Source organism: Clostridium sp. 1001283B150225_161107_B6 (genome assembly GCF_015556325.1).
GTDB lineage: Bacteria > Bacillota > Clostridia > Lachnospirales > Lachnospiraceae > Enterocloster.
On the sequence record NZ_JADNMD010000002.1, the window covers coordinates 115343 to 173013 of the forward strand.

The window sequence follows — 57671 nt, forward strand, 5'->3', positions numbered from 1 at the left end:
TGCGGTCCGATACAGCCAGGGCCTCCTCCTGGTCATGGGTTACATATATGGTGGTGATGCCCACCTGCTGCTGGATGCGCTTGATGGCGTTCCTCATCTCCACCCTCAGTTTGGCGTCCAGGTTGGACAGGGGTTCGTCCATGAGCAGCACCTCCGGATGGATGACAATGGCCCTGGCCAGGGCCACGCGCTGCTGCTGGCCGCCGGAGAGCTTGGATGGCATACGCTTTTTCAGATGGTCAATCTTTACCACCTTCAGAATATCGTCCACCTGCGACTCAATCCGGTCCTGGGGCACCTTGCGGTTCTTCAGGCCAAAGGCCACATTGTCACGGACCGACATATGGGGGAAGATGGCGTAGTTCTGGAATACCATGCCCATGTTCCTCTTGTTGGTGGGGATGTTGTTGATGACCTTGCCGTCAATCTTGATTTCACCGCCCTCAATGGAATTGAATCCTATAATCATGCGCAGCAGGGTGGTTTTGCCGCACCCGGAAGGCCCTAAGAGGGTGAAGAATTCACCGGGCCGCACGTCTAAGGACAGACCGTTTATGATGGTATCCTTTCCGAACCGTTTGATTACATTTTCTATGCTGATAGCTACACTCATTGTCTGTAACCCTCCTTGTTATGAGTATTTGGCGCCTGTGCTTCAGGCGTTTAAAAAGGACTGCCTAATCTGACCGTTTCGAGCCGCCAAGAGGTGAAGTGCGGTGACAGGATGATGTGGTCAGCATAAGGGGCAGTCCTTTGGGGGCATGTTTATGCCTGTTTTGCGTGTTCTGTCAGATGAGCGGAGCAGCCGGTCAGTCCATGGAAGTCTCCATATGCTCGCTGAAGAGGTTGGTGATTTCCGTCTTGTGCTCAGCAACCCAGCCCTCGTCGTAGTTATCAAACAGCTTGATTTCAGACTGTGGCGTCATATAGTCAGCCAGCTTGGCATCCTTTCTGAGGGGCCTTACTGTCAGGTTGGAGCCCACTGCGTTCTGAATCTTCTCTGAGAGCATGTAATCCACAAATTTCTTTGCATTCTCAGGATGCTTGCAGTCCTTTAAAATCTGTACGGACTCGCCGGGGAATATGGCTCCCTCTTTGGGGAATACAACCTCAACCGCAGCGCCTTCCTTTACATAGTTGGCAGCCGGGTCTTCCCAGGTCAGGCCCACCACATACTCGCCTTCCGCAACACCCTTATACACCTGGCTGGAGCTGTTGGCCATCTTGCCGTCCAGATTTGCGATGAACTGGTCCACGTAAGCCCAGGCTTCGTCGGATAACGGGTCGCCGTCCTTGCCCATACCGTAGAGCATGGCCAGCAGGGACTGGAATGCGGAACTGGAGTTTACAGGGTCGCCAAAGGCAATCTTGCCCTTTAGCTCCGGATTAAGTAAATCCGCAAAACCGTCAATCTGCATGTCGCCCTTTAAGTCCTTGTTGACAATCATGACCGTCGGGTCTGCAAAGGCAGGGGTGAAATAGCCGGTGGTATTGCGGAATGCTTCCAGCATGTTCCCGTCCTCAGAGGACACATACTCCATGAATAGTTCCTTGGAGGAGGAGAGCATGGTCTGGTCAGCCACCCAGAAGATGTCACCCAGGGGATTATCCTTTTCAGACTGAGCCCTCTTAAGCAGCTCGCCGGTACCGGCCACCACCACCTCCACCTTAATTCCCGTATCCTTCTCAAACTCAGGAATCACAGCATTGTTCAGGGCCTCGCTTCTGGCTGTATAGACTACCAGTACTGGTTCCTCATCTCCGGCAGCAGCATCCTTAGCCGCCTCTGTCTTATCAGTACCGGCATCGGCTGCCTCTGTCTTGGCTGCCCCGGTTTCTGCGGGCTGCTGGGGAGCGCTGGTTTTTGATGCGCCTCCGGAACAGCCTGTGGCCGCCAGGGCTGCTGCCATGATGACTGCGGTTGCTTTTTGAAATTTCCTCATATGAACATTCCTCCCTTAAACATATTTTTTTGCTTCACCACATTTTTCATAACTTAATTTTAGCATCCGCAGGGAGAAAGTAAATCCGACAATCCCACAAAAAGGTGGAAAATAAACAACAGACGGACTGAAATGATTGAAAATTTCCTGTCCGTCTGCTGATATAGCTGAATGTTTACTTGTTTTTCTTGCCGTCCTTGCCTTTTTTACCCTCTTTGTTCTCCTTGGAAGCTTTTTTATCCCCCTTTTTGGACTTGCCGGACTTCTTGGGCTTATCGCCTTTGGAAGCTTCGGATTTCTTGGATTTGGAGGCTGCATCCTTTTCTTCGGAGGCTGTCCCGGCAGCGGGACCATCCTGGATGACATCCTCCTGAACCTGGGGCCGTCCCTCAGGGACATACTCAATGATATCGCTGATGCAGCAGTCCAGAATGGTACAGAGCGTGTCCAGGGTATGGGTGGAAACATGCATATTCTTTTTCAGCCGCCCTATCTGTCCGGCGCTGAAGTTATAATGTTTAATCAGCCGGTACTGAGTCATGCCCTTGGCTTCCATGGTTGCCCACAGCCGTTCATAGCGTATCATATCTTCTCCCTTCGTTATGAGCACTTAGTGACCGTCCTTTGGTCGCTTACGTGCGATACATGTCACTGGCACTTAGCGAGGTTTTGTCGAGCTTAGTGCAGTGGCCCGTTATGAGCACTTAGTGACCGTCCTTTGGTCACTTACGTGCGATACATGTCACTGGCACTTAGCGAGGTCATATCGAGCTTAGTGCAGTGGCCCTTCACTGGCTATTATCAATAAATGGATTATACCATGAAACCGGCGCAAATACAAGGATGATTGGCAGAAATGGGAATAAAAGAGAGAAAAATGGGAATAGTAGGAATGACCGTATGTCACACTGTTTTCATATATGATTAGGAGGAGAATCCATGAGTGATTTTAAGACCAGCGAGACAGCTAAAAATCTTATGAGAGCCTTTGCAGGCGAGAGCCAGGCCAGGAACCGCTACACCTTTGCGGCGGGGCTGGCAAAGGAGCAGAAGATGCCCATGGTGGAGGCTGTATTCCGCTACACGGCAGACCAGGAAAAGGAGCACGCAGAGATATTTTACGACTATCTGAAGCCGCTGGATAAGGAAACCATATTCATAGACGGAGGTTATCCGGTGGATTTGGAGAAGAATACCCTGGCCCAGCTCAATGCGGCGTCCCACAATGAATACGAGGAGCATGACGTGGTATACAAGTCCTTCGGGGACATCGCGGAAAAGGAAGGATTTTCCCAGATTGCGGCCACCTTCCGCATGATTGCAGAGATTGAGAAAACCCATGGAGAGCGTTTCCAGTATCTGGCCGATTTGCTGGGAGCCGGGAACCTGTACGTATGCCAGCAGAGGGAGACATGGATTTGCACCAACTGCGGATATATATATGAAGGGGAGGAACCCCCCCAGTATTGTCCGGTGTGCCGCCACGACCAGGGCTATTTTGCCCGCAGGGAGCTGGCTCCATGGTATTTGCACAAGAATAATCAGGCAAAGTAGCTGCGCAGGCAAAATAAGATTTTACAAAGAGGGTGAGAGGGTGGTATAATGTCCACGCAGGCAAAGCCCGCGGCCCTGATGGATTAAAGTCCGGTCAGGGCCTGCTGCGCCCTTTGAAAATGAGACAAAAACCTGATAATCACCTGATGAAGGAGAACAGATAAATGCCAAAACAAATTCAAGCAGTCATATTTGACCAGGACGGACTTATGTTTGATACGGAGAGTCTGGCCGCCACATCCTGGTTTGAAGTAGGGCCGAAATACGGTATCCATGTGGACAGCAATTTCCTCCGGGACATCCGGGGATGCAAGCCGGACAAGGTAAAACAGGTCTGCACCCGGCAGTTCGGTGAAGATGCCATGAAGGACTATGACCGGTTCCGGGAAGAAAAGCGTCAGTATTCCTACCGCTGGATTGCCCAGCACGGGGTTCCGGTAAAAAAGGGCCTTAAGGAACTGCTCATATATCTGAAATCACACAATATAAAGACAGCCGTGGCAACGGCCAGCAGTGAAGGCTGGACCCAGGGCAATGTTAAGGGTGCCGGAGTGGAGGATTATTTTGATGATTACATATACGGGGACATGGTAAAGGAAGCAAAACCAAACCCCGCCATTTTTCTGCTGGCAGCCCGGCGCCTGGGAGTGGAGCCTGGGTCATGCGTTGTCCTGGAAGACAGCTTTAACGGAATCAAGGCAGCGGCGGCAGGCGGTTTTAATCCTGTGATGGTACCTGACCAGGACCAGCCGGACGAAGAAATCAGGAAGCTGCTGACCGCCTGCTGCGACAGCCTTACGGATGTAATCGGTCTCTTTGAGACCGGAAGGCTTATATTGAAGCAGCCATAGGAGCCTATTAAAGAAGAGGCCGTTAAATAAAGGAATGAACCATATGTGGAAAGAAGCCGCTGCCCTGACCGCGGCGGCAGGCGCTGCCTGTCTGCTGCGGTCAGAGTACGAAAAAAAGCATTTTTCAGTGGAAGTAACAGAAATTATTTCCGGCAAACTGGACAGGGACAGGACCCTGGTATTCCTGTCCGACCTTCACAACAACGAGTTTGGCCGGGACAACGGGGAGCTGGTGGCAGCCATCCGCCGTCTGAATCCGGATGCAGTGTTATCCGGCGGAGACATGATGGTCTGCAAGGGAAAGAGGGACATAAAGGTTCCGCTGAAGCTGTTCCGCCAGCTGGCTGCCAGCTATCCGGTGTACTGCGGCAACGGAAACCATGAGAACCGTATGGTATGGGAGCGCGGTTTATACGGTGACCTGTATGAGGAATACAGGGATGCCATGACTGCCATGGGGGTTCATTACCTGGAGGACAGCTGGTCCATGCTGGGAAGGGACATCCGGATTGCGGGCCTGGACCTGGCGCCCTGCTTTTACCGGAAGGCCCTGTACCAGAAGGTGCCGTCTATGCCGGAGGGCTATATGGAACGGAAACTGGGCAGAGGTCCCTCTGCCTGTAAGAAGGAGCCTTTTACCATCCTTCTGGCCCATTCCCCCCTGTATTTTGATTCATATGCCCGGTGGGGAGCGGACCTGACCCTGGCGGGACATTTTCATGGAGGAACCATCCGTATACCGGGACTGGGGGGAGTGATGACGCCCCAGTACCAGTTCTTTCTTCCCTGGTGCGCCGGGGATTTTGAACGGGACGGAAAACGGATGATTGTCAGCCGGGGACTGGGGACCCACTCCATCAACATCCGGTTCAACAACAGGCCCCAGCTGGCATTAATCCGCCTGAAACGGGCGTGACAGACTGAATATCGCGGACAGGTGAAAGAATGGAAACCATATCCTATAAGCTGGAGCATTTTGAAGGCCCTCTGGACCTGCTGCTCCATCTCATTGAAAAAAATAAGATTAACATATATGATATTCCCATTGTGGAAATCACGGCCCAGTACCTGGATTATGTGCGCCACATGGAACGGGAGGACTTAAACATTGTCAGCGAGTTCCTGGTAATGGCAGCCACCCTGCTTGACATTAAGGCCAGGATGCTCCTTCCGAAGGAAGTGGATGAGGAAGGGGAGGAGATTGACCTAAGGGCTGAGCTGGTCATGCGCCTGCTGGAATATAAGAAATATAAGCTGATGGCCGACGAGCTGGCCGACCGGGAGGACGGGGCCTTAAAGCATCTCTACAAGCCCTCCACCCTGCCGCCTGAGGTGGCGAAATACGAGCCGCCCGTGGATTTAGACAAGCTTTTGGACGGACTTACCCTGGCAAAGCTTCAGAGAATCTTTGAACAGGTTATGAAGCGCAAGGAGGACAAGATTGACCCTATCCGAAGCAATTTCGGAACCATACGCAGGGAGCCTGTAAGCCTGGAACAGAAGATAGGGAATGTACTGACCTACGCCAGGAGAAAGCGCAGATTCAGCTTCAGGGAGCTTCTGGAGGGACAATCGGACAAGCTGGAGGTGGTGGTCACCTTTCTGGCCGTGCTGGAGCTGATGAAGATAGGAAAGATTCACCTGAGCCAGGAGGAGACCTTTGGGGACATGGACATAGAGACGCTGGAGCAGGAAGGCGAGGAAGAGGAGCTGGATTTGACACAGCTGGGTGATTTTGAAGGATGATGGATGGAATCGTATGAGCAATCAAGACAGAATAGAAGCCCTGGAGGCCGGGGCCGGCGTGGTCGAAACCCGCACCGGAAAGCTGGCCGGAAGTGAGAAAAGAGAATCAAAGGAGCCGGAGGGACAGATGGAGCTTGCCTTTCCTCCCACAGAGGACGAAAAGGAGCAGGAGGCTGTCATAGAAGCAGTGCTCTTTACCATGGGAAGGTCGGTGGAGCTGCGCCAGCTGGCGGCAGCCATCGGGCAGCCGGAGGAGGTGGCCAGGAAGGCGGTGGAACGTCTGACAAAGCGGTACCGGTCAGCCAGAAGCGGCATGGAGATAACCCAGCTGGAGGACAGCTACCAGATGTGCACCAAGGCAGCCTACTACGAAAACCTGATACGGGTGGCCTCCGCCCCCAGGAAGCAGGTGCTGACAGAGGTGGTGCTGGAAACCTTGTCCATCATTGCCTACAAGCAGCCGGTGACCAAGATGGAGATTGAGAAGATACGAGGCGTCAAATCCGACCATGCGGTGAACCGTCTGGTGGAGTATAACCTGGTCTACGAGGTGGGCCGCCTGGATGCGCCCGGCCGTCCCGCCCTTTTTGCCACCACAGAGGAATTCCTGCGCAGATTCGGCGTTGGCTCTGTCCAGGATTTGCCGGACCTGGGTCCTGAACAGGAGGCGGAAATCAAGGCAGAGGTGGAAGAGGAGCTGCAGCTTAAGCTGGAGGAACTGCCGGCTGAGGCTGCGGAGGAAACCGCGGGTGAAGATGGGGAACCGGAGGCCTGACGCCTGTGTTTGTACACGGGGGAGATTCCCAAAGCCGTACATGAGGAATATACTAAAATAAAAAGAAAAAGTTGATATCATGCTTGGAAGTCTGATTTTAGTATTTGCCCTCTGTACAGATACCTTTGTGGCCAGCCTGGCCTATGGAGCCAACCGGGTCCATGTGGGCTGGGGAAAGGTGGCTCTGTTAAATGGTATATGCAGCGGTTGTCTGGGCCTGGCCCTGGGTCTGGGCAGCGTTATAAGCGCTGTCCTTCCGGGGGATGTGACCAGAATCATCTGCTTTGTAAGCCTGTTCCTGCTGGGATTCATCAAGTTCCTGGACTACAGCATTAAGGCCTATATTAACCGCCATTGCTGTATCCGCCGGAATTTAAGCTTTTCCCTGTCAGGGCTAAAGGTTATAGTCAATATTTACGGGGACCCCATGGCAGCGGATGTGGACGGTTCCCAGTCCCTGGGATGGAAGGAAACCGTATTCCTGGCCCTGGCCATGTCCATAGACAGCCTGGTGGCCGGAACCATGGCGGCCCTGCTGGATATTCCCGTGGCAGCCACCCTGGTGCTGTCCTTTGCCGTGGGAGTGTGTATGATGTACGGCGGCCTGTGGCTGGGCCGCAAGGTGGCCTCCCGTTTCCGGTGCGACCTGTCCTGGATCAGCGGCGTTCTGCTGATGGTCCTGGCTCTGATGAAGGTCCTTCATTGACGGGCAGGGGATTGCACAATGGCATCGGGGAGCATGCAGGGAGCCGTGTCAGATGGTATCCTGCGCCCTGTTTATTTCCGGTTTATGGAAGCTCCTCCATACATTCCCCGGAGCAGGAAGCAGAAAAACTGTGTCGAAATGTAAAATAAAAGTAAAGAAACATGAAAAAAGCAGTCCGGGCAGCGAATTGGAATTCCAATACGCCGGTCCAGGGCTGCTTTTGGCTGCTGCTTTGCCTATATATCCTTTGCCTTGGCTGACAAACCTTCCATGTAGGCTTCTGCCTTTGATTTATCCAGAGGGTCCAATTTATCATACAGGTCCATAATCCGTCTCTGCTGTTCGTTCAGGGTAACCTGTATGCCATCGGTGCTGTAGAACTGGGCCATGGTTATTCCCATGACTTCGCAGATGCGCCGTATGGTCGGTATACTGGGAACCGTGGTACGTCTGAACAGGTTGCCTATATTATTAGGGGAAGTATCCATCTCCAGTGCCAGGCGGTAATGACTCCATCCCCGCTCTCTGCAAAGTTCTTCTATGCGCTCCAGCTCATAACTCATCATGCTTTTCACCACCATTGTCTATTATCTACAAAATCTTTTGTATTATTGTATCCCAGAGGTGAAAAAAACATTAGGCTGAAATGTAGTAGTGGGGGAATTCACTATATAATGCATAAATACACGTACAATGCATTGCTATACCAGATGCCCGTCATCCCCGTATCCCAGAAGGTCGTTGGGGGTGATATGGAAATAGTCGCAGAGTATCTTAAGCTCAATGTCCGTTACAAGACGTTTGCCCTTTTCAATCCTTAAAATAGTCAGTTCGCTGAAATAATAGCCCTGCACCTGAAGCTGGGCAGCCATTTCCTTCTGGGATAGTTTTTTGCCCTTGCGCAGCTTGAAGATTTGTTCGCCAATCAGGTTTCTCTGTGGCTGGGAATTGTAGGAGATTTTCATAAATGTCCCTCTGTTCAGTGTAATACTTCTAAAAGTGAAGTTCCTATATGATTGTAATGAATATGAATATATCAAAGTTTCTAATAAAGAAGGAATAAAAAATAAAGTAGAAAATTCCATAGGATTATGATAGACTTGTAAAAGTATGAAAGAGACAGGAGAGAATTATGCAGAGAATCGCGAAATTTCATAAAGTTAGTTTTGAACAGTTTAAGGCCGATTGGTCCGATACCTTCCCGGATACGCCGGAGGAAGAGATAATACATATTTATGAAGGAATCCGGCTCCCGGCCAGGGCCACATCCGGTTCTGCCGGATATGATTTCTTCACGCCGGTTCCCCTTACCCTGGCTCCGGGCGAAAGCATGAAAGTCCCCACAGGCGTCAGGGCTGAGATTGACACTGGATGGGTGCTTCAGATTTTTCCGCGCAGCAGCCTGGGATTCAAGTTCAGGCTCCAGCTGAACAACACGGTGGGCATCATTGACAGCGACTATTTTTATTCGGACAATGAGGGCCATATGTTCATAAAGGTGACCAATGATTCCAGGGAGGGAAAGACTGTGGAACTGGGACAGGGCGCCGGCTTTGCACAGGGAATCTTCATCCCCTACGGCATTACTGTGGATGATGAGTGCAGTGATGTGCGCAACGGCGGTTTTGGAAGTACGGATGCAAGGTAGGTAGAAATATATGGGAAGTCGCGGACAGAGGTCACACAGCAGCGGGCAAAGGCCCCGGACAAAGGGGCAGTACCCGGGATACGCAGGAGGAAAGCCGGTTTCCAGTGCCAGGCGCAGGCGCCGCAGAAGAAACCGGATGATTAAGGCGGTCATAGCATGGGCAGTCTGCCTCCTGCTTGTGGGGCTGGTTGCAGTGGGAACATTCCGGCTGGTGGCCCACATAACCACCTCAAAGAAACGCCAGTTCCGTGCAGAGGGCATTGAGAAGCTGGAGGCAGGGGACTATGCAGGGGCCATCGGCTCCTTTGAAACAGCCCTTGAAAAGTCCGGCAAGGGAGCAGAGGATTTCAACCGGGATGTACTCTTATACAGGGCGGACGCAGAGTTCCTGTTAAAGGACTATAATGCGGCCATCCATACCTATGACCTTTTGCTGGAAATGAAGCCGGACACGCCGGAGTACATGTACAGGCAGAGCAGCTGTTATGCACAGCTGGGAGATACGGATAATGCCATTAAGCGCTACCGGGAGGCGGAGGAAAAGGATAAGAAGGACAAACCCGCGCCCGGCAGGCAGGAGGCCCTGCTGGCGGCAGGCAGCGCCTGTGTGGATGCCAGGGAGTACGATAAGGCCATGGCGCTTTATGAGGATGCAATTAAGGGTGGGATGGAACATGGTGAAATCTATAATCAAATGGGTATATGCCAGATGGCTGCAAAGGATTACCAGAGTGCTTATGATTCATTTGACAAAGGGTACCAGGTAGCTGCCGCGGCCCAGGCTGCTGCTCTCCAGGAAAAAGACCGGGAAGCAGATAAAGAGGCGGATAAAAAGGATAAGAAGGAAGCTGACGCCGGGGAAAGCGGAGACGTTTCGCCGGCTGGCGGGACCGGAGCGGACAGCTACAGGGAACTTTTAAAGGAGCTTTCGTATAACAGGGCCGCTGCCTGCGAACACTTACAGCAGTACGATAAAGCGCTGGCGCTGTTTGAGGACTTTGTGAAGGAGTTTGGCTCTGACGAAGCCGCGGAGCATGAGATTGCATTTTTGAAGACGAGGTAGGAATGGCTGATTTAATTGATTTAAGTGAACTGCAGGAGAGGGTGATACTGGTGGCTGTGAGCACGGCTGAGGAGGAGGACACACCCGCCTCCCTGGATGAGCTGGAGGAGCTGGTCTCCACAGCCGGGGCCGTGACCGTGGCAAGAATCATCCAGAACCGGGAAAAGGTCCATCCGGGCACTTACCTGGGCAAGGGCAAGATAGATGAGGTAAGGGAGCTGCTGTGGGATACCCGGGCCACAGGTGTTGTCTGTGACGATGAATTGTCACCGGCCCAGCTCAGGAACCTGGAGGATGCCCTGGATACCAAGGTCATGGACAGAACCATGGTCATACTGGATATCTTTGCTTCGCGGGCCAACACAAGGGAGGGCAAGATTCAGGTGGAGCTGGCCCAGTTAAAATACAGGGCTGTGCGTCTGGTGGGCATGCGCAATTCCCTGTCGCGTCTGGGAGGCGGCATAGGCACCAGGGGACCGGGAGAGAAGAAGCTGGAGACGGACCGCAGGCTCATCCACCAGAGAATCGGGCAGCTTAAGGAGGAACTGGCGGATGTGAAGCGCCACCGGGAGGTGACCAGGCAGCAGAGGGAGAAGGATTTTGCCCTTTCCGCCGCCATCGTGGGCTATACCAACGCCGGCAAGTCCACACTGCTCAACCGTCTGACCGGGGCGGGAATCCTGGCTGAGGATAAGCTTTTTGCCACCCTGGACCCTACCACCAGAAGCTATACCCTGGAGGACGGTCAGCAGATACTGCTTACGGACACCGTGGGCTTTATCCGCAAGCTTCCCCATCATCTCATAGAGGCGTTCAAGAGTACATTGGAGGAGGCGCGCTACAGCGATATTGTTCTCCATGTGGTGGATTGTTCCAATCCCCAGATGGATATGCAGATGCATGTGGTGAAGGAAACGCTGAAGGAGCTGGAGATTGTGGATAAGACCATTGTCACCGTGTTCAACAAGGTGGACCGGTTCCGTGAACTGGAGGCCAAGGAGGACAGCGGCATCATGCAGATTCCCAGGGATTTCTCATCGGACTACCAGGTGCGTATTTCGGCTAAGACCGGGGAGGGACTGGAAGAACTGCAGAAGGTGCTCCAGGCCATTATCCGCAGCAGGCGGATTCTGTTAGAGAAGGTATTTCCATACAGCCAGGCCGGGCGCATCCAGACCATCCGCAAATACGGCCAGCTTCTGGAGGAGGAGTACCAGGAGGACGGAATCGCAGTCAGGGCATATGTGCCGGCAGAGCTTTTCGGCAGGCTTTTTTCCGACTGATTTAAAGGAAACTGATATAAAATGCCCCCTGTCCGAAAAACCACGCAGGTATGCGCCTTTGCGGGGATTTGGGAAAAAGAGTTATAAGTACAGTTAATAAGACACAATATCTAGGATAATATAAAATGTTATTCATAGATATTGTGTTTTGTATTTCCATCTGCTATAATGGGTGCGTAGCTCGCTCCGAAGGGAGCGGGCCCTACGTTTCCACAGCCATGAAACAGCTGTGTCATTCCGGGCCCAAAAGACGCGGAATAAGGGTTGAAATAAAGTGCACGTGGGTTGAAAGGAGCAAGTGGTATGATTCAGGTAGTTAAAAGGGATGGGGAAGTTGCCGAGTTTAGTCTGAATAAGATAACAGAGGCCATCAAGAAGGCATTCAGGGCAACATCCAAAGATTACAACAATGAGATTCTGGAGTTATTATCCTTAAGGGTGACTGCGGATTTTCAGAATAAGATGAAGGATGGCAGGATTTCCGTAGAAGAAATCCAGGACAGCGTGGAGCATGTCCTTGAACAGACCGGATATACAGATGTGGCCAAGGCCTACATTTTATATAGGAAACAGAGAGAAAAGATACGGAATATGAACAGCACGATTCTGGATTACAAGGACGTGGTGAACAGTTATGTGAAGGTGGAGGACTGGCGTGTAAAGGAAAACTCCACGGTCACCTACTCCGTGGGAGGACTGATTCTCAGCAACTCCGGCGCCGTGACAGCCAACTACTGGCTCAGCGAGATTTACGACCAGGAGATAGCGGAGGCCCACCGCAATGCGGATATCCACATCCACGACCTGTCCATGCTCACCGGATACTGCGCAGGCTGGTCCTTAAAGCAGCTCCTGATGGAAGGACTGGGAGGCATTACGGGAAAGATTACCTCCTCACCGGCAAAGCACCTGTCCGTGCTCTGCAACCAGATGGTCAACTTCCTGGGAATCATGCAGAACGAATGGGCCGGGGCCCAGGCATTTTCATCCTTTGATACATACCTTGCTCCCTTTGTAAAAGCAGATAATTTAAGCTACCCCGAGGTAAAGAAGTGCATTGAGTCCTTTATCTACGGAGTGAACACCCCCAGCCGCTGGGGCACCCAGGCTCCCTTCTCCAACATCACCCTGGACTGGACGGTTCCGGACGACATGGCAGAGATGAATGCCATTGTGGGCGGCAGGGAGATGGACTTTAAGTATAAAGACTGCAAGAAGGAGATGGACCTGATTAACAAGGCGTTCATTGAGACCATGATTGAAGGAGATGCCAATGGACGCGGATTCCAGTACCCCATTCCCACTTACTCCATTACCAATGATTTTGACTGGTCGGATACAGAGAACAACCGTCTTCTGTTTGAAATGACATCCAAGTACGGAACGCCTTACTTTTCCAACTACATCAACAGCGACATGCAGCCCAGCGATGTCCGCAGCATGTGCTGCCGTCTCCGCCTGGACCTCAGGGAGCTGCGCAAGAAAACAGGCGGATTCTTCGGCTCCGGCGAGAGCACCGGCTCCGTGGGCGTGGTGACCATCAATATGCCGAGAATTGCTTACCAGGCAAAGGACGAGGCGGATTTCTATGCAAAGCTGGACCACATGATGGACGTGTCTGCCCGTTCCTTAAAGACCAAACGCCAGGTTATAACAAAGCTTTTGAACCAGGGCCTGTATCCCTACACCAAGAGATATCTGGGCACCTTTGAAAATCATTTTTCCACCATCGGCCTTATCGGCATGAACGAGGCCGGCCTCAATGCCAGATGGGTGAAGCAGGACATGACCCACAGGGAATGCCAGGAGTTCACCAAGAAGGTGCTGAACCATATGAGGGAGCGCCTGTCGGATTACCAGGAGATGTACGGCGACCTTTACAACCTGGAGGCCACGCCTGCTGAGTCCACCACCTACCGTCTGGCCAAGCATGACAAGCAGCGCTATCCGGACATTATCACTGCAGGGGCGGAGGGGGATACGCCCTACTACACCAACAGCTCCCATCTTCCTGTGGATTATACGGAGGATGTATTTGACGCCCTGGATATCCAGGATGAGCTTCAGACGCTGTACACATCAGGAACCGTGTTCCACGCATTCCTGGGTGAGAAGATGCCTGACTGGAAGGCTGCGGCCAACCTGGTGCGCACGGTTGCTGAGAACTACAAGCTGCCTTACTATACCCTGTCGCCCACGTATTCCATCTGCAAGTGCCATGGATACCTGATTGGAGAACATTTCACCTGTCCAATCTGCGGGGAGAAGGCAGAGGTATACAGCCGCATTACAGGCTACTACCGTCCGGTCCAGAACTGGAACGAAGGCAAGACCCAGGAGTATAAGAACCGTACCAACTACAACATCGGCCAATCCCAGTTAAAGCACGGCGTGTCCAGAATCGCGGCAGACACCAGGGAGAGGACAGGCAGCGCACAGACAGAGGTTTCCCATCAGGGGAAGGAGAAGGCAGGCGCGTCAGCCCATCTGTATCTCTTTACCACCAAGACCTGTCCCAACTGCGTATCGGCAAAGGAGTTCCTAAAAGGACAGGATTACCAGATTATCGATGCGGAGGAGCGTCCTGACCTGGCGGAAAAGTTCGGTATTATGCAGGCTCCCACCCTGGTGATTGTCAGCGACGGCATTGTACAGAAGTTTGCCAATGCTTCCAACATACGCAGGTTTGTGGAACAGAATCAGACAAATACAGTAAAGGCATAAGGGCTGGAAGATGGATGCATTGTTTATGTTTATGGGTGCGCTGTGCCTGGCCGAGGGTGTATGCCTGTTTGCTGGAAAGGATTTCCTCATGTTTGTGGGTTCCACCAGGAAGGAGGACTACGACCTGGAAAAGATGTTCCGGGTGGAGAAATGGATATTCCTGGTGGATGCTGCCTGCAGCTTAGGGGTGGGCTTTAACCGGTTTCCTGATACAGTGGAATCCATTCTGCTGGTTGTGTTCGGAGCCACGCTGGCTGCCCATATCTATGTGTTTAAGAATAAAAAATTCCGGAGATAATGTTGCCGGGAATCATGCGGACCGCTGCTCTCAGTGAATGGGAGCAGCGGTTTTTTGCGGTTCAGGGACTTGAATTGGAAGATGTGCACAAAAGCATTGGGATAAAATGCCGGATTTAGATAAACATACACATCATCACTTGACAAAAAGCTGTATAGCTATATACTAGTAGTATAGCTGTATAGCTAATAACGTGAGTACATTGGAGGAGGAATCATGAAAACGTTAAAGGAGAAGCTGAGAGACAGGGAGAACCTGTCAGGGATGCATATTTGCCTGACAGAACCTTGCATCACTGAGATGTGCGCCGGTCTGGGGTATGATTTTCTGTGGATTGACACGGAGCACACAGCCATTGATTACCAGGTGCTGCTGTACCATCTGATGGGGGCGAAAGCAGGCGGCACCGATACCCTGGTGCGCATTCCATGGAATAACCAGGTACTGGCAAAGAGGGTGCTGGAGATGGGACCCACGGGAATCATCATCCCCATGGTCAACTCGGCCCAGGAACTGGACGCCGCCATGCAGGCCACCCTGTATCCGCCGTATGGAATACGGGGATTCGGCCCCCTGCGCGCAGTGCGGTACGGGCTGGACGATGCTGACTCGTTCATAGAGTCTTCCAGGCAGCAGCTGGTCCGGTGTGTCCAGATTGAGACAAGGACAGCCGTGAAAAATCTGAAGGAGATGGTCAGGAACCCGTATGTGGACTGCTTTATTCTGGGTCCCTGCGACCTGTCCGGTTCCATTGGGGAGCTGAACCGGGTATTTGAAGAGCATACCAGCAGCCTGATTGACGAGGCCGTGGCCATCATCAATGAGAGCGGGAAATCATCCGGCGTATCCACAGGAAGCAATGACCCGGATATCATACGCTACTGGCATGAAAAGGGCCTTAACGTCATATCAGCCGGTTCGGATTATGTACATATTATGGACGGGGCCCGAAGGGAATTAAACATGATGAGACAGATTCAGGAAAAGAGATAGGGAGGATAAACACTATGAGAAAACGCATGATTAGTATCGCATTAGTTCTTGCAATGACCGCAGGCCTGGCTGCATGCGGACAAAAAGCGCCTGAGAGCAAGAGTCCGTCCGAGACGGAGGCAAAGACAGAAGCAGCCTCCGGTGCATCTGCCCCTGAACAGGCTGCGCCGGAGGCGGGCGGGGATTTGCCGGAGGTAAAGCTGGTATTTTCCACACAGTCCAGCGGGGACGTGAATTATGTTAAGGCCATGCATATGATAGCGGATGAGATATCGGAAAAGACCAACGGCAAATTTACCATGGAAATCCATGAAAACGGAAGCCTGATGACCCAGGAGGGCGAGGTGGATGCCGTGGCAAGAGGAAGTCTGGATATGATGTTCAGTTCCCCGTTCCTGATTTCCGACCAGCTTCCATACCTGACCATGTTTACCGCGGCCTACATTTTCCAGAATGAGCAGCACATGCGGGCTGTCATGGATGGGGAGATTGGCCAAAAGGTAGCGGATGATGTGGCGGAAAAATTAAATGTGCGCTGGCTGTCAGCCCTGTACTGCGGAGCCCGCCATCTGGATATGAGGGACATTGGAAAGGAAATCACAAAGCCGGAAGATTTGAACGGAGTCAATTTAAGGATGCCCAATTCATCTGCATGGCTCTTCATGGGCAAGGCCCTGGGAGCAAATCCCACACCCATGGCTTATGCGGAGATATACCAGGGACTTCAGACCGGCGCCATTGACGGACAGGAGAACCCCCTGCCTACCACCATTGCGCAGAAATGGTATGAGGTGACCAGCCAGATTGTACTCACGGGCCATGTGATTGAGCCCATGTGCATTGCAATCAATGAGGAGAAGTGGCAGTCCCTTCCCCAGGAATACAGGGATATCATGACAGAGGCAGTGAGGACAGCCACTGCATGGTGCGATGAGGCAAACCTGAAACAGGAGCAGGAAGCCATTACGTTTCTGAAGGAACAGGGACTGACAGTCATTGAACCGGACCTGGACGCATTTATGGAGTATTCTGAGAATTATTATCTCAACGACAAGGACATGGTAAAAGATTGGGATATGGATTTATATCACCAGATTAAGGACCTGAAATATTAATGAGAGGTATTCTGAATGGACATATGGAAGAAATGCTTTCGGGCTGTCATGGATTTTATTGAGATTTATATGCCCATGTGCTGGTTTGTTCTGCTGTTTGTGGCGTTCATCCTGCAGATTATATCCAGATACATATTTAATAATCCCCTGGTATGGCCTTATGAACTGGCGCAGATTTCCTATGTATGGATAATTACCTTGGGATGCTGCTATGCCCAGCGCACAGATGACAATATTGTCTTTTCCGTGATTTACGAGCTTGTGGGAGAAAACACGAGGAGGCTGTTCCGGCTCCTTCAGGATATCCTGATAGTCGGCCTGCTGACCTACCTGGTCCCGCCGGCGCTGGAGTTTTACCGGTTTTATTTTACCAGGTACAGCACGGTATTCAAGGTCCCTCTGGGATTCGTATATCTGGGATTTTTCCTGTTTCAGATTATCACCATTGTCCGGTACTGCCGGGACCTGGCGGGCTGTGTTAAGGAATTTGGGAAAGGAGGGAAGGCGGTATGAGTCATGCCATGATGATTTCCCTTGGCCTGCTGGTTGTGTGTTTTGTTATCAGGATGCCCATTGCCATAGGAATGATTATATCCTCCACCCTTTACCTGGCTGTGAAAGGCATGGACCCCAGCGTGGTGGTGGAGATTTTTACCAGCAAGATGTATAACAATTTTATTCTGCTGGCTGTTCCGCTTTTTATCTTTGCGGCAAATATTATGAACTCCAGCAAGGTGACAGACAAGATTTTCGACTTTTCCAAGGTCCTGGTGGGACGATGGAAGGGCGGTCTGGGGCATGTGAACGTCATTGCATCCCTGATATTTTCAGGAATGACAGGTTCCGCTGTGGCCGATGCGTCGGGACTTGGAATCATGGAGATTGAGGCCATGCGCAAGGAGGGATACGACGATGGGTTCAGCGCAGCCATAACAGCCGGCTCCGCTGTAATCGGGCCCATCTTTCCTCCCAGCATTCCACTGGTCATATACGGGGTTATTGCAGGCGCTTCCATCGGCAACCTGTTCCTGGCGGGCATGGTGCCCGGAATCATACTGGCCCTGGCCCTGTGCATCTATGTCTGCTATATTGCCAATAAGAGAAACTATCCCAGCGGAAAGAGATATGCGGGAATGGAATTTGTCAGGATGACGGTGAGCGCTATTCCGGCCCTCCTTACCCCTGTCATCCTGCTGATGGGAATTTATACAGGCATCATGACCGCCACAGAGGCCGGGGCGGTGGCGGCTCTCTACGCCCTCATCATTTCCGTCTTTGCGTACCGTTCCATTACATTGCCGGAGTTTATGCAGGTATTAAAAAACACCGTCAGGTCCACGGGACAGATTGGCATCATGTTGGGCGCTGCCTATGTGTTTTCTTATGTGATTGCGGTGGAAAATCTTCCGTCCCTGGCAGGCAGCCTGATTCTGTCCTTTGCCACCACCAAGGTTTCTTTCCTTATTTTTGTCAACATCCTGCTGTTCATACTGGGAATGCTGCTGGATTCCGCTGTTTTGCAGCTGGTGCTGCTTCCCATTTTATGTCCGATTGCCCAGTCCTTTGGGATTGATATGGTTCATTTCGGCGTGGTGTTTACGCTGAATACCATGATTGGGCTCTGTACGCCGCCCTTTGGAATGCTTTTATTTATTGTGACGGGAATCAGCGGGGAGAAGATGAACACCATTATAAAAGAAATCATGCCCATGGTTTTTGTGATGGTCCTGGTGCTGATACTTGTAACATTTGTACCGGATGTCATTATGTGGCTGCCAAGGCTCTTTGGCCGATAAAATTCTTGTATCTTTTCAATTGTTGTATTAAGATAAACAGGAGGGGGATATGTAACAGGCAGGGTTTTAAGAATATTAAGATAGAGATGGGTAATGTATTATGGAAGAACTGGATTTCAAAGTTAAGAAGAAAAATTTATATGAGACAGTGGCTGACCGTATGGAAGACATGATACTGAGTAATTCGCTGCGGCAGGGGGAACGGCTGCCCAGTGAGCAGGAGCTGGCGTTGAAATTCGGAATCAGCCGCAATGTCATGAGAGAGTCCCTGAAGCTGCTTAAGGAAAGGCAGCTGATTGTACAGAAGAACGGGGAAGGGACTTTTATAGCAAAGCCTGAAAGCGGAAGCGTCACTGAGATTCTCAACCGTATGCTGCGTCTGGATGATATCGGATATATGGATGTGTATGAGATGCGTAAGCTGCTGGAGCCTTACGCCAGCAGGGTTGTGGCTGAAAAAAAGGACGCATTGGATTTTGAACAGCTGGAACAGTATGTGCAGGGAATGATTGAAAGTAAGGATGTCTGGGATAAACGCATTGATTATGATATCCAGTTCCATATCTGCATCGCAGAGGCAACCGGGAATCCGCTGCTGATTTGTTTTATTAAATCCATGGTAAGCCTGTGGAAAACAATCCTGCTCAGAGGGATTGTGACACAGCAGGAGGGCCATCAGGATGGGATTGAATTCCACAAGCGAATCATTGAGTGCCTGAAAAAAGGAGACCCGGATGAGGCTGAGGCAATTATGAAGGCCCATATTGAGAAGTCCGCCAAGATGTGCTGGGTGGAGGATGCGCAGTAAAAAAGTTGTCAGTTATGAAATGCAATAAGGACAGTCCCGCGGGGGTTAGAAACCGGGGGGACTGTCCTTTTTCTCATCTGGGACATCCAGGCCTCTGGGACACTCAGGCCTCTGGGATATTCAGGCCTCTTCTTCTTGGATGCTTTTCCGGAGCTTATCCACTGCGGCCCGGAAGTCCCCGTTATCCAGAAACTGCTTATAGTACGCATCCTCCAGCAGGCTCTTAAGGAGCAGCCGGCGTATTTCTATTGTGGAGGCCGGATGTTCCCCGTCTATCTTTACTCCGGGAGAGAACAGGACGGGATTGGGTTTCTGGACCGTGCCGGTGATGGCATCCACAAACTGAATCATGCTCTCCAATGCCTGCTGGTCCTGTCCGGCCCGCTGGTATGCCTGGGCAAAGAATCCGGGACTCATGCCGTTTCCCACGCCCAGCAGCTCTTCCAGCCTGCGGTAAATGACGCACAGCTCCAGAGCCTTTGCGGTGTCGGGGGTCATTTCCGGGTTCATCATCTGGATGAGGAAGTTCTGTATCTGGCGAGTCAGCACATACAAGCGCTTCTGCAGGACTTCCAGAGCCTGTCCGGCCTCCCCCTTTTTCAGGTACAGCAGTGCCCAGACGGAGGTGGAGTCAGTGCTTTGCTGGGGCAATTCCTTTAAAAGGCTCTCCGCTTTATCCAGCTCGCCTTCCAGTATGGCGATGGAGGCCAGGTGGGAGACGGCTGTCTGCCAGCAGGACGGGGCACCGCTGGCCCGGACTTCCTCCAGAAGCTGTTTTTTCTGTTTTGTCCAGCTGTCCTTTACTGTCTGGGGCTGGGCTGGAAACAGCATGGCGAAGAGGTCAAACAGAGTGACTGCCCTGGATTTCAGGGGTATACTTGAGGGGTAGGTGTGCAGAAGCGATTGTATCATGGTGTCCGCTGCCTCATATCCAAGATTCCTGGCTGTCTCCACGATTTCGTTCAGCCGTTCATCAATCTGTACTTCCGTAAGGGTTTCCTCAAACTGCAGCAGGGTATCCACATTGGTGTTCAGGGCGCGGGCCAGAGGGCATAAAAGAGCAATGTCCGGGCAGGAGGCGCCGGTTTCCCATTTGCTGACAGCAGGAGGCGACACGCCCAGGGCAAGGGCCAGCTGTTCCTGTGTCATGGATTTGGATTTGCGCAGAGCCGCAATGCGCGGGCCTATATTTATGTCCATGTAATAAATCTCCTTCACTCTTGTAATGTTGTCCGGCCGGATATAATTAGTATAGTCCATGAGAGAGCGCCGCACAATGGAGGCATTGTTAAACAATGGGAGAATTTTCTTAACCAGTGGTTATGCCGGCGGGAGTCTTGATGATTATGGGTCATACCTACAGCTGTGATAACAGCCGGTTATCCTCCGCGGCCTTTCTGAAAAATTCCAGAAACAGCCTGGTAGACAGCTTGAACTGGGTATCCCTGCGGAAAATGGTATAGAGCTGCCGTTTCAGTCCGGGATGGTCCAGAAGAGGCACCTGTTTCAAAAGCCCTAATTCCAGCTCCTGCCTCACCGCATATTCGGACATGAAGGAGATGCCCTGACGGTTGCGGATACCGCGTTTGATGGCTTCAATGTTGCCGGACACATAAAGACCGGACGGGTCTAAGGAAAGGCGTCCCTCCATCAGCGGTTCGCAGCAAAGCACATCCGAGCCGACAGAGGCGGGCTGGGAGATGATGTAGGTTCCGGGAGTGCTGGAGGGACTGACAGCCAACGACATATTCCGGCTTCTCAAACTGCCCTGGCGCCAACTTGACACATACCGGGAAACATGGTACGATAAAATATATTCTTTCAGAGGATAAGACGGTAGAGCAATCTGCCGTTTTTTTACATTTGACGCGTCAAAAAAGCCCCCGCCTTCATGACAAGGGGCAGGAGCTTTAAGACGTGCAGGAGTGCTTTGGGATACATCCGTCCGCTTTTATCAATCCGCCTTTGCTTTGTCTAACGCTGTGTTGATGGCATTTAACAGGGCCGTGGAGGTATAGCGGGAGGTGCTGGGATATGTAAGGTTCTCCGTGGACTGATTGCTTATAATCTGGCCGGCCAGGTCGTCCAGGGTGGGCTGCATCAGAGGGTACATGGTGGTGACAGCCTCGCTTAATGGAACCAGGTCAATGGAGGTGATGCTGTTCTTATCCACAGTTACCTTTACATTTACATCTTCGCTGCCAAGTGTCAGTGCCGCACTGTATACGCCCGGCAGATAGCCGGCAGGTTCAGCGGAGACGGAAACATTGTCCTTCCCAGGCCGGAACATGATGAAACAGAGGGTAATTAAAAGGATGGCAAGGCCTACGAAGATTGCGGTGTAGATGATTTCCTTCATCCTTAGTACCACAATTTTGGTTTTAGAGCTCATAGTCAGGACCTCTAAGATAGTTTGTTAAAGCTTATGTTGCAGGGCGGGGAAATATGAGAAGTTTTCGTTGTCCCGTCCGCCGGAAGGAGAGAGAAAAGGTGGCGTTACAGTTCATATTGGGAGGAGCAGGCTCAGGAAAGACCAGGATGCTCTATGACCGGGTCATAAAGGAGTCCATGGAGCATCCGGAACAAAGGTATCTGGTGGTGGTGCCGGAGCAGTTTACCATGCAGACCCAGAAGGAAATCATCCGTCTCCACCCCAGGCACGGGGTCATGAACATAGATATCCTCAGCTTTAAGCGTCTGGCTTACCGGGTGTTTGAGGACCTGGGAGTCAGAATCCCGGTTGTGCTGGATGACATGGGAAAATCCATGGTGCTGCGCAAGGTGGCCGGTTTAAAGAGGGGGAAACTGTCCCTTTACAAGGGCCATCTGGAGCAGACCGGCTTCATCAGCCAGCTTAAGTCCCAGATTTCGGAGCTGTACCAGTACGGCATTACTCCGGACATGCTGCGGGAAGTGGGGGAGGAGACAGCTGCCCCCATTCTGGTCCAGAAGCTTAAGGACCTGGAGGTGATTTACAGTGGTTTCAGGGAGTATATAGAGAGCCATTACATTACGGCTGAGGAGATTCTGGACATCCTTTGCAGGGAGCTTCCAAAGTGGGAGCCCCTTAAGGACAGCGTCGTCCTTCTGGACGGCTACACCGGCTTTACGCCGGTCCAGTACAGGCTGGTGGAGCTGTTCCTGGTGCATGCCAGGGATGTGGTGTGCACGGTTACCATTGATTCCAGGGAGAACGCCTACAAGGAGAGCAGCATCCAGCATTTGTTCCATATGAGCCGCCATACGGTGTGCCGCGTGGCATCCATGGCAAAGCAGCACGGAATCACGAAGAAGGAGGACATTATCTGTAACCGTCGTCCGGCCTGGCGGTTTAATGAAAGTCCAGAGCTGGACTTTCTGGAACAGAACCTGTACCGGTATTCCGGAAAAACCTGGGAGGGAAAGACAGAGCGTATCCTGGTGTACAAGGGACGCAACCCGGCAGGAGAGGCAGCCTATGTGTGCAGCCGGATTGAGCAGATGATAAAGGAGGAAGGGCTGCGCTACCGGGATGCAGCCGTGATTACCGGGGACCTACCATCCTATGGCCGGGAGCTGGCCCACCAGTTTGACGAGGCCGGGATACCCTATTTCCTGGATGATAAGAAGAGTATCCTGGAAAATCCCATGGTGGAGCTGATACGCGCGGCGCTGGAGATGGTGAAGGATTTCTCCTATGAGAGCGTGTTCCGGTACCTGAAGACCGGGCTGGTGTATGATAGGGCCGGGTCGGTGTATGATGAGGCCGGGATGGATTCGGAGGCGGATACAGGCCGGGCCGTGGACGGCATTTCCCCAAAGCATGATAGTGAAGCCGGGTTTGGCGGTTCCAGGGAACATGTGGAAAATATGACGGACCGGCTGGAAAATTATGTGCGGGCCCTGGGCATACGCGGGTGGAAACGCTGGGATTCCTGTTGGGAACGGCAGTACAGGGGCGGTGAAAAGCTGAACCTGAAGGAACTGAACGAATACCGTATGTGGATACTGGAGCCTCTCAGGCCGCTGCGGGAGGCTTTTAAGGCAGAGGGGGCCACGATTGCCTCTGTCACTGCCGCCCTCCGCCGGTTCCTGGAGCATATGAGGCTGAGGGAAAAGCTGGAGGACTACAGGGACTTCTTCCTGGAGCGCAGGGAGCCTGGGGACGAGAATCTGGCCAGGGAGTACGGTCAGGTCTATGACCGGGTCCTGGAGCTGTTTGAACGGCTGGAGGGACTCCTGGGCGCGGAAAAGGCGGATATGAAGAATTATATCCAGATTCTGGACGCTGGATTCCAGGAAATCCAGGTGGGAGTAATTCCTGCCACGGTTGACCAGGTTATGGTGGGTGATATTACCCGAAGCCGTCTGGAGGCAGTGAAGGTACTGTTTTTTGTGGGCGTGAATGAGGGAACGGTGCCCCAGCGGAAGAGCGGGGGAAGCCTTTTGACGGACCGGGACAGGGCTGCGCTCAGAAAAATGGATATAGAGCTGGCGCCCACGGTGAAAGAGGATGGCTGTATCCAGAAGTTTTACCTGTATCTCATGATGTCCAAGCCGTCCGGACAGCTGGTGCTCACCTATGCTGGTCTTACGTCTGACGGCAAGAGCCAGAGGCCCTCCAACCTCATGGGAGAAGTGGGAAAGCTGTTTCCGGAAATGGAAACCCTGGATGAGCATTCCGTGGAATGGCCGGTGCGGACTGAAGGGGATGCCAGGGAGCTTCTTATACAGGGACTCCGCAAAATGCAGGAACAGGATGAGGACGGAAGGGAACTGGAGCAAGCCGCCTTTTTGCAGCTCTTTCAACATTTCTATCACTCGGAGGAGCACCGGCATAAGGTAAGGCAGCTCCTGGACGCTGCATTCTATTCCTATGAGGAAAGAGGAATCGGGCGGGCGGCTGCCAGGGCCCTTTACGGCCGGGAATTACAGGGCAGCGTGACCCGGCTGGAACAGTTCGCCTCCTGTGCCTACGCCCATTTCCTGCGGTACGGGCTGGAACTGATGGAACGGCAGGAGTATGAGCTGGAAGCAGTGGACATGGGCAACCTGTTCCACCAGTCCATAGACAGGTGTTTTGCCTATATGAAGGACAGTGGACAGGACTGGCGGGAGCTGACGGAAGAGGGCAGAAAAAGCCTTGTTAAGGAATGCGTGACCCAGGTAACCGAAGAATACGGCAATACAATCATGTCCAGCTCAGCCCGCAACGCATACCTGGCAGGCCGGGTGGAGCGGATTACGGACAGAACCATATGGGCCCTGGCAGAGCAGGTGAAAAAGGGCGACTTTGAACCGGTGGGATTTGAGGTGTCCTTTTCATCCATTGATAACCTGAAGGCCATGCGCATCGGTCTGTCAGAGGATGAGGAGCTGCAGCTTCGGGGACGCATTGACCGTATGGATTTGTGCAGGGATGAAGACCACGTATATGTGAAAATCATTGACTATAAGTCAGGAACCACGTCCTTTGACCTGGCTGCCCTGTTCTATGGCTTACAGCTCCAGCTGGTGGTTTACATGGACGCGGCGGTGGAGATGGAGGAGAGGAGGCACCCGGATAAGGAGGTGGTGCCGGCCGGTATTTTCTACTACCACATAGGTGACCCGATAGCGGATAAGCAGGAGGGTATGGATGAAAAGGATATCGAAAAACAGATATTAAAACAGCTCAGGATGAACGGGCTGGTAAACAGTGAGCTGGATATTATCCATCATCTGGACAGGGAGATTGAAAAGGAGTCTGATGTGATACCCGTTGCCATAAAGGACGGTTATGTCCAGGAGAGCCGTTCATCCGTGGCCAGCACCCGGCGTTTCCAGGACCTGCGCCGGTTTGTGAACCGGAAGCTCAGGGAGGCCGGACAGGACATCTTAAGGGGAAATGTGGACTTAAAGCCATATAAACAGGGAAGCAGGACGGCCTGCGATTATTGTCCCTACCATGCTGTATGCGGATTTGACACCAAGACAGCAGGATATGGATACCGCAAGCTCAGGGGACTTAAACCGGAGGAAATCTGGGCGGAATTGGAAGCTGAAGGAGACGAGGAAGCAGATGGCAGTGAATTGGACCAGTAAACAGCAAGAGGTAATAGACAGCAGGAACAGGAACCTTCTGGTGTCCGCGGCTGCCGGCAGCGGCAAAACAGCCGTGCTGGTGGAGCGTATCATCCAGATGATAAGTGAAGGAGAACATCCTCTGGATATGGACCAGCTGCTGGTAATGACATTTACGAATGCGGCTGCGGCGGAGATGCGGGAGCGGATTGGAGCTGCGGTGGAGCAGAAGCTGAAGGAACGCCCTGAGGACGAGCATCTGTGGCTCCAGGCAGCCCTGATTCCCCAGGCCCAGATTACCACCATTGACAGCTTCTGTCTGAACATCATACGCAGCCATTATAACAGCCTGGATATAGACCCGGCCTTTCGTATCGGGGATGAGGGAGAGCTTTCCCTTTTAAGGGGGGACTGTATGGGGGAAATGCTGGAGCGCTGTTACGATGAGGCGGATGAGCAGTTTGCCAGGTTCGTGGAGCACTTCGGCCGGGGAAAGTCAGACCGGGGAATCGAGGATGTGATTCTCCAGGCATGGCAGTTCTCACAGAGCCATCCATGGCCGGGGGAGTGGCTTGCCTCCTGCCAGAAGGAGCTGGAGGAGGAGAACATTCAGGAGATGGAGGGAAGTCCCTGGATGGTTTTCCTTATGGAGGATGCAGCCAGGCAGATGGAGGAGCTTTCCGGGCAGCTGGGGGAAGCCCTTAAGGTGTGCAGGGAGGAAAACGGGCCCCTGGCTTATGAGCCGATGCTTGTAAGCGACAGGAGCAAGATAGAGGCCATAGGAAGGGCAGCTGCGGCAGGCAGCTTTGAAGCCCTGTATCACAGCCTTCAGAACATGAGCTTTGACCGGCTGGCCTCCATCCGGAGCAAGGATATTGACGGTGATAAAAAGGCATTTGTGAGTGCCTGCCGGGACCGGGTTAAGAAGGCTGTGGCAAAATGCAGGGAGCTCTACGGCCAGCAGAGCCCGGAGGAAGTGGTGGCAAGCATGAGGGGGACCAGGCCGGCTATCCGGGAACTCTTAAAGCTTACGGGCATGTTCGACCAGGCATACAGGGAAGCCAAGAGAGAGCGGAATGTGCTGGATTTTAATGATTTGGAGCATCTGGCCCTGGAGGTTCTGTATAAGAGAGAGGGACCGGGGGATGGGGAAGAGACGGATAACGGGTCAGAGCAGGCGGACACGGCAGAGCAGGGGGATGGGGAAGGTAAGATATCCCGCCGTCCTTCACCGGTAGCGGATGAACTGAGCCGGCAGTACGAGGAGATATTGGTGGATGAATACCAGGACAGCAATTATGTCCAGGAGGCGTTGATTACCAGTATTTCCAGGGAACGGTCCGGCCATCCCAACGTGTTTATGGTGGGGGATGTGAAGCAGAGCATATACAGATTCCGTCTGGCCAGGCCTGAGCTTTTTATGGATAAATATGAGAATTATTCCAGGGAAAGCGGATTATACCAGATGATAGAGCTGCAGCAGAATTTCCGGAGCAGGGAGTCAGTGCTTACCAGTGTCAATGATGTGTTTTATCAAATCATGACAAAGAATCTGGGAGGAATCACATATACAGATGAGACAGCCCTTTATCCGGGCGCGAAATTTGAGGAAGTGAGCAGGAATACGGTCTGTGGCCTGGAATTGGATGAGGAAGAGGCTGGCGGGCAGGAGCCGGATGCCAGGGAGAGCGGCGGACAGGAAGGCGGAACCGTTTCGCTCAAAGCCGGAACTCCCACTGAACTGCTTCTGGTGGATACAGGCGCAGAGACGCTGAGGCAGCTGGACGAAGATTCCCTTGACTATACGGCAAAGGAGCTGGAAGCAAGGCTGATTGCAGGGAGGATACGCCAGCTGGTAAGCGAGAGCCAGGGACTTATGGTGTGGGATAAATCCAGGGGAGCATACCGCAGGGCCCGTTACGGCGACATGGTCATCCTGCTCAGAAGCATGACCGGCTGGTCCGAGGTATTTGTAAATGTGCTGATGAACGAAGGCATTCCGGCCTTTGCCCAGACCAGAACCGGATATTTTAACACGGTTGAGGTGGAGACAATCCTGAGCCTTCTGTCCGTTATCGACAATCCCATGCAGGACATCCCTCTGGCGGCAGTCATGCGTTCGCCGGTTGTGGGGATGGATGATGAGGAAATGGCCTGGATGATGGCTGCCTACAAACGGAATTCTAAAAAGGGACAGGACAGGGGCGTGTACGGGGCGTGGAGACTCTGGCTGGAGGAAGGTCCGGGCTCAAAGGATGGGCCGGGGCCGGAGAAAGGACCGGAGGGTGAACCGGACCCGGAGGAAGGGCCGGAGGGTGAACCGGGCCCGGAGAAAAATCCGGGTATGGAGGAAGGTTGGGTTACAGTAGGCCTGTCCGGCATACCGGAAAAGGCAGCCCATTCCATTTCACTTAAATCCCTTAAGCTGTTTCTTCTTATGGAACAGCTGCGGAGGGAGGCAAGGCATCTGCCTATCCATGAACTGCTGTACCGGGTATACAAAGAAAGCGGATATTATGACTACGTGTCCGCCATGCCGGCGGGGGAGACCAGACGGGCAAACCTGGACATGCTGGTGGAAAAGGCTGCTGCCTATGAATCCACCAGCTACAAGGGCCTGTTCCATTTTGTGAGATACATTGAGAAGCTGAAAAAATTCGATACGGACTTTGGCGAGGCCAGTGTGGCCGGTGAGCAGGACAACACGGTTCGCATCATGAGTATCCACAAAAGCAAGGGCCTGGAATTTCCGGTGGTATTCCTGGCAGGCCTGGGCAAGCGGTTTAACAAGCAGGATGCGTACGGCCAGATTCTTCTGGATGCGGATTTGGGCGCGGCAGCGGATTTTCTGGACCTGGAGCTGCGGGTCAAGGCGCCGACCCTAAAAAAGCAGGCTCTGAAGCGGCGGATGGAGCTGGAAACAATGGGAGAGGAGCTCAGGGTCCTCTATGTGGCCATGACCAGGGCAAAGGAAAAGCTGATTATGACTGCCGCAGACAAATCGCTGGAAAATAAGCTGGAAAAATGGAGGGACATTCCCTTTTCCGGGGGCCAGCTCCCCTATACCATACTGGCTTCGGCTAATTCCTGCCTGGACTGGCTCCTTATGGCGCAGCCCGCCATCCCGTCCTCCCATATGGAAATGCGCCAGATTCAGGTAAAGGACCTGATTGGCGGAGAAATCACCCGCCAGATTATACGGAAGATGAAAAAGGAAGACCTTCTGAACCTGGATAAGGATATGGTGTATGATGAAGCATTTGGAGCACGTCTCAGGGAAGCACTGGAATATAAATATCCTTATGAATCAGACACTGGGCTGTACGCCATGGTGTCTGTATCCGAACTGAAAAAGCAGAGCCAGATAGGAAGGGCAGAGGACGCCATTGGCACGGACAGCGGTAATCTGGAGGGAATCCCCCTGGACGGTCTGAAGGCGCTGACCGGGGGCAGGAATATGGCTGCCCCGGAAGCCGGGGAAATCGGGGAATCCGGTGAACACAGGCCCAAGTCCCCGCCTGGACCGAACCGCGGAGCCCTGCGGGGAACCGCTTACCATGCAGTCCTGGAGCACATTTGTTTTCATGATATACACGGTCCGGCGGAGGTAAAGCCTGTGGTGGATAAACTGCTGGAGGATGGTTTCCTGGATCAGGAGGCCCATGATTTTATCCAGCCAGCTGTTATATGGAATTTCCTGTCCAGTCCCCTTGGAAAGCGTATGGCCAAAGCACAGTCTGAGGGACGTATCCATAAGGAACAGCAGTTCATCATAGGCATACCTGCAAGGGAAATGGGACTTGGCGATTCCGACGAGCTGGTGCTTATACAGGGAATCATTGACGCCTATCTGGAGGAAGAGGACGGATTGGTCCTCATTGACTATAAGACAGACCATGTGCCGGAAGGAAATCCGCATCAGGGAGCAAAGATGCTGGCAGAGCGCTACAGGGTCCAGCTGGACTATTATGAGCGCGCACTGACGCAGCTCACTGAGAAGCATGTAAAAGAGCGCATCATCTATTCTCTTGCGCTTCAGATGAGTATAAACGTATGAAAGAAGGAAAAAGGATGAATCAGAAGAGAGAAATAAGGACTGTGTCCCTCATAGGACTGGGAGCCATCGGCTGTTTCCTGGCAAGCCATCTTGGCCCGATGATGGGAAATGATTTTCGGGTGATTGCAGGGGGCAGCCGCCGCCAGCGCCTGGAACAGGAGGGAGTCACGGTCAACGGGGTTAATTACCGTTTCCGCACCATGTCCCCGGAGGAAACCTGCGGTCAGGATTATCCGGATTTAGCTATTATCATCACCAAGTTTCCCGCCCTGCCCCAGGCGCTGGAGGACATAAGAAACCAGATTGGCCCGGATACCCTTATTATGGCTCCCCTGAACGGGGTGGAGGCAGAGGATAAGGTGGCGGAGGTATTTGGCTGGGACAATCTGCTCTATTCCCTGGCAAAGGTGAGCGTTGTCATGAAGGACGGCTGCGCCTCCTTTAATCCCAAGGCTGCCAGGATTGAAATGGGGGAAAAGTACAATGAGACAGTGTCCCCCAGGGTTCAGGCCGTGAAGGAACTGTTTGAGCGGGCAGGCATCCGTACTGTTGTTCCCAAGGATATGGAGCGGGCCATCTGGTATAAATACATGTGCAATGTCAGTGAGAACCAGAGCGCTGCTGTCCTGGGAATTCCCTTTGGAGCCTGGAGCGTCAGCAGCCATGCCAATTTTATCCGGGAAAAACTGATGCGTGAGGTCATAGCCATTGCCGGAAAAAAGGGAATCGACCTGTCGGAGAAGGATATGGAAAAACAGGCTGGCGTGCTTAAGGATGTGCCCCCTAAAAATAAGCCCTCCACCCTTCAGGACATTGAGGCAGGCCGCAAGACAGAGGTGGAGATGTTCGGCGGCACCATCATCCGCATGGGCCGTGAGCTGGGAGTGCCTACGCCTTATAATGAAATGTTTTACCATGGAATCAAGGTGCTGGAACAGAAGAATGAGGGACTTTTTTAAAAGAAATAGACTTAGGTGCGGAACGAAAGACGGATGAACCGTAAGGCAGCCATCCGTCTTTTGTTTCACGTTTATTCGCTTGTGTGTCCTGCCTATATAGCCACAGGAATCTTCCCGCTAAAGGTGTGATACTGATAATTTTCCAGCCGGAAGCTGTCTGTGGTGAACTTATAAAAGTCCTGGATGGAGGTATCCATGGACAGGGTGGGGCCGGGATAGGGCTCGCGTTTCAAAAGCTCCTGAACCATGGGAATGTGGCGGTCGTAGATATGAGCGTCCGCAATGACATGAACCAGTTCACCGGGCTTCAGGCCGCTTACCTGTGCCAGCATGTGAAGCAGGACAGCGTACTGGCATACATTCCAGCTGTTGGCTGTCAGCATGTCCTGGGAACGCTGGTTTAAGATGCCGTTCAGGGTATTGCCGGAGACATTGAAGGTCATGCTGTAAGCGCATGGATAAAGGTTCATCTCACATAAATCATGGTGGTTATAGATGTTGGACATGATTCGGCGGCTTAAGGGATTGTGCTTTAAGTCGTACAGGATGCGGTCCACCTGGTCAAAATCCCCTTCCTTATAATGATGCTTTACGCCCAGCTGGTAACCGTAAGCCTTGCCGATACTGCCGTCTTCATCTGCCCAGGAATCCCAGATGTGGCTGTTCAGGTGGTGGATGTTGTTGGACTTTTTCTGCCATATCCACAGCAGCTCGTCCACCGCTGACTTAAAGGCAGTACGCCGCAGGGTGATGACGGGAAATTCCCTGGTGAGGTCGTAGCGGTTCACGATGCCGAAGCGTTTAATGGTGTGGGCCGGAGTGCCGTCCTCCCATACGGGACGCACGTCATAGTCCGTATCCCAGACGCCGTGTTCCAATATATCGTTGCAGTTTTGTATGAATATCTGGTCTGCGTAGCTCATGTTTATTGTCCTCCATTTTAAATATGGAATCATTATAACAGAGGACAGGCTGTTTAGGAAGACATTTGTGGAGTAAGTTCAGGTTAAGCCTTTCTATCACCTTTTCTTTCAAAGGGTTTCGTGATATAATCTGTCAAGACCAGTGTCAGGGCAGGCCTGTGTAAAAGCAGGCGGCAGGGATGAATCATTGTTGGAAAAATATGGGAGGTACTTGCGCATGAATTTAATCGTTGCAGTGGATGAAAAATGGGGGATTGGCAGGGACGGCGGACTCCTTGCGCATCTTCCGGAAGACATGAAGTATTTCAGGGAGACCACCAGGGGCAAGACAGTGGTTATGGGCCGTAAGACCCTGGAGAGCTTTCCGGGAGGAAAGCCCCTCAAAAACCGTGTGAACATTGTTTTATCCAGAAATGAACAATATGCCCCTGAGGGCGTCCGGGTGTACCAGAGGGTGGAGGATGTGCTGGAGGCATTAAAGGGCTGCGGTGAGGATGACGTGTTTGTTATCGGCGGAGGCATGATATACAGGGAGTTTCTGCCGTATTGCACCAAGGCATATGTGACTTATATCCGCCGCACCTTTGATGTGGACACGGATTTTGAAAATCTGGACCGGAATGGGGACTGGGAGCTGGAGTCGGTCAGTGATGCAAAGGAGCATGAAGGCATATCCTTCGAATTCAGAATATACGGAAGGGTAAGGTGATATTACATTGAATCTTTGTGTGACAGCGGACAGGCATTGGGCCATCGGTAAGGATGGCAGGCCATTGGTGACCATTCCCGCGGACCGACAGATGTTCCTTAAGGAGACAGCCGGCAAGGTGGTGGTCATGGGAAGGAAGACACTGGAGGGACTGCCGGGAGGACAGCCCTTTGGAAACAGGGTAAACATTGTCCTGACCCATGATATGCAGTATAAGGTAAAGGGCGCGGCTGTCTGCCACAGCCTGGAAGAGGCGCTGGAGGCCCTGGAGAACTACGATGAAAATGATATCTATATCATAGGAGGGGAGAGTATTTACCGGCAGTTTCTTCCCTACTGTACGCAGGCCCATGTGACCAGCATTGACTATTCCTATGACGGGGATGCGTATTTTCCTGATTTGGAAGAGGATGAGGGCTGGTATCTGGCGGAAGAGGGGGATGAACAGACCTATTTTGACCTCTGTTATACCTTCCGGAGGTTCCGGCGGAAAAAGTAATAAAAAAATTGTTCAACACGCTGAAAAAAAGAAAATAATTTTTGAAAAAATATAAAAACCGGTTGTAACATGAAGCAGAAAATGTTAATATAAAGCTTGTGCGAGGGTAAATTCTCACAAGCTTCTAAAAAACAGGAGAACGGGGGAATGTATAATGAAACAGGATGGAACATTATTTACACTTGAAAATGATGAACTTCTAGTTACTGTTGCCCGCCGCGGTGCAGAACTTACCAGGATTTATGACAAGAAGGCGGACCGTGAAGTGCTTTGGTGCGCAAAACCGTCTGTGTGGAACAGACACGCCCCTGTGCTTTTCCCATTTGTGGGAAAATGTTATGGGGGAGCGTATATCCATGACGGGAAAGAATACAGCATGACGCCCCACGGCTTTGCAAGGGATATGGATTTTGAGCCCCTGCTCTGCGATATGGATGAGTGCTGGTTCCGTTTGAAGGACACGCCGGAGACATATGGGAAGTATCCGTTCCATTTTGAAGTGGAGATTGGACACAGGCTGGAGGGCAGGACCATCCAGGTCATGTGGAAGGTCACCAACACGGATTTGGGTGAGATGCTGTTCATGATGGGCGGACACCCTGCATTCCAGGTGCCGGAAGGAAAGAACATATACGATTTCACCTTTGAGTTTAACCAAAAGGGGTGCCGCAAGGGACAGTTTACGGATTGTCTCCATTATCTTGCGCCCAATGCAGATGGTTACGAGAAGGAAGAACTACAGGGAGATTTAAAGCTGTCCGAGGGCCGTGTGCCTCTGACAAAAGGATTTTTCGATACAGCTCTTACATATATGTTTGATGAAGCACAGGTCAGCAGCGTAAGCCTGATATTGGATGGAAGCCCCTATGTGACGTTGGAATGCGACGATTTCCCATATTTGGGAATATGGACAATGGAGGCCACCCATCCCTTTGTATGTCTGGAACCATGGTACGGTATCTGCGCATCAGATGGATATAAGGGGGAATTAAAGGACAGAAGGGGAGTCATATCATTGCCCGGTTGGGAAACCTGGCAGAAGAGCTACCAGATAAGGGTGGAATAACGAATGAATGTCACGTCCGGACGCGCGGCGGAAAACCAGCTGAGGACGCGAGTATATATTACTAGGAGGAGAACCATGTATAAGATTGTAAAATCAGAATGCCTGGCAGATAAGATATATCTGATGGACGTGGAAGCACCGCGTATAGCCAGGGCCTGTCAACCAGGCGAATTTGTAATTGTCAAGATGGACGAAGTAGGAGAGAGAATTCCGTTAACCATCTGTGACTACGACCGTGAGAAAGGCCTGGTAACTATTGTGTTCCAGATTGTGGGAGCATCCACAGAGCGTATGGCCGGACTGAAGGCCGGAGACAGCTTTGCAGATTTCGTAGGCCCCCTTGGGCAGCCTTCCGAATTCGTGAAGGACGACCTGGAGGAAGTGAAGAAGAGACGCTATCTCTTTGTAGCCGGCGGCGTTGGTTCCGCACCTGTTTACCCACAGGTAAAATGGCTGAAAGAGCGCGGTATTGATGTGGATGTGGTGGAAGGCGCCAAGACCAAGGATATGCTGATTCTGGAAGAGGAAATGAGGTCAGTTGCAGGAAACCTCTATATCACCACGGACGATGGTTCCTATGTACGCAAGGGCATGGTAACGGATGTTGTTAAGGATTTGGTGGAGAACCAGGGAAAGAAGTATGATGTCTGCGTTGCCATCGGACCTATGATTATGATGAAATTTGTATGCAAGCTCACCAAGGAGCTGGGAATCCCAACCATCGTCAGCATGAACCCAATCATGGTGGACGGCACAGGAATGTGCGGCGCCTGCCGTGTAAGCGTTGGCGGGGAAGTGAAGTTCGCATGTGTGGACGGACCTGAGTTCGACGGCCATCTGGTAGATTTCGACCAGGCTATGAAACGCCAGCAGATGTACAAGACAGAGGAAGGCAGGGCCATCTTAAGGCTGCGTGAGGGAGCTACCCATCACGGCGGATGCGGAAACTGCGGAGGTGAGGAATAATGGACGTATTAAAGAAGATACCCGTAAGGGAGCAGGACCCAAAGGAAAGGGCAACCAATTTTAAGGAAGTATGTCTGGGATACAACCAGGAAGAGGCCCAGGAAGAGGCAATGCGCTGCATTAACTGTAAGAATGCCAAATGTATCCAGGGATGCCCGGTTGCCATTAATATACCAAAGTTCATTGCAGAAGTAAAAGAAGGAAAATTTGAGGATGCAGCCAATACCATAGCGGAATCCAGCGCCCTGCCTGCAGTATGCGGACGTGTATGCCCACAGGAGAGCCAGTGCGAAGGTAAATGTATCCGCGGTATCAAAGGCGAGCCAATCTCCATCGGAAAGCTGGAGCGTTTTGTGGCAGACTGGTCCAGGGAAAATGGGTTTGTACCGGCTAAACCGGAGAAGACCAACGGCATCAAGGTGGCTGTAATCGGTTCCGGCCCTGCAGGACTTACCTGTGCAGGCGACCTTGCAAAGATGGGATACGAAGTAACCATTTTCGAAGCCCTTCATGAGCCAGGCGGCGTGCTTACATACGGAATTCCTGAATTCCGTCTTCCCAAGTCAGGCGTGGTACAGCCTGAAATCGACAACGTGAGGAAACTGGGCGTTAAGATTGAGACGAATGTTATCATCGGAAAATCCGTGACCATAGACGAGCTGATGGATGAGGAAGGCTTTAAGGCTGTATTCATCGGTTCCGGCGCAGGACTTCCCAAGTTCATGGGAATTCCAGGCGAGAACGCCAACGGCGTATTCTCCGCCAACGAGTATCTGACCAGAAGCAACCTGATGAAGGCCTTCCGCGATGATTACGATACGCCAATCTACCTGGGCAAGAAGGTAGCAGTAGTAGGCGGCGGAAACGTGGCCATGGATGCTGCCAGAACAGCACTCCGTCTGGGAGCAGAGGTACATGTAGTGTACAGAAGAAGCGAAGCCGAGCTGCCTGCCCGTGTGGAGGAAGTACATCATGCTAAGGAAGAGGGAATCATCTTCAACCTGCTGACCAATCCGGTAGAGATTCTGACCGACGACAATGGATGGGTTAAGGGAATGGTAGTGCGCAAGATGGAATTGGGCGAGCCGGATGCATCAGGCCGCCGCAGACCGGTAGAGGTTGCTGGTTCTGATTACACCATCGACGTGGACGCTGTCATCATGTCCCTGGGAACATCACCAAACCCACTTATTTCTTCCACCACAGAAGGTCTGGAGACCAACAAGTGGAAATGCATCATTGCGGATGAGAGCAACGGAAAGACCACCAAGGAAGGCGTATACGCAGGCGGCGATGCCGTAACAGGCGCTGCAACCGTAATCCTTGCCATGGAGGCAGGCCGTGCAGGTGCAAGAGGAATTGACGAGTACCTTAACGGAAATAAATAAGTAAATATGTAATCTGGGATATAAGGAGCCGGTATCCGGGGGAGTCTGTCTGAATGGACAGGGGAACCTGGATGCCGGTTTTTGTGTGAGGGATGGGAAGGGGAGGGGGAGGGTGAGAGGGCAGAGGATGAGGCGGCAGAGGATGAGGCGGCAAAAGATGGTGGGGCAGCAGAGACAGGAGAGGAAAAGAAAAATGAGTTAGGTATTGACGCTTTATGGGTATATGTGGTATTCTATAAAAAATCGCATGGAAATCTCTGTGCCGGATTCTTAGTTGTAGTTTCGTGGTCATTTGGCTGGTTCAGCCGTTTTCTCGTATGGATGTTTGAAAAAAGGTGGTGATGCAAGATTCATTGTGTTCTGCAGGATGCAGCGGTGTTTTTGAATCAATATCTATAAGTATCTGTGAGTCAGTGCTGTTTATCAGTAATCGGTTATATTCGTAAATCAATATTCTTGAAAAATCAGATGGGATTGTTTGAACATTAAAATTGAATGGTATGTTTTGCGCGTCTTAAAAATCATTGTTTTAACGGCGTTTATTTGCTGACGAAATTTGTTGCGGTGGGGGGCGTGCGTTGCGGTGGGATGTGTGTGCTGCGGTGCGGTGGGATGTGTGATAAGTGCAGAATTGCCTGATAAACTGACTGCCTGGAGAAGGGGAAAAGGTAATCATAAAAAGGACGATATTTGGAGCATGGATGTTGGAAAAATCAGGGAAAGAGAGGTAGGTAAAGGAAAATGACTGGAAGAGAACGTGAGATAACCAAAAGTAAATTCAGAACAGGTATCATGGCATCTGTACTGTCAGTGCTAATGTCAGTTATGATTGCGCTGCCGGTTTATGGGGGCCAGTGGATGTATGATAATACCGGCTGGCGGTGGCAGGATGAAAATGGAAATCAACCTGAGAACCGTTGGCTGTGGCTGGACGGCAATCAGGATGGTTTGGCGGAGCATTATTATTTTGGTCCGGACGGATACATGATTTCAAATACCACGGCACCGGACGGGCAGCAGGTGAATGAAGATGGTGCCTGGATAATAGACGGGATAGTCCAAAGGGAGGAAATGAATGAAGCGGACAACCGGGTATGGAACATAAACATGTCGGAAGCAGAGTATGTCCGGTTCATGGATATGGCGAACCGTATAAATGGAAAGACAGGAGTGAGTAATAAAAATGTATTGGAAAATCGGGCAGTCCTTTCAGATTCCGCGGAGGGGATTTTTGCAGAGGGCATTTCTACGGAGGATATTTCCGGGAGCCGGCTGGCATACCATATCATACAATTGGTTAACGAGGAGAGACAAAGAAACGGGAAAACCGTACTGGCAGTTGACGTGGAACTAATGGAAAATGCCGTGACCAGGGCAGAGGAGGCATGTACATATTACAGCCACACGCGTCCTGATAAAAGTAAATTTGACACAGCAATAACAGTGAAGCGGTATTCATCTGCAGAAAACCTGGCAAGATTGTACCGGAGGGAAAGCCTTGAGACAGCAGCAGAGGCGGCAGTCAAAGGATGGCGGGATTCAGAAAAACATAGGAAGCAAATGCTGGATGAAAGATGGACGAGGACAGGAGCAGGTGTCTGTGAGAGGGATGGATATATTTTCATATCACAGATATTCATCAAAGGCATATAGCGCAAATGCTTTTTATCAGAGGAGGAGAAATGGGAATAACGAAGACACTGAAACGTATGATGGCATTATTTCTTGTAACAGTATTGGTATGTACAACAATCCGGACAACCAGCGGGGCCGGAGATTTAATTAATTTGAATCCATACCGTCAGGTGTTCCGGGGGAAAGATTTAAATGCGTTTGGAAAGACGCACCGGGATATGAATATCTACCAGGTAGGGGAAGGGGCAGGTGCTCTGCCTGCTTTATGTATACAGGAGGGGCACAAGCTGCCGGACGGCAGTCCGGCGAAATACGAGCAATATAATGTAGAGCCGGGAAAACCGGTTCCTGTCATCGGACCATTTGAGCGTTATCTGCCTATGGTGCTTGCCTATGAGTGGCTGGTCTCAGACAACTACTATATTCCGGCCCGCTATGGGGTGGTTCAGGTCTATTATTGGGGATGTATGAATGGATATGAACATAACTGGGCGTTACAGAAGCAGGCCATGGAAAAATTCCAGGCAGTGATGAACGGAGACCCCATGGTCATGGTTTACTTTGAGGAAATGAAGGCGCATATCCTACAGGGGGAAAGCGAGTATAATGGGACCGGCAGTTCTTCTCTGCCTGTCTGGACTGGTTCTGTCCAGAAAATGGTCCTAAAGGACGGACATTATGAGCTTACACTGGATATCAGCGGCTGCCCGCAGCTTCAGGGCACATCCTGGTCCTTTCCGGATAATCAGTGGTCATATAATCTGGCGCCGGATGGAAGAAGCATAACGTTTCAGTACAATGGAAGCCAGGAGCCTATGGGAACGGTTACGTCAGCGGAAATCCAGGGAATCGAGAGCCGTTTTTACGCCTATATATTTACCCCGGCTGCATCTGATAACCTTCAAAAACAGTTGGGATGGCTGGATTTCCAACGGCCCATGGCAGCTGTCTCCTTTTCCGTTGGCGCGGATGCGGTTTTGTCCGGGAGCAGCGGGTTGGAATTATACCGGCATTCTGAAACATTTGAGAGCAATTATAATATTGATTTAGAGAAATACTGCGCTGAGACCAATCAGCCATTGGAGGGAACTGTATTCAATGTGTGGGAGGATTTTGATTTTTCCCAGGTAAATGAACATGGCTATGAGGAGGGGAATCCGGATGGGACCAGCGGACAGGTCTATCTGAATTGTATGTCGCCGGAACCGGAGGCCGATTATATCTGTGATATCATGACCACGGATGCAGATGGGTATGCCAGACACAGTGATACCAGATATTATAATTACAGCAAAACCTACTGCATGGGACATCCTGCTCCGGAATGGATTGAGTGTGACCATGAAGATGAGGAGGAATGCAGCTGTGATGAGGAAAATGACCGGCTTCGCGGACAATGGATGGCTGAACAGGAACTGTGTGCTGCCACATGTGATTTCCACGCTCCGAATCATGATGAGAATAACCGTGAACGGGATACTTCGGCCATGGAAGCCATGCTGGCGGACCGGGATGAAACCTACGAAGGATTCATCGAATTAGAATACAGTTATCATTTGCAGGAAAAGACAGCACGGACCGGCTATATTCTTCACGGACTGCACAACGATGACAAGGAAGTGGAGAATGTCATACTGATGTCTGCCCAGGCGGGAGCTGCTGTACGGTCAGCCGGGTATAGGTCCCAATCCTTTGCAGGTAAGGCGGTGGAACCCATATATACTTATGTGGTGGAAATGAGGAAGAGAAGGTCTTATAAATATCCGGTTCCCGATGGTCAGGAGATGGAGATTGGGGAACAGCGCAGTATATTCAGCTTATTGGAAGAAGAGAAGGAAAAGAAGAGGACGGAGGTACCGGTAAATGGCCTGGCCGGCGGAAACATGATTCAGGAACAGGAAAATGCCGCCAGCGGTACAGGAGAGCAGGAGACAGTGGAGGACGGTGAACATGGGAAGGGTGATAACCTTTTAGGAAATGGAGCGCAAGGTGATGGGGGTAATGATAATCCGGGCAGCGGGGAGGATAAAGGTGGGGAACAGACAGACGGCAGCCCGGAGAGTGGGGACGGGGAAGATGGAAACCCGGAAGGTGAAAATCCAGGGAATGAGGAATCGGGGAATGAAGATACAGGGAATGGGGATACAGGGAATGGGGATTTAGAGAATGGGGATGCAGGGAATGGGAATACAGGGAATGAGGAATCAGGGAATGAGGAATCAGGGAATGGGAATACAGGGAATGAGGAATCAGGGAATGCGGATGCAGGGAATATGGATGGAGGAAATGAGGATTCAGAGAATGGGAATTCAGGAAATAGGGATTCGGGGAATGGAACGCCGGACAATGAGGCTTCGGGAAACGGGGATTCGGAGAATGGGAAACCGGACAGTGCAGGTGTAGGAGGTGGAAATTCAGATAACAAAAATTCAGGAGAAGTAAATCATGGGGGGAAGAATGCAGAGGACTATAATCAAGAAAGCGAAAAACGGCAGGTCAAGGCATCTGCACTATCCGTATCATCCGGCTTATTAAAATCCAGTCATGAAAGAACAATTCTATTTTCCAGCATTTCAGAAGAGAAACACATAGATAATTCTAAGCATCAATCCAAGAAAAGACCAAAAGAGACAGAAAATCAGAAAGATGAAGCTGATGAGGAGATAGAAGATACAACAGGCATAGATACAACAGAAATAAATACAAAAGCTGAGACAGTTAAAGGCAGTCAGGATATAGATGGCAGTACCATAAAAGTGACAGATATACAGAATTCCTATGCAGGTAATGCCACTAAACATCATCAGAACGATATGGGTCAAAGTGATGGAATGGGCCAAAGCGACCCAAAGGACCAAAGCGTCGCAACAGACCAAAGCAATGCAGACGATGAGGACAGCATCCAAAGTGTAATGTTTGAGGAGTACGAATATACCAGAAATCCCATCTCACCATCCTTTGATACAGAGGCATACTTCCAGGAAGACACGGACGAAGACAACGGGGAAACTCAGAAAGAGGGGAACCGCGCTGCACAGTTCATCAAATCCCTGTTTTTCAGGGAAAAGGATGATGACGATACCATAACAGTATCTCTGCCGGCTTTTATGGATGATGACCTGGGTTCCATGGATGTATCGGTTTATGGGGAGCCGGATACCATTCTTTACACATTTAAGGTGTGGAACCACCGGACAGAAGGACGGCTTCACATCAATAAAAAGGATTTAGAGCTATACAATGGGGCAGGGGACCAAAGTCATGGACTGACCCAGGGAGATGCCACACTGGAGGGGGCTGTCTATGGATTGTTTGCGGCCCAGGATATCATTCACCCGGATGGAAAGTCCGGTATTGTGTTTAACCAGAACGATTTGACAGCCATAGCCGCTACCGATAAACAGGGCAATGCCTCTTTCCTGGCATATACGGAAAAGCCAGGCACCGGGCTGAACCATGAAGGAAACATAATTGCACCGGTAAACATTACCGGACCGGAGAACCTTTATAATGGTTCATCTATCACCTCATCTTCCGAAGGATTTGGCACAGATGTATATCCTGATTACCTGTCCTCCAATGGGGACCAGTGGATTGGCCGTCCTCTGATAATGGGAAGCTATTATATTATGGAGCTCAGCCGGTCAGAGGGATACGAATTGTCTGTCAGCGGCATTTCCTTAAAGGAAAGCAACCGGACCCAGGATACAATCAGCAGGATACATGAGGCCGGACAGGCACGTATATCGGGTGGTTTATCCGATTATAATTCCATGGATGCAGATGGTTCCTGGAATGATTTTATAGTGGAGAGTTATAAAACCGAAAATGGATATGATATCACCCTGACCGGATATCCGCAGGGGGCGGAATTTTACGCCATAAAAACCGGAACAGAGACAAAGACGTATAAGGTGGTTTTGGGAAGCTCCCTACAGCCCAAAACGGACCAGCAGGGGAACCCTGTCTGCCAGACGGCAAAAGGAGGGGAGTATAAGATTGGCTCTGACGGAAACCCGATTACCCGGGAGGATACCGCTACGGACAGCGATACAGGAAAACGGATACCCTATGGGGAGACTCTGCCCTACCGTTTCAGGACAGCTCCATATCCCGGCGGTACGGCAGTACCGGCTGACATGAGTAAATGGGGACAGGCCATAGAACCCCAATATTTGTCAGACCAGGTTAACGGCATGTTGGTCCAGATTGGATACAGAAGGGTTGCAGACGACTCGCCCTGGACTGTAATCAAACTTTCAGGCCGGACCAACGTGCAGGCTGCAGAAGAAATCATGGATTGGTACACGGTCCATAACTTTTATGACTGCGGTTCAGTGGAAGATATTTATGAGAAGGAAGGCAATTGGTTTGCCTTGCTGCGCCATGATTATTCATTGGGTGACGCTGCCTTCCCGGCGGTCTATGACTCCGTGAACCGGAATCTTTATGTACGCAAGACAGCAGATGTGTCAGGAGGTCCGACCGGCAGGGCAGGTTACTGGATTCAGTATCAGAAGGGTGAATTCAGCCTGAAAAGCGGAGTTGTTTCAATCCGGGAAAAGCGGGAGATAACCGCATCCATTCCTTATGGAAGCGACATAGAAGCAGCGGCCGGAATCCTGTACCAGCCGGTGTATGAGACTTACAAAGAGGGGGAAATGCTCCTTGACAGAGAGGGGAATCCCATCCCTCTTCTGGAGCGGGTCTATGAATACGAAGACAGGACAGAAACATATGACGTTGATAAGCTGGAACCTGTTGCGGCTGTCTATGATTCAGACACCGGGAACTATATGATTCATGTGGAGAATTCTGTGGATTGGAATCAGAGGACAGAGCCTTTATATACAGGGTTCCGGGTGGTGACCAGGGAGAAAGCCATTGACTGGGAGGGGGAGAGAATGCCCTGTAACCAGTATCTGACAAACATAGCCGGGGCTGGGGTAAGCGCCTATGCAGCAATCCCCCCGCTGGACGAAGGAAGCTATATTGTATACCAGGCATTGCATTATCCGGGGCAGAAACAGCCCGTGCAGGATGCCGGCACTGGTTCCAGACCGCTGCAGGTATTACAGAGAGTCATAAAACAGTCCGTTAAGATTACAAAAGATATTTCCCAGTCATCCTATGACGGTGTAAATACATACGGAGCTGTCCACAATGACCCGCTGACCGTACTGCTGGGTTTGTTTAACGGAGGCAGCAGTTCACAGGGGGCAAAGCTTCTGAATCAATTTAAATTTAAGGCATATCTGAAAAGTAATCTGGAAAATATCTTTGTGGACAGCTCAGGTACTATCATTTCAGAAGATATAGGGACAGAGGATTTCAAAGGCGATGTACAGAAAATATATCTTCCTCCCAGAGGGGGAGGAGGACGGCGGCTGCTGGAGACAAAAGAAGACGGAACCTATGATTACACAAAATTTTTTGACGCCATGTATACCGCTGTACAGGTGGAGAAGGGGAAAAAATCCCAGGAGGCAATAAGGCAGTTTGCCATTGATTACTTTGACGTGGACGGCTATAAAAGAGAGATTCTGGAAGCAGAACCGGAACTTAACAGTGATGCCGCCTATGAAAAGGCGCTCCTTCGGGCGGAGAAAGAGGCAGGAAACTATCTGTCCATTTTTGCCGGACTGGATGAACGACTGGCCATTGCCTGGGACAGCGATGCAGACGGAGGGGCGGACGGTGATGTGACCACACTGCAATGTAATACCAGGAATGGGAAGGATGACTATTACAACCAATCCATCATGCTTGCGTACGGCACCTATGTTATAACGGAACAGGTTCCTGCAGACGTGGACAGGGAACTGGCAAACAGACATTTTAACAGGGACTATCCCAGGGAAATCACGCTTCCGTTTGTGCCGGAAATCGGCCGGGATGCCAATACAGGGGAAACAGATATCAATTACCTGACAGGCAGCCCCTATTTCCGCTATAACAGTAAGGATACACCGGAAGACCTGATTCGAAAATATAAGATTCGTTTTAACGAAGAGACACATATTATACAGGCCAATGGACAGGATGGCAGATTTGAAATATTCAAATACGGCCTGGATAAGGACATACGCCCGGGCCACAGCCTTACAACCCAGAAGCCGTATGAAGCGGAATATATGGATGGCGGTAATGATACCGTGAAGGAGTATTATGCCGGATATACATCCCAGAGTGAAGATGCCGGGATAATGGATGGGGTGGTCTATGACGGATATGAAACAGGGGACGGACAGTGGGAGGTCAGGGACCGTGTGGAAGTAATGAAGGGGATGCAGACTGCGGTTGACGGTAAATTTGCCCCCATGCTGGTGCCGTGGACTGTGCTGCCGCCGGCCGTGGACCGGATTAATCCGGACACAGGAAATGTGGAGACACTGATTCCGTCCGGAAACGGAATGGATTTTAATTTCGTGGCATTTGCCCAGGAGGATTTTGAGGATGAATATTATAATTCCAGGCTGCGCATTGAGAAGCTGGATTCCGAGACAGGTGATTCCATCATCCATGACGGCGCTTTGTTTAAAATATACGCAGCCAAAAGAGATGTGGAAAAGACAGGCATAAATACAGTAAAGGGTTCAGGAGACGTTCTGTATGGCGAGGCTGTGGACTGGGAAGGGAATCCTGTAACAGATGCAGACGGGAACCGGATTTTGTATCCGCGGGTGGGAAAGAACAATGGAAGTACGGATGATTTGCCTGTACGTCTGGATAAGGATGGAATTCCACAGTATGATGAAAGCCAGCTGATTAGGCAGGAAGACCAGGAGGGAAATGAAACAGGGATTTTCAGGGCATATTCCACAATCAGGGAAATCATCATAGACAATCAGGTAAAAAAGGTACCGGTGGGATACATCGAGACATATAAACCACTGGGAGCAGGCGCCTATGTGCTGGTGGAAATCCAGGCCCCTGAGGGATATACAAAGAGCCGCCCGGTGGCATTTGAGGTGTATGCAGACAGTGTGTCGTTTTACAGGGAGAGAAGAAATGGGGACGGAACCACGGAGGGATGGGAAGAAGAAACAGCCGTGAGATATCAGTATGCCATTCCCGTGGCAGGAAGCACCAATAAAGTCCGGACTGAGACTGTCAGCCGGATAAAGGTGGAGGATTATCCGTCCAGGGTCGAAATACTTAAAGTGGAGGACGGGGATTCCCTGGTGGGTAACCAGAATATCCTTCAGAGGGCCGATGCCCAGGGCATGGTGGAATCAAGCGGAGGTTTTGAAGATGATATTGCGGTAAATGACGCTGGGGACCGGTTGATTTATAAGGTAAGCGGACGCAGGGAAAAGCTGGAGGAACGGGGGGATGTGAGGGACATTGTTTACAATCCTGAAACCCTGCAGTGGGACGGATATGTGACTAAGCCATCGGACGAGTACTCAGAACATATGGTGGACGGCACGGAGATGGAGCTTAAGGCCATGTCCGGTGTAAAACCGCTGTACCGGCTGGATGGTGCCTTTTCAGGAAAGGGAATCCGGTTCGATATATCTGTATCCGGCGCCAGGCTGTCCCTGTACCATGCCATGGAAATTGAAAAAACAGGAGAGAATGCCTATAAGGGCGTAAGTGTCACGGTGGAGGACGGCAGGATAACAGGCATAACGGATACAAATACTGGAACCCATAAGGAAATACGCATGGTTGGTGAGGAAACCAGGTCAGGCAATGACGGAAGGAAGGGTCTGGGGATTGAAACGGAAAATGACCTGGAAAATGCCATAGGAACAAAGAGGGCGTCGTGGGATGTGTGGGATACCGTAATCGTGGACAATGCGCCGGTGAATTTGTATTTCTATGATTTAAACCAGGTGAATACCAGGAAAGACCCGGCCACAGGAGAGTTGCTGGTATTGGATGAAAGAGGGAACCCGCTGTGCTATGCGGATTCTGTTTCCGGCATGGCCTATGTGTATGATGATTACGGACGTATGCTGGCATACACCGTGGATGATGCGGGAAACAAGATGCTGGTAAAATCAATACAGGTGCTGGGAAAGGAAAACGGGCAGACCATTTATGAGAATAAAACCACGGTGGACGATGAAAATGGGCTTCCCATCTATTACACAGACGGAAGGACAGTGACAAAAGACGAGTCCTGGACCACAGACAGCAGCACTGATTCTCATGGAATCCAGGAGAACTTTGGCGCTAAGCATGCCATTGCCCGTCTGCCCTTTGGTTCCTACATACTTCAGGAGGAAGGGGTTCCCTATGACCAGGGGTATATCCAGGCAAGGTATATGGGACTTGTACTGCACGACACGGATGAGGTACAGAAATACTTCCTGCAGAATGAGTTCACCAAAACAGCATTTGCAAAGCTGGATGTGCGGACACAAAAGGAAGTCATGGGAGCAGTTATGACCTTGTATCGGGCCAGTCTGGACAGCCACGGCAATCCGCATAAAGAGCAGAATGGTATGTACAGAAAAGGCCAGGTGTATGCTTCCTGGATAAGCGGATACCAGTACGATGACAATGGGAATCTGAAACTGGATGAGCAAGGGGAACCTGTTCCAACAACAGAACCGCATTGGATTGACCATATTCCTGTTGGATATTATGTGTTGGAGGAGACCATTTGTCCTTATGAACAGGGATATGTTCAGTCGGCAGCAGTTAATATTGATGTACTGGAAACAGGGAATGTCCAAAGCTTTGAGATGGAGAATGATTTTACAGCCATCGAAATCCTGAAATATGATACAAAGAACCGGGATGTAATCTATGAAGACAGCGAATCGTACCTGACCTTGTACCGGCCAATACTGGATGAAAAGGGGTTTCCAGTGGTGGAAAATGGGATTTTGCAGTACGATGACAACGAAAGGATACTCACATTCCGGGCAGCCACCTACAAGGATGGTCAGGATGTGGCAGCAACCGGACGCGTGGTCCCGGATGCTGGCGGAAAGCATCCTATTATGAAGTACGATTATGATTACCGCATGATTCCCGGTACATATCAGGGACGGTATTACTATACGGAGCAAGGAACGGTTCGCCTGGAGTATCTGCCTGTGGGAGATTATATACTGGCAGAGACAGAAAATCCGGATGGCTATGCCACAGCCGACCCCATACTAATTAATATAGAAGAAACAGGACACTTAGAGGAAATACAATATTTTAAGATGGGGGATAAGCCTCTTGCATTGGAGGTATCCAAGGTGGATATCGCCGGCGGTAAGGAAGTAAACGGTGCAGAACTTGCCATTTATCCGGTGGATGAGTGGGGAACTGTATCGGACCTGCCTCTTATACTCCACCAACCCACAGCCGATGGACAATATCAGGATGTGGAGGCTGTTTGGATTTCGGGGCTGGACGGAAGGTACACGGAGGAGGATGGAAAACAGGGACTTATTCCCTCAGGTTTTCAGCCGGGGGATTTAAAACCGCATACAGTGGAGTATATTCCGGAAGGTAATTATATTCTCAGGGAGACAATAACTCCTTACGGTTTCCTGCAATCTGTGGATATTCCATTTACCATTGCAGACAGCCAGGTCCTGCAAACAGCAGAAATGACAGATGAAATCCCGGACGGCATTCTCCGTATCATAAAAAGTGATTCAGACGAGCCGGATGAAAGATTGCAGGGAGCTGAGTTTCGTCTGGTGAACCAGACAACAGGCACCATATGCGGGACCGTGGTTACAGACCAGCAGGGACAGGCACAGTTTAGTCCTCAACCCATCGGTTATATGGACCAGAACGGGAATTTCAGGCCCTATACCTATGTGTGCAGTGAAACTAAGGCAGCGGCAGGGCACATGCTGACCCTTGCGCCCTTTGAATTCCAATTTCAGTATAGGAATGAACTGACAGATATGATTGTCTGGGAATACAATCCCACTAACGACTCCAACCGGGTAGTTACAGATAAGCTATTAGGCGATACGGAAGAAATGCTGGAAGGAGTAACACTGCGGATTGAATTCAGGACAGACTCCGGCTGGGAGACAGTGGAGGAATGGATTACCGGAAAACAGGGGCATTATACGAAGAATCTGAGTCCGGGAGTATACCGTCTGGTTGAGGTGAAAGCGCCGGAAGGGTTTAAACTGCAGGAAACCCCCATTGAATTTACCATCCGGGACGGCATGACGGAGGTCCCTCATCTAATCATGCGCAACTATGCAACGATTGTTGACGTGGAAAAGACGTCGGCCGAAACAGGAAACCTGCTGGGTGGAGCCAGATTGCAGCTTATTGATAAACTGGACGGAAAAACAGTCCGGGAATGGACATCGGAGGAAGGAAAGGGACAGCGGTTTTACGGCCTAAGGCCAGGAACATATATTATCCATGAACTTCAGGCCCCTTCCGGATATGAACGGACTGAGGACAGGGAGATTGTGGTAAAAGAGTGGCCGGGAATGGATGGGCTGGAAATGGTCCGGGAATCCGGGAGGGAACTGCATAACATGGTCCAGGTATTCCGGTTTGAGAACCGGACGGCATCCTCATCCGGCGGAGGGGGAGGCGGCAGACCAAGGCCGAAGGTGGAGTACATTGCATTTAAGAAAACAGATGTTTCAGGAGAGGTACTCCAGGGGGCAGAATTCACATTCTATGACCAGACAGGCCGTGTCATGGGCACCTCTGTCAGCGACAGCACGGGAACATTCCGTATAAGAAGGCCTGAAAATGGCACTTACACCTTCCGGGAAACAAAGGCCCCGGACGGATATGCACTGAATCCCTCCATATTCAGTTTTACAGTCAATGGCAGTGATGTCATAAGAGGTACATATGAGGTTGTCAATAAAGAATTGGAATTTACCGTCACAAAGCTGGATGGGGACAGCGGTCTGCCTCTTATGGGAGCCAGATTCAGGATTGAAATGGAAAAAGGCAGCGTACCGGGCAATGGGCCGGGGGATGTATATGAGGATGAAACCGGAACTGACGGTACATTAACATACCGTCCGGCATCCCCCGGTCTGTATACGATTCGTGAAATAGAAGCGCCTCAGGGGTATGAATTATCTGATGAGGTATATGATTTCACATTGGATGCAGAGGGGCAGGTGCGGGTCGGCACAGGAATTCAGGGCGATGCGAATATGCAGAATAGCATAAGCGCGCAGAATGGTACAATCATATATAACTGGAAGAAAAAACAGCCGGTAAGGAAAATCGGGAGTATTACAGCGGTGTATGAAGTGGGGAGCCGTTTTGGAAAAGGGACATATCATTTCGGCTCCGGTTACAAGAATACGGTAAGGACAGGAGACGACCTGCCTGTGGCAGCAGCAGCGGCAATGGTGATTTTGTGTATGACGGGATTTGCTGCATGTCTGCGTATGAAGCAAAAGAAGAAATGGGGACATGGAGGGAAATGGGCGGCATTTATTTTAATTCTGATTCCTATTACAATTTTTCTGGCATTTAATGTAATGGCGGAGGAGACAGATACCATATCTGTTTCAGGGAAGATGGTATACCCTTCCATGGAAAGTATAGAACCTGTTCCTCAAACTGCCTGGATATTAGCCAGGGACCACATATCCGGGAAGGAGCGGAATGTCCTGCTGCCTCTCATAAGTTATCATTTTTCTGATAAGCATTGGACGGAGGGATTTCAACTGGAATTGACAGTCGTTGATTATGATGCAGGTTTTTATGAAGTTGGGGGGATAAGGATAGAGGCGCAGAGGGAGGAGATAAAAGACAAACTGGTTGGATATGAAGAGGAAATTTTAAGCCATGCAGGGCTGAATCCGGAAGTATATAAAATTGACCGGTTCCAGTGGGATGGAGCGATTTATGAAAATAATGGTGTGTTATGCCGCAATATGACAGCCAGCGGCCGCAAAATGGTTGCAGACTGCACTGCAGTTTATGGAGGGGAGGTCAGCAGAAATATATTTCTTAATGACGATGAAAGGAGTGAGGAGCGTGGTCAGGCTGCAGACGTTGGAATGGATGAGAGACATGTTATAAAAGACAGAATGCAGCCGTTATTTTCTGCGGAGACAATGAAGTTTGCAGGTGGAATTCTTTTGACGGTCTTACTTACGGTCATGGTTTTGCTTATCATAAGGCGGACCAGACCGCAGGGTATGACCATGGTTATGGCGGCATTTTTGTTGGGATTAGTGTTCAGTCTTCAGTTTTTGGTAAAAACAGGGATGGAGTATGCTGACGGACGCAGAATGTATGGCATGGTACGGGATGAGGCGTACGGAAAGGGGGAAGAATTGGTGCAGGGAGATACGGCGCAAGGAGATTCAGTCCAAAGAGATACAACCCAAAGAGAACCCGCCCGCAGTAGGATGGACTGGGGAATGTTTTCCTTAAATGAATCAGCCCTGCGTTCAATTAATCCTGAATACCAGTTCTGGTTGGCTGTTCCCGGTACCGGAATCGATTATCCGGTGGTATGGCATGAAGATAATGAGTATTATCTGAACCACAATTTTTATCAGCAACAACATATAGCGGGCTGTATTTTTGCAGATTCCTCAGGGATTCCCCTGGCCGTGGACAACACAGTGCTGTATGGACATAACATGAAGGATGGAAGCATGTTTGCCGGTTTGAAAAAATACAGAGAAGAGGCCTTTTTCCGGGAACATCCTGTCATACGGATATTTTATAGGGGAAAATGGATGGAATGTCCTGTTTTTTCCTGTCAGCTCCGACACCAGAATGATGCGGGGGCCTATGGCGCTAACTTCATGGAGGAAGAGTGGCTGCCCTATCTTGAGAAGATGGGGGCAGCGTCCCTCTATGAAACCGGAATTACTCCCAAAGGGGATGAGAAGCTTATAACTCTTTCGACTTGTCAAGGCAAAGACCAATATTTGATTGTGCAGGCTCTGTTGAATGATATGTGATAATTGGACATTGTTGTTTTTGTTAGGATGGCAGGGAAAGGGGAGGAGGAGGGGAGCTGAAATGGGGATTGGAATGGTAACTGGAATGAGGGGGGGAATGTTGGGGGGAGGATTTGTATTATATTCTTTTGGTTAAAAAGCCAACCTCAAAAGTGAACATGGGAAGGGCAGTTAAGACAGCAAAGAAAGTCCAAAGAGAGTTAACTCTGTTCCCGTATGTCATGTATATTGCATATAAAGCAGAAAAATAGTATAGTAATAGAAGCTTTATGCAAATACGATGACAATAGGTGACATGAGTGAAAAAGAATATAGACTTACTGAATGGAAATATACTGACATCTCTGACGGAGCTGGCACTGCCAATCATGGCCACGTCACTGGTGCAGACTGCTTATAATCTGACGGATATGGCCTGGATTGGCATGGTGGGAAGCGATGCAGTGGCAGCAGTGGGGGCGGCAGCCATGTATACCTGGCTCTCTTCCGGTGTCGCCACCCTGGCCAGAATGGGTGGACAGGTGAAATCAGCCCATGCCTATGGGGAAGGGAATCACAGGGAGGCGGTCCAGTATGGAAAGGGAGCCCTGCAGCTGGCCCTTGTGCTGGCTGCTGTGTATGGAATCATCACAAATCTTTTTGCAGGACCGTTAATAGGGTTTTTCCATCTCAACTCGTCTCTGGTAGTGGAAGATGCAATTGTGTATCTGAGAATCGCATGCGGGCTTATCCTCTTTGCATTCATCGGACAGACTTTGACCGGGCTGTATACGGCCTCCGGCAACAGCAGGACTCCTTTTGTGGCCAACTGTATTGGTATGGGAGCCAATATCGTGTTAGACCCGCTGCTTATCTTTGGACTGGGGCCTGTTCCCGGCATGGGAGTAGCCGGGGCAGCCATTGCTACAGTGACAGCCCAGTTTATCGTTGCGTTGGTTTTGGTGCTTTCCATGAGAAGGGACCCTGTGCTGGCAGCCCAGATGCGGATTTGGATTGCCACGCCTCTATCCAATATTAAAACAATGGTGCGGATTGGATTTCCTGCCGCAATTCAAAGTATGCTGTACTGCGGAATATCCATGGTTTTAACCAGATTCGTCACTGCGTGGGGGGATACGGCGGTGGCAGTCCAGAGGGTAGGAGGACAGATTGAATCTATATCATGGATGACAGCAGACGGCTTCGGGACAGCTATCAATGCCTTTGTAGGGCAGAACTTTGGTGCGGGAAACCTGAAACGGGTTAAAAAGGGGTATATGACAGCATCTGTCATCATGTTCATATGGGGTATTTTTACGACCTGCCTCCTTATATTTGGAGCAGCGCCCATATTCAGCCTGTTTATCCATGAGCCGGAGGTGATACCCGCTGGTGCTGATTATCTGCGGATTATTGGATTTTCCGAAATGTTCATGTGCGTTGAATTGATGACAGTAGGGGCTCTGTCCGGCATGGGTAAGACAATGGAAGCTTCCATTATAACCATCATACTTACGGCGGCGCGTATACCGCTTGCCGTGATTCTGGGAAGTACAGTTTTGGGGCTGAACGGTATCTGGTGGGCCCTTACCATTTCCAGTGTTGTAAAGGGAATTATTTTCTTTGTGTATTATCTTCATATCATGAAGAAGATGAAGGCATAGCGACTGCAGAAAACAGAGGGGTAAAACTCAAAAGATGGAGGATTAAAGGATATCCTTATTATAAAGAAGAGTTAACGTTTAAGAAATGTTCAACAGGCGGGCCGTGCACATTGATATGTTCCCGCCTGTTTTAATACTCAAATGATACTGGAATTTTTGATGCACCAAATATCTGGCAATCAATTTGGTGAAAGTGATACTAAAACATGTCTAAAATATAAGGAATACCAGAGAATAAACCACTTGCATAATGTCGCATTTTGTGAGAAAATAGAACCAAGTATGATGTGATAAATTTAACAAATGGGCACTGTACTTGGTCAAATTCATTTTTGAAAGGAGTTTTAACACATGATTTATTCACATGAAGTAGAAGAGATGTGCACAGTTGCACAGGGCGTTCATCATGGCGCTGCTCCAATTCCAGAAGAAGCAAAATGGGTAAAATCAAAAGAAGTCAAAGACATTTCCGGCCTGACCCACGGCGTAGGCTGGTGTGCTCCTCAGCAGGGTGCCTGCAAGCTGACACTGAATGTAAAGGAAGGAATCATCCAGGAAGCTCTGGTTGAGACCATCGGATGTTCAGGTATGACACACTCCGCCGCTATGGCAGCAGAGATTCTGCCAGGACGTACTGTGTTGGAAGCTTTAAATACAGACTTGGTATGTGACGCTATTAATACAGCTATGAGAGAACTGTTCCTTCAGATTGTGTACGGAAGAACACAGAGTGCATTTTCTGAGGATGGACTTCCTGTAGGAGCCGGTCTGGAAGATTTAGGAAAGGGTCTCCGTTCCCAGGTTGGAACTATGTACGGAACTCTGAAGAAAGGTCCCCGCTATTTGGAAATGGCTGAGGGTTATGTAACCGGTATTGCACTGGATGCAGACGATCAGATTATTGGTTATCAGTTCGTAAGCCTTGGCAAGATGACTGATTTCATCAAGAAGGGCGACGATCCTAATACAGCATGGGAGAAGGCACAGGGCCAGTACGGCCGCGTTGCTGACGCTGTTAAGATTATCGACCCACGTAAAGAATGATGAAGACCGAATAGGAGGAATAAGAAGATGGCATTATTTGAATCATATGAGAGAAGAATTGACAAAATCAATTCTGTATTAAACAGCTATGGCATTGCTTCCATTGAAGAAGCTGAGAAGATTACGAAAGATGCAGGCCTGGACGTTTATGATCAGGTTAAAAAAATTCAGCCAATCTGCTTTGAGAACGCTTGTTGGGCATACATAGTAGGCGCTGCAATTGCTATTAAGAAGGACTGCAGAAGGGCTGCTGACGCTGCAGCTGCTATCGGTGAAGGCCTTCAGTCATTCTGTATTCCAGGTTCTGTTGCTGACCAGCGTAAGGTTGGTTTAGGACACGGTAACCTGGGCAAGATGCTTCTGGAAGAAGAAACCGACTGTTTCTGCTTCCTGGCAGGCCATGAGTCCTTTGCTGCTGCTGAGGGCGCTATCGGTATTGCCGAGAAGGCAAACAAGGTTCGTCAGAAACCACTGCGCGTTATCCTGAACGGTTTAGGAAAGGACGCTGCACAGATTATTTCCAGAATCAATGGATTTACCTACGTAGAGACAGAGATGGATTACTATACGGGCGAGGTTAAGGAGCTGTGGAGAAAATCCTACTCCGAGGGACTTCGTGCAAAGGTTAACTGCTACGGCGCTAACGACGTAACAGAGGGCGTTGCCATCATGTGGAAGGAAGGCGTTGACGTTTCCATCACCGGTAACTCCACCAACCCAACCAGATTCCAGCATCCGGTTGCAGGAACTTATAAGAAGGAATGTGTAGAGAAGGGTAAAAAGTACTTCTCCGTAGCATCCGGCGGCGGCACAGGCCGTACCCTGCATCCAGACAACATGGCAGCCGGTCCTGCTTCCTACGGTATGACAGATACCATGGGACGTATGCACTCTGACGCTCAGTTCGCTGGTTCTTCTTCCGTACCTGCACACGTTGAGATGATGGGTCTTATCGGCGCTGGTAATAACCCAATGGTTGGAATGACAGTGGCTATTGCGGTTAGTATTGAGGAAGCGGCGAAGGCTGGGAAATTTTAAATAATGCTGATAGAATAAGATGTTCTGGAAGTTTTGAGTGTGTTTGATGGTTGGAATAAATGTTTTGATAATTAATAAACTATTGACATTTTCACTTCCTTGGCGTAATATAATGTTAGCAGAGAAAAGTGGTTGTGTCTACTGGACGCAAAGCGAAACCCCAAGGAGTTGCACCTCCTTGGGGTTTCTTTTTCCTTTTGAAGAGGAATAACTTAGGCAGACTGTTGATTATTTATCTCTGTCCAACCATTTACAAATATAGTAGCAAACTATACCTGCCATAACAGAGATAAGAAAAGTGGTTATGTATTGCACTGGTCGCACCTCCTTCCTGCTGGAAAGAGTCAACAGCAACTTTGTTATATCGCTTTGATAGAAGGCTGTCCATTGTTTTATATAAACTCCATAAAGAAATCGGAACAGTAATCAGAACGGCAGCGTAGCACACTCATAGCATACAAATATCCCTAAAATTTTTGAAAATCCAGCCTTCACAGTTTCCAGTGAGGAGAGCGCTAAAGCAGGGAAATCCTAAGAAAAGCTTTATGATATAAGGCTTTGAGAGGATGAACCATATTTTTATGGTTTTAAAAAAATCATTATATATGTGTTTCTTGACATTTCAGCTATTCTGGTTTAATATGATAGTAGCAGAGAAATGAATTTATGTGCATTGTGTCACAAATGCAAATCCCCAGGAAGTTGCAGCTTCCTGGGGATTCTTTTTCCTTTATAGGGTGGGATAACCCAGGCTAGCTGTTGTTATTTTTTTCTGTCTAACCATTTGTTGATATAGTAGCAGACTATACCAGCCATGACAGAAATGAGAAATGAATCTATGTAGTGCATTATGTCACCTCCTTCCTGCTGGAAAGAGTCAACAGCAATTTAATTATAGTTATTATATGTTGGTTGTCTATGCTAACCTATTAAATAAAAAATAGTAAATTCGTGTGTTGTTCTCGGTATATAAGAGATAAGCACAACAACCTGCATGAATACAGCATTTGTACGTCCTGTTTTAGTTGTGAAATCTATTGTGAATCAGATGAAATGCCGCCCTATTGCCGCCCTGATTTCCCAAACACCTATAAAGAGAGATGAGGACGTACAAGTATTTATCAGGACTAATTGATGGTTTGACATTCAGTCCGATTACACTTAGACTCTTATTAAGAGTTCATCAAATGTCAAGAAGATACAATCAGGCAAAGCACAAGACAGGAGGAGTTTTATGTTTTATTTTATTCGACATGGTGAGACGGACTATTCAGACAGAAATACTAAAATATACAAAGGATTTGGTGTTAATCTTTCACCGCTATCAGAAAATGGAATTCAGCAAATTAAAGAAACAGCAAAAGATTTAAGGTTAACAGATGCTGATATAATATTAAGTTCTCCGTACACCAGAGCTTTGCAGACAGCGGCTATATTGTCTAAAGAAATAGGCATCGAAATAGCTGTTGAAACTGACTTACACGAATGGGTAGCAAATAAAAACTATATTTATGACGAAGATGAAAAAGCTGAAAAGAGCTATCAACAATATGTAGATAATCAAGGTGAATATCAAGATGGGGTAGATGAGGTATGGGAAAGTAAGCAAATGATGGAAGAACGGGTATTGGCAGTTCTAAAGAAATACAGCCAATACAAAAAAGTAATCGTTGCCTGTCACGGAATGATGATTCACGCTGTCACAAAAAAATACCATCCTCATAATGGCGAAATAATTGAGTTTGAATTGTAGGTAAAATTCATTTTACTTAGACGAATTTAGCCTTCTTTATTGATAAAATGTGTATACCTCATTTTGTCGTTTCCAATAGTCGCAAGCAGTGTATAAGTGTACACACTCATACGATTTTCTCAATTTGTGTACCACTCAAATTGAGAAAATCCGCTTGTTGGAGGCCCGGCCCCCAATCCCCTGTGAACGCCCTGTCGGGTCGGCTGTGCGTCCGTTGGACGCTGGAATATGAACGGACATTTAGAACGCCAGAAATGGGGCGTATGACCCTGTTGCGGCAATCAAACAGTTAGGGGGTAGGATTCTATACCCGATGCATGAAAAGGCGTTTCTAACGTTCTGTGCGTACGGTTTTTACCAGCAGGTAAAAAAATGATTTTCCCGCCCAAATGCCGCCCAACTTTACAAAATTACTTTGTAAAGCGATATTCCCCAGTTCGGTAGGGATATGAGAAAACTCTTATCCCATGCCCCTTTGCGGCGTTGTATCACAAGAAGATATGCAGACTAATAAAGCGGGTTTTATCTATTCGTGAATAAAAAATAGTAAATATTTAGTGGCTATAAAATTCTTTTTCCAGCCGGAAAGGCCGATGAAATCAGCATTTCTGCCATGTGAGAAACCGTTCTGCAAAGGGTAAAATGGTGCCTGAATGGTGCCCAAGCGAACAAACTGAGTTATGAGCAGTTATGTGAAGTAATGAAACAAAATGAGTTGTTTGACATTTCCATGCGGTCATATTAAAATGAAAAAAGTAGTTATGAATTTGCACGATTTAGGTTTAAAAGACGTACGAATTGGAATTTGCGGGGGAGAACATATGATTAGAATAAGACCATATAAAGCTGCGGACGCAAATACGATTTTATCGTGGTGTCAAGATGAAATAGCATTTTATAAGTGGACAGCAGGCGTACTTGGAAATTATCCTATAACACAAAATGAATTTCGTTCCGTTGAATCTTTAATGCCGTTTACTGCATTTGATGAGACAGGAATCGTTGGTTTTTTTACGTTAAGAAATCCTAATGAATCATTGGATGAATTGCGTTTTGGGTTTGTTATTATAAATCCCGAAAAACGTGGGAAAAGCTATGGGAAAACGATGCTTCGATTGGGACTAAAGTTTGTGTTTGAGATATATGGGGCTAAAAGAGCAACGTTAGGAGTTTTTGAAAACAATCTGCCTGCTTATTATTGCTATAAAGCAGTTGGTTTTGATGATGTGATTCTTGATGCAACTGAAACATATTGCGTTTTAGGTGAAGAATGGAAGTGCAAAGAATTGATGATGGAAAATGTATAAATTCCAGTTCGCTCAACTGGTTTCCTGCGCCTTATTGGTATAAGACGTGCTTCCTCTTTAGCCGTTTTCAATAGCGGCAAGCAGGGTAAAGTGGTACACACTTTGCGATTTTTCCGTTTTTCGCCTCCGCGAGAACCTGGAAAATCTACTGGTTGTGGGCCGCCCCCATCCCCCCGACAAGGGCCGTATGCACTGCCTTGCGAACGCGCCACAGGTGGAGCGGCCATGTGCTGTCTGCTAAGTCCGCCAGCAGGCCACACAAGGGTTTGCTGTTTTTTGTTTTGTGGTGCCCAGCTTTACAAAATTATGCGGTTGCAGGTTGTGCCGGCTTATTCGCCGGATTTGAGCAAACGTCCATTTCATGCGGGTTTGCGAGGTGTTCTTACGAAACGCCTTGCCGCTTTTTGACATTTGAAATAGCTATTCTAGCAATAAAAAATACAACAATGAAGAAA

Annotated in this window: 43 protein-coding genes (2 of these 43 running past the window's edge); 34 read left to right on the forward strand and 9 right to left on the reverse strand. The window is 50.0% G+C overall.

Features of this window, described 5'->3' with window-relative positions; genetic code table 11:
* The 3 genes from I2H39_RS05690 to I2H39_RS05700 all read right to left on the reverse strand — a co-directional run.
* A protein-coding gene (locus I2H39_RS05690) for an ABC transporter ATP-binding protein (protein WP_195626042.1) crosses the window boundary here: on the reverse strand, positions 1–613 show its 5' portion. It extends 488 nt beyond the left edge of the window; the window shows 613 of its 1101 coding nt (coding positions 1–613); it begins with the start codon at positions 611–613; the stop codon falls past the left edge of the window.
* A gap of 196 nt (positions 614–809) precedes the next feature.
* The gene (locus tag I2H39_RS05695) at positions 810–1943 is read right to left on the reverse strand and encodes an extracellular solute-binding protein (protein WP_138309792.1); all 1134 of its coding nucleotides are present in this window, start codon (positions 1941–1943) and stop codon (positions 810–812) included.
* A 175-nt stretch (positions 1944–2118) separates the two neighbouring features.
* Complete coding sequence (locus I2H39_RS05700; protein WP_227147649.1) at positions 2119–2553, reverse strand: helix-turn-helix transcriptional regulator; 435 nt, start codon at positions 2551–2553, stop codon at positions 2119–2121.
* Positions 2554–2882: 329 nt separating this feature from the next.
* On the opposite strand from I2H39_RS05700, the gene rbr reads away from it, so the two are divergent.
* From rbr to I2H39_RS05730, 6 genes are all read left to right on the forward strand, one after another.
* Positions 2883–3497 (forward strand): rubrerythrin, encoded by a 615-nt coding sequence (gene rbr / locus I2H39_RS05705; protein WP_195626043.1) that lies wholly within the window; start codon positions 2883–2885, stop codon positions 3495–3497.
* Positions 3498–3661: 164 nt separating this feature from the next.
* Positions 3662–4348, forward strand: a complete 687-nt coding sequence (locus I2H39_RS05710; RefSeq protein ID WP_138309789.1) for an HAD family phosphatase — start codon at positions 3662–3664, stop codon at positions 4346–4348.
* Between the two features lie 43 nt (positions 4349–4391).
* Positions 4392–5264: a metallophosphoesterase gene (locus I2H39_RS05715; RefSeq protein WP_195626044.1), complete on the forward strand. Its 873-nt coding sequence runs from the start codon at positions 4392–4394 to the stop codon at positions 5262–5264.
* 29 nt (positions 5265–5293) lie between these two features.
* Positions 5294–6094, forward strand: a complete 801-nt coding sequence (locus I2H39_RS05720) for a segregation/condensation protein A (RefSeq protein ID WP_195626045.1) — start codon at positions 5294–5296, stop codon at positions 6092–6094.
* A 127-nt stretch (positions 6095–6221) separates the two neighbouring features.
* The gene (gene scpB, locus I2H39_RS05725; protein ID WP_347563855.1) at positions 6222–6869 is read left to right on the forward strand and encodes an SMC-Scp complex subunit ScpB; all 648 of its coding nucleotides are present in this window, start codon (positions 6222–6224) and stop codon (positions 6867–6869) included.
* Between the two features lie 79 nt (positions 6870–6948).
* A complete protein-coding gene (locus I2H39_RS05730) occupies positions 6949–7575 on the forward strand; it encodes a manganese efflux pump (RefSeq protein ID WP_138309785.1) in 627 nt (208 codons plus the stop codon).
* Between the two features lie 236 nt (positions 7576–7811).
* On the opposite strand, the gene I2H39_RS05735 is transcribed toward I2H39_RS05730, so the two are convergent.
* Positions 7812–8141 (reverse strand): helix-turn-helix transcriptional regulator, encoded by a 330-nt coding sequence (locus I2H39_RS05735; RefSeq protein WP_002569878.1) that lies wholly within the window; start codon positions 8139–8141, stop codon positions 7812–7814.
* Between the two features lie 135 nt (positions 8142–8276).
* Positions 8277–8540, reverse strand: a complete 264-nt coding sequence (locus I2H39_RS05740) for a helix-turn-helix transcriptional regulator (RefSeq protein WP_138309784.1) — start codon at positions 8538–8540, stop codon at positions 8277–8279.
* A 167-nt stretch (positions 8541–8707) separates the two neighbouring features.
* On the opposite strand from I2H39_RS05740, the gene I2H39_RS05745 reads away from it, so the two are divergent.
* From I2H39_RS05745 to I2H39_RS05790, 10 genes are all read left to right on the forward strand, one after another.
* Entirely contained in the window at positions 8708–9223 is a 516-nt protein-coding gene (locus I2H39_RS05745) for a deoxyuridine 5'-triphosphate nucleotidohydrolase (RefSeq protein WP_195626047.1), read from the forward strand.
* Positions 9224–9233: 10 nt separating this feature from the next.
* Positions 9234–10286, forward strand: a complete 1053-nt coding sequence (locus tag I2H39_RS05750; RefSeq protein ID WP_195626048.1) for a tetratricopeptide repeat protein — start codon at positions 9234–9236, stop codon at positions 10284–10286.
* Positions 10287–10288: 2 nt separating this feature from the next.
* Positions 10289–11569 carry a GTPase HflX gene (gene hflX, locus I2H39_RS05755; RefSeq protein ID WP_138309781.1) on the forward strand — a complete coding sequence of 427 codons (1281 nt, stop codon included), beginning with the start codon at positions 10289–10291 and terminating at the stop codon, positions 11567–11569.
* A 303-nt stretch (positions 11570–11872) separates the two neighbouring features.
* Positions 11873–14293: a ribonucleoside triphosphate reductase gene (locus I2H39_RS05760; RefSeq protein ID WP_195626049.1), complete on the forward strand. Its 2421-nt coding sequence runs from the start codon at positions 11873–11875 to the stop codon at positions 14291–14293.
* Positions 14294–14303: 10 nt separating this feature from the next.
* Positions 14304–14591 (forward strand): hypothetical protein, encoded by a 288-nt coding sequence (locus I2H39_RS05765; RefSeq protein WP_195626050.1) that lies wholly within the window; start codon positions 14304–14306, stop codon positions 14589–14591.
* Between the two features lie 216 nt (positions 14592–14807).
* On the forward strand, positions 14808–15584 hold the full coding sequence (locus I2H39_RS05770; protein WP_138309778.1) for an aldolase/citrate lyase family protein: 777 nt from the start codon (positions 14808–14810) through the stop codon (positions 15582–15584).
* 14 nt (positions 15585–15598) lie between these two features.
* Positions 15599–16699, forward strand: a complete 1101-nt coding sequence (locus I2H39_RS05775; protein WP_138309777.1) for a DctP family TRAP transporter solute-binding subunit — start codon at positions 15599–15601, stop codon at positions 16697–16699.
* Positions 16700–16714: 15 nt separating this feature from the next.
* The gene (locus tag I2H39_RS05780; RefSeq protein ID WP_138309776.1) at positions 16715–17212 is read left to right on the forward strand and encodes a TRAP transporter small permease; all 498 of its coding nucleotides are present in this window, start codon (positions 16715–16717) and stop codon (positions 17210–17212) included.
* Positions 17209–18495, forward strand: a complete 1287-nt coding sequence (locus I2H39_RS05785; protein ID WP_138309775.1) for a TRAP transporter large permease — start codon at positions 17209–17211, stop codon at positions 18493–18495. The genes I2H39_RS05780 and I2H39_RS05785 overlap by 4 nt, the downstream gene beginning before the upstream one ends.
* Positions 18496–18595: 100 nt before the next feature.
* Positions 18596–19303 carry a FadR/GntR family transcriptional regulator gene (locus I2H39_RS05790; protein WP_138309774.1) on the forward strand — a complete coding sequence of 236 codons (708 nt, stop codon included), beginning with the start codon at positions 18596–18598 and terminating at the stop codon, positions 19301–19303.
* Between the two features lie 120 nt (positions 19304–19423).
* On the opposite strand, the gene I2H39_RS05795 is transcribed toward I2H39_RS05790, so the two are convergent.
* From I2H39_RS05795 to I2H39_RS05805, 3 genes are all read right to left on the reverse strand, one after another.
* Positions 19424–20503, reverse strand: coding sequence for a helix-turn-helix transcriptional regulator (locus I2H39_RS05795; protein WP_195626051.1), 1080 nt, complete (start codon positions 20501–20503; stop codon positions 19424–19426).
* A gap of 157 nt (positions 20504–20660) precedes the next feature.
* Entirely contained in the window at positions 20661–21044 is a 384-nt protein-coding gene (locus I2H39_RS05800; protein ID WP_240305357.1) for a LysR substrate-binding domain-containing protein, read from the reverse strand.
* A 213-nt stretch (positions 21045–21257) separates the two neighbouring features.
* Positions 21258–21695 (reverse strand): hypothetical protein, encoded by a 438-nt coding sequence (locus I2H39_RS05805; protein WP_195626052.1) that lies wholly within the window; start codon positions 21693–21695, stop codon positions 21258–21260.
* Between the two features lie 53 nt (positions 21696–21748).
* Here I2H39_RS05805 and I2H39_RS05810 point away from each other — a divergent pair, with 53 nt between their 5' ends.
* Genes I2H39_RS05810 through I2H39_RS05820 form a run of 3 tightly spaced genes read left to right on the forward strand, consistent with a single transcriptional unit; the run spans position 21749 to position 30361 of the window.
* Entirely contained in the window at positions 21749–25366 is a 3618-nt protein-coding gene (locus I2H39_RS05810; RefSeq protein WP_195626053.1) for a PD-(D/E)XK nuclease family protein, read from the forward strand.
* Positions 25344–29402, forward strand: a complete 4059-nt coding sequence (locus I2H39_RS05815) for a UvrD-helicase domain-containing protein (RefSeq protein WP_195626054.1) — start codon at positions 25344–25346, stop codon at positions 29400–29402. The genes I2H39_RS05810 and I2H39_RS05815 overlap by 23 nt, the downstream gene beginning before the upstream one ends.
* A 14-nt stretch (positions 29403–29416) precedes the next feature.
* Complete coding sequence (locus I2H39_RS05820) at positions 29417–30361, forward strand: ketopantoate reductase family protein (protein ID WP_195626055.1); 945 nt, start codon at positions 29417–29419, stop codon at positions 30359–30361.
* A gap of 92 nt (positions 30362–30453) precedes the next feature.
* Here the strand turns inward: I2H39_RS05820 and thyA are convergent, their stop codons facing one another.
* Positions 30454–31284: a thymidylate synthase gene (gene thyA / locus I2H39_RS05825; protein WP_195626056.1), complete on the reverse strand. Its 831-nt coding sequence runs from the start codon at positions 31282–31284 to the stop codon at positions 30454–30456.
* A gap of 217 nt (positions 31285–31501) precedes the next feature.
* On the opposite strand from thyA, the gene I2H39_RS05830 reads away from it, so the two are divergent.
* From I2H39_RS05830 to I2H39_RS05895, 15 genes are all read left to right on the forward strand, one after another.
* On the forward strand, positions 31502–31993 hold the full coding sequence (locus tag I2H39_RS05830; RefSeq protein ID WP_138309762.1) for a dihydrofolate reductase: 492 nt from the start codon (positions 31502–31504) through the stop codon (positions 31991–31993).
* 7 nt (positions 31994–32000) lie between these two features.
* Entirely contained in the window at positions 32001–32492 is a 492-nt protein-coding gene (locus I2H39_RS05835; RefSeq protein WP_195626057.1) for a dihydrofolate reductase, read from the forward strand.
* 154 nt (positions 32493–32646) lie between these two features.
* Positions 32647–33558, forward strand: coding sequence for an aldose 1-epimerase family protein (locus I2H39_RS05840; RefSeq protein ID WP_195626058.1), 912 nt, complete (start codon positions 32647–32649; stop codon positions 33556–33558).
* Positions 33559–33633: 75 nt separating this feature from the next.
* Positions 33634–34524, forward strand: a complete 891-nt coding sequence (locus tag I2H39_RS05845; RefSeq protein WP_002569852.1) for a sulfide/dihydroorotate dehydrogenase-like FAD/NAD-binding protein — start codon at positions 33634–33636, stop codon at positions 34522–34524.
* Entirely contained in the window at positions 34524–35912 is a 1389-nt protein-coding gene (gltA, locus tag I2H39_RS05850; RefSeq protein WP_138309759.1) for an NADPH-dependent glutamate synthase, read from the forward strand. Before I2H39_RS05845 ends, gltA begins: the two co-directional genes overlap by 1 nt.
* Positions 35913–35993: 81 nt before the next feature.
* Positions 35994–36254: a hypothetical protein gene (locus I2H39_RS05855; RefSeq protein ID WP_195626059.1), complete on the forward strand. Its 261-nt coding sequence runs from the start codon at positions 35994–35996 to the stop codon at positions 36252–36254.
* 274 nt (positions 36255–36528) lie between these two features.
* The gene (locus tag I2H39_RS29445; protein ID WP_264469698.1) at positions 36529–36657 is read left to right on the forward strand and encodes a hypothetical protein; all 129 of its coding nucleotides are present in this window, start codon (positions 36529–36531) and stop codon (positions 36655–36657) included.
* Positions 36654–37565: a CAP domain-containing protein gene (locus I2H39_RS05860; RefSeq protein ID WP_195626060.1), complete on the forward strand. Its 912-nt coding sequence runs from the start codon at positions 36654–36656 to the stop codon at positions 37563–37565. The genes I2H39_RS29445 and I2H39_RS05860 overlap by 4 nt, the downstream gene beginning before the upstream one ends.
* A gap of 29 nt (positions 37566–37594) precedes the next feature.
* Positions 37595–50431 carry a SpaA isopeptide-forming pilin-related protein gene (locus tag I2H39_RS05865; protein ID WP_195626061.1) on the forward strand — a complete coding sequence of 4279 codons (12837 nt, stop codon included), beginning with the start codon at positions 37595–37597 and terminating at the stop codon, positions 50429–50431.
* Between the two features lie 299 nt (positions 50432–50730).
* A complete protein-coding gene (locus I2H39_RS05870; RefSeq protein ID WP_195626062.1) occupies positions 50731–52074 on the forward strand; it encodes an MATE family efflux transporter in 1344 nt (447 codons plus the stop codon).
* 351 nt (positions 52075–52425) lie between these two features.
* Positions 52426–53118, forward strand: a complete 693-nt coding sequence (locus I2H39_RS05875; protein ID WP_002569846.1) for a nitrogen-fixing protein NifU — start codon at positions 52426–52428, stop codon at positions 53116–53118.
* Positions 53119–53145: 27 nt separating this feature from the next.
* On the forward strand, positions 53146–54156 hold the full coding sequence (locus tag I2H39_RS05880; protein WP_117627229.1) for a GGGtGRT protein: 1011 nt from the start codon (positions 53146–53148) through the stop codon (positions 54154–54156).
* A gap of 1234 nt (positions 54157–55390) precedes the next feature.
* Positions 55391–55909, forward strand: coding sequence for a histidine phosphatase family protein (locus I2H39_RS05885; protein WP_195626063.1), 519 nt, complete (start codon positions 55391–55393; stop codon positions 55907–55909).
* Positions 55910–56655: 746 nt separating this feature from the next.
* On the forward strand, positions 56656–57216 hold the full coding sequence (locus I2H39_RS05890; RefSeq protein WP_330640797.1) for a GNAT family protein: 561 nt from the start codon (positions 56656–56658) through the stop codon (positions 57214–57216).
* A gap of 227 nt (positions 57217–57443) precedes the next feature.
* A protein-coding gene (locus I2H39_RS05895; RefSeq protein ID WP_195626064.1) for a hypothetical protein crosses the window boundary here: on the forward strand, positions 57444–57671 show its 5' portion. It continues 72 nt past the right edge of the window; only the first 228 of its 300 coding nucleotides appear in the window; its start codon is at positions 57444–57446; its stop codon lies beyond the right edge, outside the window.

Excerpts from the sequence above, each read along its gene's own strand:
- I2H39_RS05795 (WP_195626051.1), bottom strand. The coding sequence starts at position 20,503 with ATGGACATAAATATAGGCCCGCGCATTGCGGCTCTGCGCAAATCCAAA.
- scpB (WP_347563855.1), top strand. The coding sequence starts at position 6,222 with ATGGAGCTTGCCTTTCCTCCCACAGAGGACGAAAAGGAGCAGGAGGCT.
- I2H39_RS05735 (WP_002569878.1), bottom strand. The coding sequence starts at position 8,141 with ATGATGAGTTATGAGCTGGAGCGCATAGAAGAACTTTGCAGAGAGCGG.
- I2H39_RS05715 (WP_195626044.1), top strand. The coding sequence starts at position 4,392 with ATGTGGAAAGAAGCCGCTGCCCTGACCGCGGCGGCAGGCGCTGCCTGT.
- I2H39_RS05805 (WP_195626052.1), bottom strand. The coding sequence starts at position 21,695 with ATGAGCTCTAAAACCAAAATTGTGGTACTAAGGATGAAGGAAATCATC.
- I2H39_RS05730 (WP_138309785.1), top strand. The coding sequence starts at position 6,949 with ATGCTTGGAAGTCTGATTTTAGTATTTGCCCTCTGTACAGATACCTTT.
- I2H39_RS05780 (WP_138309776.1), top strand. The coding sequence starts at position 16,715 with ATGGACATATGGAAGAAATGCTTTCGGGCTGTCATGGATTTTATTGAG.
- I2H39_RS05810 (WP_195626053.1), top strand. The coding sequence starts at position 21,749 with ATGAGAAGTTTTCGTTGTCCCGTCCGCCGGAAGGAGAGAGAAAAGGTG.
- I2H39_RS05790 (WP_138309774.1), top strand. The coding sequence starts at position 18,596 with ATGGAAGAACTGGATTTCAAAGTTAAGAAGAAAAATTTATATGAGACA.
- I2H39_RS05875 (WP_002569846.1), top strand. The coding sequence starts at position 52,426 with ATGATTTATTCACATGAAGTAGAAGAGATGTGCACAGTTGCACAGGGC.
- I2H39_RS05820 (WP_195626055.1), top strand. The coding sequence starts at position 29,417 with ATGAATCAGAAGAGAGAAATAAGGACTGTGTCCCTCATAGGACTGGGA.
- I2H39_RS05695 (WP_138309792.1), bottom strand. The coding sequence starts at position 1,943 with ATGAGGAAATTTCAAAAAGCAACCGCAGTCATCATGGCAGCAGCCCTG.
- I2H39_RS05770 (WP_138309778.1), top strand. The coding sequence starts at position 14,808 with ATGAAAACGTTAAAGGAGAAGCTGAGAGACAGGGAGAACCTGTCAGGG.
- I2H39_RS05760 (WP_195626049.1), top strand. The coding sequence starts at position 11,873 with ATGATTCAGGTAGTTAAAAGGGATGGGGAAGTTGCCGAGTTTAGTCTG.
- I2H39_RS05890 (WP_330640797.1), top strand. The coding sequence starts at position 56,656 with ATGAAAAAAGTAGTTATGAATTTGCACGATTTAGGTTTAAAAGACGTA.
- I2H39_RS05740 (WP_138309784.1), bottom strand. The coding sequence starts at position 8,540 with ATGAAAATCTCCTACAATTCCCAGCCACAGAGAAACCTGATTGGCGAA.
- I2H39_RS05750 (WP_195626048.1), top strand. The coding sequence starts at position 9,234 with ATGGGAAGTCGCGGACAGAGGTCACACAGCAGCGGGCAAAGGCCCCGG.
- I2H39_RS05765 (WP_195626050.1), top strand. The coding sequence starts at position 14,304 with ATGGATGCATTGTTTATGTTTATGGGTGCGCTGTGCCTGGCCGAGGGT.
- I2H39_RS05720 (WP_195626045.1), top strand. The coding sequence starts at position 5,294 with ATGGAAACCATATCCTATAAGCTGGAGCATTTTGAAGGCCCTCTGGAC.
- I2H39_RS05865 (WP_195626061.1), top strand. The coding sequence starts at position 37,595 with ATGGGAATAACGAAGACACTGAAACGTATGATGGCATTATTTCTTGTA.
- thyA (WP_195626056.1), bottom strand. The coding sequence starts at position 31,284 with ATGAGCTACGCAGACCAGATATTCATACAAAACTGCAACGATATATTG.
- gltA (WP_138309759.1), top strand. The coding sequence starts at position 34,524 with ATGGACGTATTAAAGAAGATACCCGTAAGGGAGCAGGACCCAAAGGAA.
- rbr (WP_195626043.1), top strand. The coding sequence starts at position 2,883 with ATGAGTGATTTTAAGACCAGCGAGACAGCTAAAAATCTTATGAGAGCC.
- I2H39_RS05845 (WP_002569852.1), top strand. The coding sequence starts at position 33,634 with ATGTATAAGATTGTAAAATCAGAATGCCTGGCAGATAAGATATATCTG.
- I2H39_RS05840 (WP_195626058.1), top strand. The coding sequence starts at position 32,647 with ATGAAACAGGATGGAACATTATTTACACTTGAAAATGATGAACTTCTA.
- I2H39_RS05830 (WP_138309762.1), top strand. The coding sequence starts at position 31,502 with ATGAATTTAATCGTTGCAGTGGATGAAAAATGGGGGATTGGCAGGGAC.
- I2H39_RS05885 (WP_195626063.1), top strand. The coding sequence starts at position 55,391 with ATGTTTTATTTTATTCGACATGGTGAGACGGACTATTCAGACAGAAAT.
- I2H39_RS05860 (WP_195626060.1), top strand. The coding sequence starts at position 36,654 with ATGACTGGAAGAGAACGTGAGATAACCAAAAGTAAATTCAGAACAGGT.
- hflX (WP_138309781.1), top strand. The coding sequence starts at position 10,289 with ATGGCTGATTTAATTGATTTAAGTGAACTGCAGGAGAGGGTGATACTG.
- I2H39_RS05775 (WP_138309777.1), top strand. The coding sequence starts at position 15,599 with ATGAGAAAACGCATGATTAGTATCGCATTAGTTCTTGCAATGACCGCA.
- I2H39_RS05815 (WP_195626054.1), top strand. The coding sequence starts at position 25,344 with ATGGCAGTGAATTGGACCAGTAAACAGCAAGAGGTAATAGACAGCAGG.
- I2H39_RS05710 (WP_138309789.1), top strand. The coding sequence starts at position 3,662 with ATGCCAAAACAAATTCAAGCAGTCATATTTGACCAGGACGGACTTATG.
- I2H39_RS05745 (WP_195626047.1), top strand. The coding sequence starts at position 8,708 with ATGCAGAGAATCGCGAAATTTCATAAAGTTAGTTTTGAACAGTTTAAG.
- I2H39_RS05785 (WP_138309775.1), top strand. The coding sequence starts at position 17,209 with ATGAGTCATGCCATGATGATTTCCCTTGGCCTGCTGGTTGTGTGTTTT.
- I2H39_RS05880 (WP_117627229.1), top strand. The coding sequence starts at position 53,146 with ATGGCATTATTTGAATCATATGAGAGAAGAATTGACAAAATCAATTCT.